The sequence below is a fragment of the Serratia sp. K-E0102 genome (assembly GCF_029962625.1).
GTDB lineage: Bacteria > Pseudomonadota > Gammaproteobacteria > Enterobacterales > Enterobacteriaceae > Serratia > Serratia sarumanii.
Genome location: NZ_CP124754.1, coordinates 1,752,154 through 1,809,824 on the forward strand (window position 1 = coordinate 1,752,154; position 57,671 = coordinate 1,809,824).

General features: G+C 58.5%; 43 protein-coding genes and 1 pseudogene (2 of these 44 only partly in view). 29 read left to right on the forward strand and 15 right to left on the reverse strand.

Going from position 1 to position 57,671, the window contains the following annotated elements; all coding sequences use genetic code 11:
• Window positions 1–1,235: the 5' portion of a cysteine/glutathione ABC transporter permease/ATP-binding protein CydD gene (gene cydD / locus SSARUM2_RS08385; protein ID WP_060438873.1), read on the reverse strand. The gene continues 532 nt to the left of window position 1, outside the view; only the first 1,235 of its 1,767 coding nucleotides appear in the window; its start codon is at window positions 1,233–1,235; the stop codon falls past the left edge of the window.
• A 240-nt stretch (window positions 1,236–1,475) separates the two neighbouring features.
• Entirely contained in the window at window positions 1,476–2,447 is a 972-nt protein-coding gene (gene trxB / locus SSARUM2_RS08390; protein ID WP_033637844.1) for a thioredoxin-disulfide reductase, read from the reverse strand.
• Between the two features lie 654 nt (window positions 2,448–3,101).
• Between trxB and lrp the strand changes: the two genes are divergently transcribed.
• The 5 genes from lrp to serS all read left to right on the forward strand — a co-directional run bounded on the left by lrp (window position 3,102) and on the right by serS (window position 10,951).
• Window positions 3,102–3,596: a leucine-responsive transcriptional regulator Lrp gene (gene lrp, locus SSARUM2_RS08395; RefSeq protein ID WP_004928318.1), complete on the forward strand. Its 495-nt coding sequence runs from the start codon at window positions 3,102–3,104 to the stop codon at window positions 3,594–3,596.
• Between the two features lie 120 nt (window positions 3,597–3,716).
• Window positions 3,717–7,385: a DNA translocase FtsK 4TM domain-containing protein gene (locus SSARUM2_RS08400; protein WP_060453033.1), complete on the forward strand. Its 3,669-nt coding sequence runs from the start codon at window positions 3,717–3,719 to the stop codon at window positions 7,383–7,385.
• Between the two features lie 198 nt (window positions 7,386–7,583).
• Complete coding sequence (lolA, locus tag SSARUM2_RS08405; RefSeq protein WP_019454555.1) at window positions 7,584–8,195, forward strand: outer membrane lipoprotein chaperone LolA; 612 nt, start codon at window positions 7,584–7,586, stop codon at window positions 8,193–8,195.
• 67 nt (window positions 8,196–8,262) lie between these two features.
• The gene (locus tag SSARUM2_RS08410) at window positions 8,263–9,549 is read left to right on the forward strand and encodes a replication-associated recombination protein A (protein ID WP_048322053.1); all 1,287 of its coding nucleotides are present in this window, start codon (window positions 8,263–8,265) and stop codon (window positions 9,547–9,549) included.
• Window positions 9,550–9,658: 109 nt separating this feature from the next.
• Complete coding sequence (serS, locus tag SSARUM2_RS08415; protein ID WP_033637847.1) at window positions 9,659–10,951, forward strand: serine--tRNA ligase; 1,293 nt, start codon at window positions 9,659–9,661, stop codon at window positions 10,949–10,951.
• Between the two features lie 51 nt (window positions 10,952–11,002).
• Here serS and SSARUM2_RS08420 read toward each other — a convergent pair whose 3' ends face one another.
• The gene (locus SSARUM2_RS08420) at window positions 11,003–11,368 is read right to left on the reverse strand and encodes a DUF1801 domain-containing protein (RefSeq protein ID WP_060438871.1); all 366 of its coding nucleotides are present in this window, start codon (window positions 11,366–11,368) and stop codon (window positions 11,003–11,005) included.
• 163 nt (window positions 11,369–11,531) lie between these two features.
• Here SSARUM2_RS08420 and SSARUM2_RS08425 point away from each other — a divergent pair, with 163 nt between their 5' ends.
• Window positions 11,532–12,683 carry an MFS transporter gene (locus tag SSARUM2_RS08425; protein WP_033637849.1) on the forward strand — a complete coding sequence of 384 codons (1,152 nt, stop codon included), beginning with the start codon at window positions 11,532–11,534 and terminating at the stop codon, window positions 12,681–12,683.
• A gap of 49 nt (window positions 12,684–12,732) precedes the next feature.
• On the opposite strand, the gene pflA is transcribed toward SSARUM2_RS08425, so the two are convergent.
• From pflA to ycaO, 4 genes are all read right to left on the reverse strand, one after another.
• A complete protein-coding gene (gene pflA / locus SSARUM2_RS08430) occupies window positions 12,733–13,473 on the reverse strand; it encodes a pyruvate formate lyase 1-activating protein (RefSeq protein WP_033637850.1) in 741 nt (246 codons plus the stop codon).
• Window positions 13,474–13,752: 279 nt separating this feature from the next.
• Window positions 13,753–16,035: a formate C-acetyltransferase gene (pflB, locus tag SSARUM2_RS08435; protein WP_004928286.1), complete on the reverse strand. Its 2,283-nt coding sequence runs from the start codon at window positions 16,033–16,035 to the stop codon at window positions 13,753–13,755.
• Between the two features lie 54 nt (window positions 16,036–16,089).
• Window positions 16,090–16,950 carry a formate transporter FocA gene (gene focA / locus SSARUM2_RS08440; RefSeq protein ID WP_019454548.1) on the reverse strand — a complete coding sequence of 287 codons (861 nt, stop codon included), beginning with the start codon at window positions 16,948–16,950 and terminating at the stop codon, window positions 16,090–16,092.
• Window positions 16,951–17,410: 460 nt separating this feature from the next.
• On the reverse strand, window positions 17,411–19,174 hold the full coding sequence (gene ycaO, locus SSARUM2_RS08445) for a 30S ribosomal protein S12 methylthiotransferase accessory factor YcaO (protein ID WP_060453032.1): 1,764 nt from the start codon (window positions 19,172–19,174) through the stop codon (window positions 17,411–17,413).
• An 803-nt stretch (window positions 19,175–19,977) separates the two neighbouring features.
• Between ycaO and SSARUM2_RS08450 the strand changes: the two genes are divergently transcribed.
• Window positions 19,978–20,307, forward strand: a complete 330-nt coding sequence (locus SSARUM2_RS08450; protein ID WP_072264986.1) for a hypothetical protein — start codon at window positions 19,978–19,980, stop codon at window positions 20,305–20,307.
• Window positions 20,308–20,416: 109 nt separating this feature from the next.
• Here the strand turns inward: SSARUM2_RS08450 and SSARUM2_RS08455 are convergent.
• Window positions 20,417–20,562: pseudogene (locus SSARUM2_RS08455) on the reverse strand (site-specific integrase); the annotation flags it as partial.
• Between the two features lie 99 nt (window positions 20,563–20,661).
• On the opposite strand from SSARUM2_RS08455, the gene ansB reads away from it, so the two are divergent.
• From ansB to lpxK, 9 genes are all read left to right on the forward strand, one after another.
• The gene (gene ansB / locus SSARUM2_RS08460; protein ID WP_060438869.1) at window positions 20,662–21,708 is read left to right on the forward strand and encodes an L-asparaginase 2; all 1,047 of its coding nucleotides are present in this window, start codon (window positions 20,662–20,664) and stop codon (window positions 21,706–21,708) included.
• Window positions 21,709–22,010: 302 nt separating this feature from the next.
• Entirely contained in the window at window positions 22,011–23,096 is a 1,086-nt protein-coding gene (serC, locus tag SSARUM2_RS08465) for a 3-phosphoserine/phosphohydroxythreonine transaminase (protein ID WP_033637853.1), read from the forward strand.
• 114 nt (window positions 23,097–23,210) lie between these two features.
• Window positions 23,211–24,497: a 3-phosphoshikimate 1-carboxyvinyltransferase gene (gene aroA / locus SSARUM2_RS08470; protein WP_033637854.1), complete on the forward strand. Its 1,287-nt coding sequence runs from the start codon at window positions 23,211–23,213 to the stop codon at window positions 24,495–24,497.
• A gap of 259 nt (window positions 24,498–24,756) precedes the next feature.
• Window positions 24,757–25,446, forward strand: a complete 690-nt coding sequence (cmk, locus tag SSARUM2_RS08475) for a (d)CMP kinase (RefSeq protein ID WP_004928270.1) — start codon at window positions 24,757–24,759, stop codon at window positions 25,444–25,446.
• A 184-nt stretch (window positions 25,447–25,630) separates the two neighbouring features.
• Window positions 25,631–27,304: a 30S ribosomal protein S1 gene (gene rpsA / locus SSARUM2_RS08480; RefSeq protein ID WP_004928267.1), complete on the forward strand. Its 1,674-nt coding sequence runs from the start codon at window positions 25,631–25,633 to the stop codon at window positions 27,302–27,304.
• 62 nt (window positions 27,305–27,366) lie between these two features.
• Window positions 27,367–27,651: an integration host factor subunit beta gene (gene ihfB / locus SSARUM2_RS08485; protein ID WP_004928264.1), complete on the forward strand. Its 285-nt coding sequence runs from the start codon at window positions 27,367–27,369 to the stop codon at window positions 27,649–27,651.
• Between the two features lie 276 nt (window positions 27,652–27,927).
• Entirely contained in the window at window positions 27,928–30,198 is a 2,271-nt protein-coding gene (locus SSARUM2_RS08490) for a ComEC family protein (protein ID WP_080434103.1), read from the forward strand.
• A gap of 35 nt (window positions 30,199–30,233) precedes the next feature.
• On the forward strand, window positions 30,234–31,982 hold the full coding sequence (gene msbA, locus SSARUM2_RS08495) for a lipid A ABC transporter ATP-binding protein/permease MsbA (RefSeq protein ID WP_021504329.1): 1,749 nt from the start codon (window positions 30,234–30,236) through the stop codon (window positions 31,980–31,982).
• Window positions 31,982–32,962, forward strand: coding sequence for a tetraacyldisaccharide 4'-kinase (lpxK, locus tag SSARUM2_RS08500; protein WP_033637855.1), 981 nt, complete (start codon window positions 31,982–31,984; stop codon window positions 32,960–32,962). The genes msbA and lpxK overlap by 1 nt, the downstream gene beginning before the upstream one ends.
• A 2-nt stretch (window positions 32,963–32,964) precedes the next feature.
• On the opposite strand, the gene SSARUM2_RS08505 is transcribed toward lpxK, so the two are convergent.
• Window positions 32,965–34,371 carry a VOC family protein gene (locus SSARUM2_RS08505; RefSeq protein ID WP_033637856.1) on the reverse strand — a complete coding sequence of 469 codons (1,407 nt, stop codon included), beginning with the start codon at window positions 34,369–34,371 and terminating at the stop codon, window positions 32,965–32,967.
• A gap of 525 nt (window positions 34,372–34,896) precedes the next feature.
• On the opposite strand from SSARUM2_RS08505, the gene SSARUM2_RS08510 reads away from it, so the two are divergent.
• From SSARUM2_RS08510 to SSARUM2_RS08535, 6 genes are all read left to right on the forward strand, one after another.
• Entirely contained in the window at window positions 34,897–35,106 is a 210-nt protein-coding gene (locus SSARUM2_RS08510) for a cold shock domain-containing protein (RefSeq protein WP_019454537.1), read from the forward strand.
• Between the two features lie 221 nt (window positions 35,107–35,327).
• The gene (locus SSARUM2_RS08515) at window positions 35,328–35,549 is read left to right on the forward strand and encodes a cold-shock protein (RefSeq protein WP_004928241.1); all 222 of its coding nucleotides are present in this window, start codon (window positions 35,328–35,330) and stop codon (window positions 35,547–35,549) included.
• Between the two features lie 113 nt (window positions 35,550–35,662).
• Entirely contained in the window at window positions 35,663–36,889 is a 1,227-nt protein-coding gene (locus SSARUM2_RS08520) for a winged helix-turn-helix domain-containing protein (RefSeq protein WP_048321413.1), read from the forward strand.
• A 296-nt stretch (window positions 36,890–37,185) separates the two neighbouring features.
• On the forward strand, window positions 37,186–37,368 hold the full coding sequence (locus SSARUM2_RS08525) for a Trm112 family protein (protein ID WP_004928237.1): 183 nt from the start codon (window positions 37,186–37,188) through the stop codon (window positions 37,366–37,368).
• Window positions 37,365–38,114, forward strand: coding sequence for a 3-deoxy-manno-octulosonate cytidylyltransferase (gene kdsB, locus SSARUM2_RS08530; RefSeq protein WP_033646610.1), 750 nt, complete (start codon window positions 37,365–37,367; stop codon window positions 38,112–38,114). Before SSARUM2_RS08525 ends, kdsB begins: the two co-directional genes overlap by 4 nt.
• A 150-nt stretch (window positions 38,115–38,264) precedes the next feature.
• Window positions 38,265–39,161: a YcbJ family phosphotransferase gene (locus SSARUM2_RS08535; protein WP_033654240.1), complete on the forward strand. Its 897-nt coding sequence runs from the start codon at window positions 38,265–38,267 to the stop codon at window positions 39,159–39,161.
• Window positions 39,162–39,168: 7 nt separating this feature from the next.
• Here the strand turns inward: SSARUM2_RS08535 and elyC are convergent, their stop codons facing one another.
• On the reverse strand, window positions 39,169–39,942 hold the full coding sequence (gene elyC, locus SSARUM2_RS08540) for an envelope biogenesis factor ElyC (protein WP_033646606.1): 774 nt from the start codon (window positions 39,940–39,942) through the stop codon (window positions 39,169–39,171).
• 152 nt (window positions 39,943–40,094) lie between these two features.
• Here elyC and cmoM point away from each other — a divergent pair, with 152 nt between their 5' ends.
• The 7 genes from cmoM (at window position 40,095) to SSARUM2_RS08575 (ending at window position 50,823) form a co-directional block, all read left to right on the forward strand.
• Window positions 40,095–40,880 carry a tRNA uridine 5-oxyacetic acid(34) methyltransferase CmoM gene (cmoM, locus tag SSARUM2_RS08545; RefSeq protein WP_033646604.1) on the forward strand — a complete coding sequence of 262 codons (786 nt, stop codon included), beginning with the start codon at window positions 40,095–40,097 and terminating at the stop codon, window positions 40,878–40,880.
• Complete coding sequence (gene mukF, locus SSARUM2_RS08550) at window positions 40,877–42,199, forward strand: chromosome partition protein MukF (RefSeq protein ID WP_004928228.1); 1,323 nt, start codon at window positions 40,877–40,879, stop codon at window positions 42,197–42,199. Before cmoM ends, mukF begins: the two co-directional genes overlap by 4 nt.
• On the forward strand, window positions 42,180–42,908 hold the full coding sequence (gene mukE / locus SSARUM2_RS08555) for a chromosome partition protein MukE (RefSeq protein WP_033637863.1): 729 nt from the start codon (window positions 42,180–42,182) through the stop codon (window positions 42,906–42,908). Before mukF ends, mukE begins: the two co-directional genes overlap by 20 nt.
• Window positions 42,905–47,353: a chromosome partition protein MukB gene (gene mukB / locus SSARUM2_RS08560; protein WP_033637864.1), complete on the forward strand. Its 4,449-nt coding sequence runs from the start codon at window positions 42,905–42,907 to the stop codon at window positions 47,351–47,353. Before mukE ends, mukB begins: the two co-directional genes overlap by 4 nt.
• 220 nt (window positions 47,354–47,573) lie before the next feature.
• Window positions 47,574–49,382, forward strand: a complete 1,809-nt coding sequence (ldtD, locus tag SSARUM2_RS08565) for a L,D-transpeptidase (RefSeq protein ID WP_049233767.1) — start codon at window positions 47,574–47,576, stop codon at window positions 49,380–49,382.
• Window positions 49,383–49,562: 180 nt separating this feature from the next.
• Entirely contained in the window at window positions 49,563–50,111 is a 549-nt protein-coding gene (locus SSARUM2_RS08570) for a YcbK family protein (RefSeq protein ID WP_033637866.1), read from the forward strand.
• Between the two features lie 64 nt (window positions 50,112–50,175).
• Complete coding sequence (locus SSARUM2_RS08575; protein ID WP_033646596.1) at window positions 50,176–50,823, forward strand: MBL fold metallo-hydrolase; 648 nt, start codon at window positions 50,176–50,178, stop codon at window positions 50,821–50,823.
• A gap of 76 nt (window positions 50,824–50,899) precedes the next feature.
• Here the strand turns inward: SSARUM2_RS08575 and SSARUM2_RS08580 are convergent, their stop codons facing one another.
• The 5 genes from SSARUM2_RS08580 to SSARUM2_RS08600 form a co-directional block, all read right to left on the reverse strand.
• Entirely contained in the window at window positions 50,900–52,090 is a 1,191-nt protein-coding gene (locus SSARUM2_RS08580) for an amino acid aminotransferase (protein ID WP_033637868.1), read from the reverse strand.
• Window positions 52,091–52,334: 244 nt separating this feature from the next.
• On the reverse strand, window positions 52,335–53,462 hold the full coding sequence (ompC, locus tag SSARUM2_RS08585; protein WP_039566689.1) for a porin OmpC: 1,128 nt from the start codon (window positions 53,460–53,462) through the stop codon (window positions 52,335–52,337).
• Between the two features lie 301 nt (window positions 53,463–53,763).
• Window positions 53,764–55,164, reverse strand: a complete 1,401-nt coding sequence (gene asnS, locus SSARUM2_RS08590) for an asparagine--tRNA ligase (RefSeq protein ID WP_033637870.1) — start codon at window positions 55,162–55,164, stop codon at window positions 53,764–53,766.
• Window positions 55,165–55,376: 212 nt separating this feature from the next.
• On the reverse strand, window positions 55,377–56,582 hold the full coding sequence (pncB, locus tag SSARUM2_RS08595; RefSeq protein WP_060418411.1) for a nicotinate phosphoribosyltransferase: 1,206 nt from the start codon (window positions 56,580–56,582) through the stop codon (window positions 55,377–55,379).
• A gap of 255 nt (window positions 56,583–56,837) precedes the next feature.
• On the reverse strand, window positions 56,838–57,671 hold the 3' end of the coding sequence (locus tag SSARUM2_RS08600; protein ID WP_060453031.1) for a GGDEF domain-containing protein. It continues 867 nt past the right edge of the window; only the last 834 of its 1,701 coding nucleotides appear in the window; its start codon lies beyond the right edge, outside the window — the gene reads right to left on this strand; its stop codon occupies window positions 56,838–56,840.

The following is a 57,671-nucleotide window of genomic DNA, read 5'->3' on the forward strand; positions in this document are numbered from 1 at the left end:
TCGACGCCGTTGACGGTCAGCGATCCGCGATAGGGCAGGAAGCCGAGCAGCAGATTGAGCAGTGAACTTTTGCCGGCGCCGCTCAGCCCGACCAGCGCCACGCGCTGCTGCGGTTGCAGGGTGAAACTCAGCGGCCCGGCCAGCAGCACGCCGTTCGGCGACAGGATTTCCAACGCGTTCGCCTGCAGCGTCAGCGGTTGATCGGCGGGCAGTTGCCGCGTGCCGTTGCCCATCTGCTCGCCTTCAGCGCTGAGGAAGGTTTCCAGCGCTTCCGCCGCGCCGACCGCCTGCGCCTTAGCGTGGTAGAAGGTGCCGAGATCGCGCAGCGGTTGGAAAAACTCCGGCGCCAGAATCAACACCAGAAAACCGGAAAACAGCGTTACGCCGAGGCCGTAGCTGCCGAAGTTGAGTTCGCCGAGGTAGGAAAAGCCGAAGTACACCGCCACCACGGCGATGGAGATCGAAGCGAAGAACTCCAGCACGCCGGAAGAGAGGAAGGCCATGCGCAGCACTTCCATGGTGCGGCTACGGAAGTCTTCGGAAGATTTGGCGATCTGCGCGGTTTCGGCCTGCGCGCGGTCGAACAGCCGCAGGGTGTCCAGGCCGCGCAGGCGGTCGAGGAAGTTGCCGCTCAATCGCGCCAGCGCCACGAAGTTGCGGCGGTTGGCGTCGGCGGCCCCCATGCCGACCAGCACCATGAACAGCGGGATCAGCGGCGCGGTCGCCAGCAGAATGATGCCTGCGGCCCAATTGATCGGGAAGACGGCGATCAGGATCAGCAGCGGGATGAAGACCGCCAGATACATCTGCGGCAGATATCGCGAGTAATAGTCCTGCATATCCTCGATCTGCTCGACGATGATGCTGGCCCAGCTGCCCGCCGGTTTGCCCTGGATCCAGGCCGGCCCGAGCTGCTGCAGCTTATCCAGCACCTGTTGGCGCATGCGCTGGCGGATCACCTGGCCACACCGGAAACCGACCCGTTCCCGCAGCCAGCTTAACAGCGCCCGCAGCGCGAACGCGGCGGCCAGCCAGATAAACGAAGGGATCAGCTGTTCGCGTGGGGTATGCTCGATGATCAGGGCGTGCAGCAGGCTGGCCAACAGCCACGCCTGCGCCACGATCAGCAGGCCGCTGAATAGCCCCAACAACATGGAAAGGCGCAACCAACGCTGCGCTAACGAACTCTGGGTTTTAAGCCAACGGGTTAACTGTTGCTGTCTGGTTTTTTTCATCAGATATGCGTCTGCGTCGCCGGCGCCCGTTTGTTACGGGCTGGGTTAACGTACTGTTAAATAATAGTGTTTGGCGCAATCGGCGACAAACAAGCGAGGCCCCATGTTACCTCGTCACCCGGCAGACTGAAAATAATAAAGCGGCCAAATGTGGCTATAACAGACGCGAGAAGGGGAGTGCGGAGGGGGGAAACAAAAAAAGCGGCTCGAGAGCCGCTTTTTGCTGATGAAGAGAATGTTTTAGCAAACTTCTGCGCCGGCGATGCCGTCCAGGTAACGCTCCGCGTCCAGCGCCGCCATACAGCCGGTGCCGGCGGAGGTGATCGCCTGGCGGTAGATGTGATCCATCACGTCGCCCGCGGCGAACACGCCGGGGATGGTGGTTTGGGTCGCATTGCCGTGAATGCCGGACTGCACCTTGATGTAGCCGTTTTCCAGCTCCAGCTGGCCGCCGAAGATGCCGGTGTTCGGGCTGTGGCCGATAGCGATGAACACGCCGGCCAGTTCCAGTTCACGGGTTTCGTTTTCCGCTTTGGTGCTGCGGATACGCACGCCGGTCACGCCCATTTCATCGCCCAGCACTTCGTCCAGCGTATGGTCGGTGTGCAGCACGATGTTGCCGCTTTTCACTTTTTCCATCAGCCGGTCGATCAGGATCTTCTCCGAGCGGAAGCTGTCGCGGCGGTGGATCAGGTGAACCTCGGCGGCGATGTTGGACAGGTACAGCGCTTCTTCAACAGCGGTGTTGCCGCCGCCGACCACCGCGACTTTCTGGTTGCGGTAGAAGAAGCCGTCGCAGGTCGCACAGGCGGAAACGCCTTTGCCCTTGAAGGCCTCTTCGGAAGGCAGGCCAAGATAGCGGGCGGAGGCGCCGGTCGCGATGATCAGCGCGTCGCAGCTGTATTCGCCGCTGTCGCCGAACAGGCGGAACGGACGCTGCTGCAGATCGACGCTGTTGATGTGATCGAAGACGATTTCGGTCTGGAACTTCTCCGCATGCTCGCGCATGCGCTCCATCAGCGCCGGACCGGTCAGGCCTTCGGCGTCGCCCGGCCAGTTTTCCACTTCAGTGGTGGTGGTCAGCTGGCCGCCTTGTTCCATACCGGTGATCAGCACCGGGCTCAGGTTGGCGCGCGCCGCGTAAACGGCGGCGGTGTAACCGGCCGGGCCGGAGCCCAGAATCAGTAATTTGCTATGTTTAGCCGTGCCCATGAATAACCTCTTTATTCCACAATGGCGGACAATGAAGCCGATTGTAGGGAAAATGACGCAGTAAAAAAAGCGCCGGGCGACGTTGTTAACGATTTGTATGATAGTTGTCGCCTATTAATGCACCCGCTGTCGGCAAATCGTACGCCGAACGCAGAAATTTACCTTATCAAAGTCGCATTAGGCCGCTGAATCGCCAAGCGCGCAAAAACGGCGCATTCTGCGACTTAGGCCGCTCCCTGCCGGGGTTTATCTGCCAGCGATTCATAACCAAAAATGGGATGCAGACTTTTCGTGACGGTACGTTGTTCTGATTTTGCTTCTTTTACTTTGACAATCCGCTGCGCATTTGCGAAAACATCATAGGAAGAAGAAATTATCCCCGTAACACCAGCAAATCGTACGTATTTGCGCCGCGAGGCGGCAATGCGCGGTGGATGTGCGGAGCAGGGCGCGCAAGCGTTTGCTGATTTTTTCTCGACCTTAACGTCGTTACCGGCGCCGCGCGGGGTTGGACAGACAGGCTGCGCGGCGTGGAATGATGGTAGTGAAGAAGCATATGACAGGCATCGGGTCTTCGCTTGGAACGAACCCTTACACATTGACGTTGGCTAGGGTGTGGCAAGTGCACGGAAGAAAATAAGAGAGACAATAATAATGGCAGACAACAAGAAACGCCCGGGTAAAGATCTTGACCGTATCGACCGCAACATCCTGAATGAGCTGCAGAAGGATGGGCGTATTTCGAACGTCGAGCTTTCGAAGCGCGTGGGGTTATCCCCGACGCCATGTTTGGAACGCGTGCGCCGTCTCGAGCGCCAGGGTTTCATTCATGGCTATACCGCATTGCTTAACCCGCATTATCTGGATGCGTCCCTGCTGGTTTTCGTGGAGATCACGCTGAACCGCGGCGCGCCGGATGTGTTTGAGCAATTCAACTCGGCAGTGCAGAAGCTTGAAGAGATTCAGGAGTGTCATCTGGTTTCCGGTGATTTCGACTACCTGTTGAAAACCCGCGTACCGGACATGTCGGCTTACCGTAAACTGCTGGGCGAAACCTTGCTGCGTTTGCCGGGGGTCAACGACACCCGTACCTACGTAGTGATGGAAGAAGTGAAACAGAGTAACCGTCTGGTTATCAAAACACGGTAAGGTGCAGGTGCAAAACCTGATTAAATTGGTTACACTCCTGTTTATTCATACAGTTTCGGCGCCGGGGAAGCTTCTCGGCGCTGTTGCTATGTCAGCTAACAGGAACCTGGAGAGCCTTTCTTGAGCCAGGAATATACAGAAGATAAAGAAGTTACCCTGAAAAGACTCAGCAGTGGCCGGCGTTTGCTGGAGGCTGTGCTTATCGTGGTAGCGATTTTTGCCGTTTACCTCATGGCTGCGCTGGTCAGTTTCAACCCGTCTGACCCAAGCTGGTCGCAGACCGCGTGGCATGAGCCGATTCACAACTTGGGCGGCGGTGTTGGGGCCTGGTTGGCCGACACGCTGTTCTTCACCTTCGGGGTGCTCGCCTACGCGATACCACCGATCATGCTGGTTCTGTGCTGGGCGGCCTATCGCCAACGGGCCAACAGAGACTACGTCGACTATTTCGCGCTCTCCCTGCGCCTGATCGGCACCCTGGCGTTAGTGCTCACCTCCTGTGGGCTGGCGGCGCTGAACGTTGACGATCTCTATTACTTCGCTTCCGGCGGCGTGATCGGCAGCCTGCTGAGCAACGCCATGTTGCCATGGTTCAACGGCATCGGCGCCACGCTGGCGCTGCTGTGCGTGTGGGCGGCGGGGCTGACGCTGTTTACCGGCTGGTCCTGGCTGGTGATCGCCGAGAAGATCGGCGGGGCGGTGCTGGGCGTCGCGACCTTCATGACCAACCGTTCGCGTCGCGAAGCGCGTTATTTCGAGGATGACGAGCGTTACGTTGACGACGAGCCTGAGCAGGCAGGGAAGGGCGCCGCCGCAGCGGTTGCCACGACCGCCGCCGGAGCCGCGGCCGCCGATGACGACGTGTTGTTCTCTGCGCCTTCGGTCACTGAAAGCGCCAAAGAGGCGGCGGAAGACGCCGCCGATCCGTTGCTCAGCGGCCTGCGAGCCGATGATGGTGAGGTTGAAGCCGACGCCGCGCCAATCGCACCGGTGGTTTCGCCTGCACCGGCGGTGAAGGCAGCGATCCACGAGCCCGTTGCAGCGCCGATCGCCGCTCAGGCGCCGTCGGTAACGGTGGCGCCGGCCGCGCCGGCCTCGGTCAATCAGCACCCGGTGAGCGCCCCGGCGCAAGACGCCACGCCGCCGCTGTACTCCTTCGAAATTCCGGAAGAAACGCCTGCACCGAAGGCGACGCGTCCTGTCGATCCTTATCAGGATGACGATGAGCCGCGTCTCGGCAATTGGCAAGAGCCGGCTGCGCCGCAGCCGCCGGCGCGTTCTCCCTTTGATTTTACCGCCGCGCAGCGCGACAGCGCCGACGTCAGCGGAGCGGGTGGTTTCAGCGCTACCGGTGCCAAGCCACAGCTGGATACGGCAGCCGCTGCCGCAGCGGGCGCCGCAGCGGCGACCTTTATGCCGGCCTTCACGGCCACCAGCGACGGCAATCCGCAGGTTAAGCAGGGCATCGGCCCTGAGCTGCCGCGGCCGAACCCGGTGCGCATCCCGACCCGTCGCGAGCTGGCTTCTTACGGCATCAAGCTGCCTTCGCAGCGTGCGGCCGAGCAGGAACAGCGCCAGGCGGATCCTCAGCAGCCGACGGCGGTGAGCCCGCAGGAAGAAGAGGCGCTGCAGGAAGCCGCGCTGCGTCAGGCGTTTGCCGAGCAGCAAAGCCAACGCTACGGCGAAAGCTACGCGCCGGAGCAACAAGATGACGAGAGCGCCCTGCAGGAAGCCGAGCTGAGCAAGGCGTTTGCCGAGCAGCAGAACCAACGCTACGGCGAAGGCTATCAACAGGACGACGAAGAGGCGCTGCAAGAGGCCGCGCTGCGCCAGGCGTTCGCCGAGCAGCAGCAGGAGCGCTACGGCCAGCAAGCGCCTGCTCCGCAAGCGCCGGCCGCCAGCCCGGTGGATACCCGCAATGCTTTCAGCTTCTCGCCGATGGCGGATCTGGTGGATGATGGCCCGAGCGAGCCGATGTTCACGCTGTCTCCGCAGCTTGAAGAGCGCATTGAACAGCAAAGCGAGCAACAGGACGACGTGCCGTTCGGCCAGTTTGAGCCTGCGGCGCCGGTTGCCCAACCTCAGCAACCGCACTCGCAGCCTCAGCAATACCAGCAGCCGCAGCAACAACAGTATCAACAGCCGTCGCAGCAGCAGTATCAACAGCCGTCGCAGCCATATCAGCAGCCACAGCAACCGGTGCAGCAGCAGCCTCAGCAAACTCAGGCCGAGCAGCATCCGGCGATGGACAGCTTGATTCACCCGTTCCTGATGCGCAACGATCAGCCGCTGCAGAAGCCGACCACGCCGCTGCCGACGCTGGATCTGCTGACCGAGGCCCCGAAAGAGGTAGAACCGGTCGACTCCTTCGCGCTGGAACAGAAGGCGCGTCTGGTGGAGGCCAGCCTGGCCGATTACCGCGTGAAAGCCGACGTGGTAGACATCCTGCCGGGGCCGGTCATCACCCGCTTCGAGCTGGATCTGGCGCCGGGCGTTAAAGCGGCGCGCATTTCCAACCTGTCGCGCGATCTGGCACGCTCGCTGTCGACGTCGGCGGTGCGCGTGGTAGAAGTGATCCCCGGCAAGCCTTACGTCGGTCTGGAGCTGCCGAACGCCAAGCGGCAAACGGTGTACCTGCGCGAAGTGCTGGATTGCCCGGCCTTCCGTGACAACCCGTCGCCGCTGTCCATCGTATTGGGTAAGGACATCTCCGGCGAACCGGTGGTGGCCGATCTGGGCAAAATGCCGCACTTGCTGGTCGCCGGTACCACCGGTTCCGGTAAGTCGGTCGGGGTCAACGCCATGATCCTGAGCATCCTGTATAAAGCCACGCCGAAAGAAGTGCGCTTTATCATGATCGACCCGAAAATGCTGGAGCTGTCGGTTTACGAAGGCATTCCTCACCTGTTGACCGATGTGGTCACCGACATGAAAGACGCTGCCAACGCGCTGCGCTGGTGCGTGGGGGAAATGGAACGCCGCTACAAGCTGATGTCTGCCCTGGGCGTGCGTAACCTGGCGGGCTACAACGAGCGCGTCGATCAGGCCGAGGCGATGGGGCGTCCGATCCCGGATCCGTTCTGGAAGCCGACCGACAGCATGGACATCACGCCGCCGGTGTTGGAGAAAGAGCCGTACATCGTGGTGATGGTCGACGAATTCGCCGATCTGATCATGACGGTCGGCAAGAAGGTCGAAGAGTTGATCGCTCGCCTGGCGCAGAAAGCGCGTGCGGCGGGTATCCATCTGGTGCTGGCGACCCAGCGTCCGTCGGTGGATGTGATCACGGGTCTTATCAAGGCCAACATCCCGACGCGTATCGCCTTTACCGTGTCGAGCAAAATCGACTCCCGCACCATCCTCGATCAGGGGGGCGCCGAGTCCTTGCTGGGTATGGGCGATATGCTCTATCTGGCACCGAACTCCTCGATTCCGGTGCGCGTGCATGGCGCATTCGTGCGCGATCAGGAAGTGCACGCGGTGGTCAAGGATTGGAAAGCGCGCGAGCGGCCCCAATATAAAGAGGGCATTCTCAGCGGCGGCGAAGACGGCGAGGGCGGTGCCGGCGGCGGTATGGACGGCGACGAAGAGCTGGATCCGCTGTTTGACCAGGCGGTGGATTTCGTGGTGGACAAACGCCGCGCCTCCATCTCCGGCGTGCAGCGCCAGTTCCGTATCGGCTATAACCGCGCGGCGCGCATCATCGAACAGATGGAAGCGCAGGGCATCGTCAGCGAGCAGGGGCACAACGGCAACCGCGAGGTGCTGGCGCCGCCGCGGCACGATTGATGGTCGTTTAGCCATTGCAATTCAATAAGAAAGGGCCGCTTAAGCGGCCCTTGTGCAAAGAAGCGTAAACCCGTTTCTTCTCGGAACATTGGCCTACCGGCCGATCGCCGGCTTCGGGTAAAGTAACCGGGTAAAGGGTTGATTTGACCCGCACGGCGTCGCCCTGCGGTTAACGCATTTCATAAGGTATCTGGAATAATGAAAAAACTGTTAGTTGCCTGCTGTCTGCTTTCGGGATTCGCTTCTACCTCCGTGCTGGCCGACGCCGCACAGGATCTGCAAAGTCGCCTGGCGAAGGTGAACAGTTTCCACGCCAGCTTCTCGCAAACCGTGACCAGCGCCGACGGTGCCGCGGTGCAACAGGGGGAAGGCGAGCTGTGGGTGAAGCGGCCGAACCTGTTCAACTGGCACATGACGTCACCCGATGAGAGCGTGCTGGTCTCCGATGGCCAAACCCTGTGGTTCTATAACCCATTCGTCGAGCAGGTGACGGCGACCTGGCTGAAGAACGCCACCGGCAATACGCCGTTTATGCTGATCACCCGCAATAATGCCAGCGACTGGAAACAGTACAACGTGAAGCAAAAGGGCGATGATTTCGAGCTGACGCCGAAGTCCGCCAGCGGCAACCTGAAGCAGTTCGCCATCAGCGTGACCAACAGCGGCACCATCCGCAGCTTCGCCGCGGTGGAGCAGGACGGTCAGCGCAGTTCCTACACGCTGAAAAGCCAGCAGAACGTCGCCGCCGATCCGGCCAAATTCAAATTTACCCCGCCGAAGGGGGTGACGCTGGACGACCAGCGCCAGTGAGGTGCAAGTGAGTAATAATCTGTCGCTCGATTTTTCCCAGAACGAGTTCCAGCCGTTGGCCGCGCGTATGCGGCCGACCACGCTGGCGCAGTATATCGGCCAGCAGCACCTGCTGGCCGCCGGCAAGCCGCTGCCGCGCGCCATTGAGGCCGGGCAACTGCACTCGATGATTTTATGGGGGCCGCCGGGCACCGGGAAGACGACGCTGGCAGAACTGATCGGCCGTTACGGCCAGGCGGATGTCGAACGGATCTCTGCCGTGACCTCCGGTATCAAGGAGATCCGCGAGGCGATCGAGCGGGCGCGGCAAAATCGCGACGCCGGCCGCCGCACCATCCTGTTCGTCGACGAAGTGCACCGCTTCAATAAGAGCCAGCAGGACGCTTTCCTGCCGCACATCGAAGACGGCACCATCACCTTTATCGGCGCCACCACCGAAAACCCGTCGTTCGAGCTGAACTCGGCGCTGTTGTCCCGCGCCCGCGTTTACCTGCTGAAGGCGCTGACCGCCGAAGATATCGGCCAGGTGCTGGATCAGGCGATGGGCGACAAGGCGCGCGGCTTTGGCGGCCAGAATATCGAGCTGCCGGCGGAAACGCGCCGCCTGCTGTCGGAGCTGGTGGGCGGCGACGCGCGCCGGGCGCTGAACAGCCTGGAAATGATGGCCGACATGGCGGAGTTGGACGCCAAAGGCGTGCGGGTGCTGACGCCGGAGCTGCTGAAAGAGGTGTCGGGCGAGCGCAGCGCGCGCTTCGACAATAAGGGCGACCGTTATTACGATCTGATTTCCGCGCTGCATAAATCGGTGCGCGGCTCGGCGCCGGACGCCGCGCTGTATTGGTATGCGCGCATCATTACCGCCGGCGGCGATCCGCTCTACGTGGCGCGCCGTCTGTTGGCGATTGCCTCTGAAGACGTGGGCAACGCCGATCCGCGCGGCATGCAGGTGGCGATCGCCGCCTGGGATTGCTTCACCCGCGTGGGGCCGGCGGAGGGCGAGCGCGCCATCGCGCAGGCGATCGTCTACCTGGCCTGCGCGCCGAAGAGCAATGCGGTCTACACCGCGTTCAAGGCCGCCATGCGCGACGCCAAAGAGCAGGCCGATTATGACGTGCCGGAGCACCTGCGCAACGCGCCGACCAAGCTGATGAAGGAAATGGGGCTGGGGGCGGAGTACCGCTACGCCCACGACGAACCCAACGCCTACGCCGCCGGCGAGAACTATTTCCCGCCCGAAATGGCCCATACGCGCTACTATCAACCGACCTCGCGCGGGCTGGAAGGAAAAATCGGCGAAAAGTTGGCATGGCTGGCTGAGCAGGATCAAAATAGCCCGACAAAACGCTACCGCTAGCGAGGCCGTTGCGGTAAGGTTAGCGGGTATCACTCTTCTTTTATGCGGCTATAAATCAGCCGCATAGAACAACAACACTTCTTTCAATAACAACAAGCACAGGATTAGCATGCTCGATCCCAATCTGCTGCGTAATGAGCTAGACGCAGTCGCCGTCAAACTGGCTCGCCGAGGCTTTAAACTCGATCTGGATCTGCTGCGTTCGCAGGAAGAACGTCGCAAAGTTCTGCAGGTAGAAACTGAAACGCTGCAAGCGGAACGCAACTCCCGATCGAAATCCATCGGCGCGGCCAAAGCGCGTGGGGAAGACATCGAGCCGCTGCGTCGCGAAGTGAACGAGCTGGGTGACAAGCTGGATGCCGCCAAGGCGGCGCTGGATGCGTTGCAGAGCGAGATCCGCGATTACGCCCTGACGCTGCCTAACCTGCCGGACGACGCCGTGCCGGATGGTAAAGACGACAGCGAAAACCTGGAAGTTGCTCGCTGGGGCGAACCGCGCCAGTACGACTTCGCGGTGCGCGATCACGTCGACCTGGGCGAAATGGCCGGCGGGCTGGATTTTGCCGCCGCGGTTAAGCTGACCGGTTCGCGCTTCGTGGTGATGAAAGGGCAAATCGCCCGCATGCACCGCGCGCTGTCCCAGTTCATGCTGGATCTGCACACCGAGCAGCACGGCTACCTGGAGGCCTACGTGCCTTACCTGGTTAACCACGCCACGCTGTACGGTACCGGCCAGCTGCCGAAGTTCGGCGAAGACCTGTTCCATACCCGTCCGCTGGAAGAAGAAGCCGACAGCAGCAACTACGCGCTGATCCCAACGGCGGAAGTGCCGCTGACCAACCTGGTGCGCGACGAGATCGTGGAAGAGGAAACTCTGCCGCTGAAAATGACCGCACACACGCCATGCTTCCGCGCGGAAGCCGGTTCTTACGGCCGCGACACCCGCGGTTTGATCCGCATGCACCAGTTCGACAAGGTCGAGATGGTGCAGATCGTTCGTCCGGAAGATTCGATGGATGCCCTGGAAGAGCTGACCGGCCACGCGGAAAAAGTGCTGCAGCTGCTGAACCTGCCTTACCGCAAGGTGCTGCTGTGCACCGGCGACATGGGCTTCGGCGCGTGCAAAACTTACGATCTGGAAGTGTGGCTGCCGGCGCAGGATACCTACCGCGAGATCTCGTCCTGCTCCAACATGTGGGACTTCCAGGCGCGTCGCATGCAGGCGCGCTGCCGCAGCAAAGCCGACAAGAAACCGCGTCTGGTTCACACCCTGAACGGCTCCGGCCTGGCGGTTGGTCGTACGCTGGTGGCGGTGCTGGAAAACTACCAGCAGGCCGACGGCCGCATTCAGGTGCCTGAAGTGCTGCGTCCTTATATGGGCGGCCTGGAATATATCGGCTAAACGGCAAACCACAAAAAAAGCGCCTGCGGGCGCTTTTTTTATGTCGAGAATTCAGTCTGGCGCCAGCGTATAAGCCTGTTGAAGGTAGTCCGCCAGATGCTTGCTCTTCACCTCGGCGGGCGAGTGGAGCTTGATGTGCCGCCGATACTGGCCGCTGCCTTCGAGCTGGTGATGGCTGTCTGCCAGCCGGTAGCCGTGGCCGAATTCCACCGTGACGTGGTGGCGGTAGGCGAAAACGCCGCAGAAAAATTGGCTATGCGAGAACATGATGCCGCCGTATTTGACCGACTCGGTGACGCCGTTGCCGCTCGCCGCAGCTATCCGGCGCACCTGCTGTACGATCTCCAGCAGTTCGCCGTGCGTGCTGCCGATGTCCGCCAGCAGGGCCTCTACCGCCGCATCATTTGCCTGACTCATTTTGCCTCTTTGTCGTTAAATTCGCTCTGCGCTGAGCATAGCGCTTTTTCAGCCGGTTAGCCGGAAACAAATCGTGCGGTGCAATGATAAGAGGCGATTGACTTTTTTATCGCCAGTGGCATGATGCGCGCACTCTCATTGCGCGTTCGGTCACAATTTCACTATGTCCGCATACTCCCGCCCAGTGCTCTTATTGCTCTGCGGTCTTTTGCTGCTCACGGTATCCATTGCCGTTTTGAATACGTTAGTGCCCCTTTGGTTAACCCATGCTCAGCTGTCGACTTGGCAGGTGGGAATGGTCAGCTCTTCTTACTTCAGCGGCAACCTGTTGGGCACGCTGGTGGCGGGCAAACTGATCCAGCGCGTCGGTTTTACCCGCAGCTATCATCTTTCTTGTCTGGTGTTCGCCGCTGCGACTGCCGGCATGGTGCTGTCGATCGATTTTTGGAGCTGGCTGGGCTGGCGCTTCTTCGCCGGCGTCGGTTGCGCCTGGATCTGGGTGATCGTGGAGAGCGCGCTGTTGCGCAGCGGCAACCTGAGCAACCGCGGCCAGCTGCTGGCGGCCTATATGATCGTTTATTACCTTGGTACGGTGACCGGCCAATTGCTGTTGAGCATGACCTCGACCGAATTGTTGCACGTGGTGCCGTGGGTGACCGCCATTGTGATCAGCGCCATGCTGCCGATGCTGTTCGCGCGGGTCAACCGCCATGAAGACGAGCCGCAGCAGGCGGCGGTATGGACCATGCTGAGACGCCGCAGCGCGCGCCTCGGCATCAACGGTTGCATCATTTCCGGCATCGTGCTCGGTTCGCTGTACGGCCTGATGCCGTTGTACCTCTCCCATCAGGGCATGAGCGACGCCAACGTCGGTTACTGGATGGCGCTGCTGGTCAGCTCCGGCATCGTCGGCCAATGGCCGGTCGGGCGCCTGGCCGATCGTTACGGGCGCCTGTTGGTGCTGCGCATTCAGGTGTTCGTGGTGATCCTCGCCAGCGTGGCGATGCTCGGCAACTACGCCATGGCGCCTTCGCTGTTCATCCTCGGCTGCGCCGGCTTTACCCTGTATCCGGTGGCGATGTCCTGGGCCTGCGAGAAGGCGCTGCCGCACGAGTTGGTGGCGATGAACCAGGCGCTGTTGATGAGTTACACCATCGGCAGCCTGCTGGGGCCGTCGATGACGGCGTTGCTGATGCAAAACTATTCCGACCGCGTGCTGTTCGTGATGATCGCCGCCGTGGCGCTGGTTTACCTGCTGATGCTGCTGAAGAAACAGAAGCCGGATCACCATCACACGCCGTTCGCCGCCGCCTGAGCATGAAAAAACCGGCCATGAGCCGGTTTTTTCTTTTGGCGTGCGCCAATCAGTAAATCACTTTGTGGCCGTAGCTTTCCAGGATGCCTTTGACGCGATCCATGGTCTCGGCTTTCGGCGGGTGCACGCCGTCCAGCTTGTACTCTTCCCCCATCGCTATCCATTTGTGCTTGCCCAGCTCGTGGTAAGGCAGCAGCTCGATTTTCTCGATGTTGGTCATGTCTTTGGTGAACTCGCCCAGCAGGTGCGCCGACTTATCGTCGTCTGACCAGCCCGGCACCACCACGTAGCGGATCCAGGTGCGCTGGTTGCGTTTCGCCAGGTAGCGGGCGAATTCCAGCGTGCGGTGATTGGAGACGCCGACCAGGTTCTGGTGGATCTCGTCGTTCATCTGTTTCAGATCCAGCATCACCAGATCGGTGGTGTCCAGCAGCTCGTCGATCACCGGATCGTAGCGGCGCACAAAACCATTGGTGTCCAGGCAGGTATTGATGCCTTCGGCGTGGCAGGCGCGGAACCAGTCGCGCACGAATTCAGCCTGCAGGATCGCCTCGCCGCCGGACGCGGTCACGCCGCCGCCGGAGGCGTTCATGAAGTGGCGGTAGGCCACCGCGTCTTTCATCAGCTCTTCGACGGTCACTTCCTTGCCGCCGTGGGTGTCCCAGGTGTCGCGGTTATGGCAATAGAGGCAGCGCATCAGGCAGCCCTGGAAGAAGACGATAAAGCGGATCCCGGGCCCATCGACGGTGCCGCAGGATTCGAAGGAGTGGATGCGACCAATTGCTGACATTGCGGGGTTTTCTCCAATATTGACTGTCAAACGCAGTCTAAAAATAGGCGCGTGGCCGCCGGCCAGGTATCTGCGATGCAGCAGCGGGTGGAACCGCCACCGGGGTAATGATGCCTGTCGGCCGGTCAGTTGCCGGATAACTGTTTTGCCGGCTATCCATTCAGTATAGATGTCCGGCAAAACAGACTCGTACAGAGTCAGGGGAGAGCGGTGGGAGAAAAGGGCCGGCAAAACCGGCCCCTGCGTTGGTGCCGAGCGGTTTCCCGCCCGGCCGGCGTATTACATCGTTTGAGTGAAGGTACGAGTAATCACGTCCTGCTGTTGCTCTTTGGTCAGCGAGTTGAAGCGCACGGCGTAACCGGAAACGCGGATGGTCAGCTGAGGGTATTTCTCAGGGTTTTCCATCGCGTCCAGCAGCATTTCGCGGTTCATCACGTTGACGTTCAGGTGCTGGCCGCCTTCGATGGAGGCTTCATGGTGGAAGTAACCATCCATCAGGCCCGCCAGGTTGGCTTTACGCACGTCGTCGTCTTTACCCAGCGCGTTAGGCACGATGGAGAAGGTGTAGGAGATCCCGTCTTTCGCGTAGGCAAACGGCAGTTTGGCTACCGAGGTCAGGGAGGCGACTGCACCTTTCTGGTCGCGGCCGTGCATCGGGTTGGCACCTGGGCCGAACGGTGCGCCTGCGCGGCGGCCATCCGGGGTGTTACCGGTTTTCTTACCGTACACCACGTTGGAGGTGATGGTCAGTACGGACTGGGTCGGTACCGCATTGCGGTAGGTGCGCAGTTTCTGAATTTTCTTCATGAAACGTTCCACCAGGTCGCAGGCGATGTCATCGACGCGGGCGTCGTTGTTACCGAACTGCGGATACTCGCCTTCCACTTTGAAGTCGATGGCCAGGCCGTCTTCGTCGCGAATGGTGGTGACTTTCGCGTACTTGATGGCAGACAGGGAGTCGGCCGCCACGGACAGACCGGCGATGCCGCAAGCCATGGTGCGATAAACGTCACGGTCATGCAGCGCCATCAGCGCAGCTTCGTAGCTGTACTTGTCGTGCATGTAGTGAATGATGTTCAGCGCGGTCACGTACTGCTTGGCCAGCCAATCCATAAAGTGGTCCATGCGGGCCATGACTTTGTCATAGTCCAGCACTTCGTCCATCATCGGCGCTTCTTTAGGGCCGACCTGCATTTTCAGTTTTTCGTCAACGCCGCCGTTGATGGCGTACAGCATGGTTTTCGCCAGGTTGGCGCGGGCGCCGAAGAACTGCATTTGTTTGCCGACGATCATCGGGCTGACGCAGCAAGCGATGGCGTAGTCATCGTTGTTGAAGTCAGGGCGCATCAGGTCGTCGTTTTCGTACTGAACGGAAGAGGTGTCGATGGACACTTTCGCCGCGAATTTCTTGAAGTTCAGCGGCAGCTTCTCAGACCACAGGATGGTCATGTTCGGCTCCGGAGACGGCCCCATGGTGTACAGGGTGTTCAGGAAGCGGAAGCTGTTTTTGGTGACCAGGGTGCGGCCGTCGACGCCCATACCGGCCAGGGATTCCGTTGCCCAGATTGGGTCGCCGGAGAACAGCTCATCGTACTCAGGGGTACGCAGGAAGCGCACCATACGCAGTTTCATCACCAGGTGGTCGATCAGTTCCTGCGCTTGTTCTTCGGTCAGTTTGCCCGCCTTGATGTCGCGCTCGATGAACACGTCGAGGAAGGTGGACACGCGGCCGAAGGACATGGCTGCGCCGTTCTGGGATTTCACCGCGGCCAGGTAGCCGAAGTAGGTCCACTGCACCGCTTCTTGCGCGCTGGTGGCCGGGCCGGAGATGTCGTAGCCGTATTTGGCGGCCATCTCTTTGATCTGAGCCAGAGCGCGGTGCTGTTCAGCGATCTCTTCGCGCAGCTGGATGGTCATTTCCAGATCTTCGCCGTTTTCCAGTTTTTCCTGCAACGATTTGAACTGGTTCAGCTTGTCGGCCATCAGGAAGTCGATACCGTACAGCGCCACGCGGCGGTAGTCGCCGATGATGCGGCCGCGGCCGTAGGCGTCCGGCAGGCCGGTCAGCACGCCGGATTTACGGCAGTTCAGGATGTCTTTGGTGTAAACGTCGAATACGCCCTGGTTGTGGGTTTTACGGTATTCGGTGAACACTTTTTTCAGCTGCGGATCCAGCTCGCGGCCGTACACTTTGCACGAACCTTCGACCATTTTGATGCCGCCGAACGGGATCAGCGCGCGTTTCAGAGGGGCGTCGGTCTGCAGACCTACGATGGTTTCCAGCTCTTTGGCGATGTAACCCGCGTCGTGAGAAACGATGGTTGAAGCAACGTTGGTGTCGAAATCAACCGGCGCGTGAGTGCGGTTTTCCAGTTTGATCCCTTCCATAACCTTGTCCCACAAGGTGGTGGTGGCCTGAGTTGCCCCAGCCAGGAAGGACTCGTCACCTTCATAAGGCGTGTAGTTTTTCTGGATGAAGTCACGAACGTTGACTTCATTCTGCCAGTCACCCTTGCTGAAACCTTCCCAAGCGTTGGCTAATTTCTCGTTAAGTTCGGTCATTGTACACCTACCTTTGATTGTGGATTTCTAACTCTGCGCGCGGTAACTCACAGCTTAGTGCTGTTCGCGACCCCCGCGCAGATAAATTACCCAGTAAGTCAACCCAACCAGCAGACCGCCACCGATGATGTTGCCGATGGTGACCGGAATCAGGTTGTCGATGATGAAGTTGCTTACTGTCAGATGAGCGAATTGCTCAGGTACCGCCCCTACGGCTTGCCAGAATTCCGGCGTGGCGAAGTGTTTGACCACGATGCCCATAGGGATCATAAACATGTTGGCGATGCTGTGCTCGAAGCCGCTGGCGACAAACATCCCGACCGGCAGCACCATGGCGAGCATCTTGTCGGTCAGGGTGCGGCCGGAGTAGCTCATCCAGACCGCCAGGCAGACCATCAGGTTAGCCAGAATGCCGAGGCACACGGCTTCGATAAAGGTGTGATGCAGCTTGTGGTCTGCGGTTTGCAGGACATTCAGCCCCCACTGGCCGTTGGCGACCATATACTCGCCGGAGAACCAGATCAGCGCCACGAAGAACAGCGCGCCGACCAGATTGCCGAGATAAACGTTCAGCCAGTTGGCGCCCAGCTGGCCCCAGCTGATGCGGCCGCTGGCCTTGGCGATGACGATGAGCACGGTAGAGGTGAACAGGTCGGCGCCCGACACCACCACCAGCATTAACCCGAGAGAGAAGCAGATGCCGCCGACCAGTTTCGCCAGCCCGAAAGGCACGCCGGCGGTGCCGGTGGTCGCCGTGATGTAGAAGACGAAGGCGATGGAAATGAAGACACCGGCGGTGATCGCCAAATAAAACGTTTTCAGCGGATGTTTGGTGGCTTTATACACGCCGGCATCTTCAGCGATTTTCGCCGTTGCCGCAGGTAAAATCAGATCGAAGGGGCTGTCAGTTTTCAAACTAACTCTCGCTCTTAAGGGTTAAAACAACGCAATGAGATACTAGCAAAGCAGTATAGGGGAAAATTTGATTTGGATCATAAGGCGGGGAAGTAGAGCGGCAAAATGACGTGTTTTTTGTGTGGTTTTTGTGGTTAATTTATTGATTTTTAAGATAAAACAATTTTTTAATGTTTGCAAATTTTTTTGAATGTGCAGGGTGGGCCGCAGGCGCTAAAGTTAAATTTTTAGGCGTTTTGTCGCCGCGCAGCGCTGAAAGTTTAATTATCGGTTAATTATTATTTCACCGTCCGGCAACAATTGACGGTTTATTTATTTTTATGGTCGTTTAACCGCCTATTTTCCGGCGAAAAAATAAAACCGCATGCGTTGAAATAAACCGCAAAAATGAAAACGCCGCAACGGCGTGCGGCGTTTGGCAGCAGGGGTACTCCCAAAGTGGCAGTACCTCTGATGACGCTTAGGCTTTGGCCCAGTGGCCGCGTTTGGCCGCCTGCAGCTTCTCGTAGGCCGCCAGCAGCGCCTGATGGGCCGGCAGCGCCTTCAGATCGGCATCGACGGCGAACAGTCCGTTGAAGCGTTCTTCACCGCTGATGGCGGCGGAGGCGGCGTCGACCGCTTCCTGACCATACATCTTCACGAACGCGGTATAGTATTGCGCCGCTTCGCGTTCAGGCTCCTGCGCCAGCAGCAGCAGCGTTTGCAGGCAGCGGTAGTAGTTGCTGCGCGCCGGGCTCAGCACCGAGGCGTTGAAATCCTGCGTCCATTCGGTCCAGATCAGCGCCTGATCCAGATCGCCGCCCGCCAGCGCCAGCATCGCCTTCAGCTCGCCCACGCGCAGGGTATGCCAGGCGTTGTCTTTGCCGCTGGCAATGCCCAGCAGTTCGCGTACGCGGGTGAAATCGTCCAGCCCTTCGTCGTCCAACTGCTCGATCAGCGCCAGGTACTCTTCCGGTTCCCACTCGCTGCCCGGCAGCGCCAGCAGCGTGTCGCGCAGGTGCGCGCCCATGCTGTTGTTGGCCAGCAGCAGGTCTTCCGCCGGATAAATGTCGGACATGCCCGGCACGATGATGCGGCAAGCGTAGACGCCCAGGTGCTCGTAGTCGGCGATGTACACTTCCGCGTCTTCCTTGTCGAAGATGCTCATCAGGGTGGCGAACTCTTCCTGCGTGCTGCCGCTGAAGTTCCAGTCAACGAACGGGTAATCCGCGTCCTGTTTGAACAGATCCCAGGAGATCAGGCCGCTGGAGTCGATGAAGTGCGTTTCCAGGTTGGTGTGTTCCGCCACTTCTTCGTCATCGAAGGTCGGCGCGGTGAACACGTCGAGATCTTTCAGGCTGCGGCCCTGCAGCAGTTCGGTCACCGTGCGCTCAAGCGCCACGCCGAAGTCCGGGTGCGCGCCGAACGAGGCGAAGCAGGTGCCGTTGGTCGGGTTGAACAGCACCACGCAGATCACCGGGTAGTTGCCGCCCAGCGAGGCGTCATAGGAGAGGATCGGGAAACCTTCCTCTTCCAGTTTGGCGATGGCTTCCACCACGCCCGGGTAGCGGTTCAGCACTTCGTCCGGGATCGCCGGCAGGCTGATGGATTCGGCGATGATGCGGTTTTTCACATAGCGCTCGAACACTTCCGACAGGCCCTGCACGCGCGCTTCGTTGGCGGTGTTGCCGGCGGACATGCCGTTGGAAACATACAGGTTGCCGATGATGTTCATCGGGATGTACACGGTTTGCTGGTCGGACTGACGGGTAAACGGCAGCGCGCACACGCCGCGATCGGCGTTGCCGGATTGCAGATCGACCAGATCGCTGGCGCTCAGCTCTTGCTGCGGATCGTAGAAGGCGTGCAGGCGTTCGTCGAGGATGCCGGCCGGCAGCGCGTCGTCTTCAGGGATCGGGAACCATTTCTCATTCGGGTAGTGCACGAAGTCGCCTTCGGCGATCCGCTTGCCCAGATAGAAATCGGCGAAGAAGTAGTTGGTGGACAGGCGCTCGAAATATTCACCCAGCGCGGAGGCCAGCGCGGCTTTTTTGCTGGCGCCTTTGCCGTTGGTGAAGCACAGCGGGCAATCGCGATCGCGAATGTGCACCGACCACACGTGCGGCACCGGGTTCAGCCAGGAGGCTTCTTCGATGTTGAAACCGAGATCGCTCAGTTTCTGCTGGAAACGGGCGATGGAGTCTTCCAGGGCGGCGTCTTTACCGGGGATAAAAGTTTGCGTCATTGTCTTCATTTCATGTTTTCATGTTGACAGGTGTTTTTGTTTTACCTTTAATTTTCAAATTGTTGCTTGAAAATTCGGCTGTATATTGTTCCGGTGTTTTTTGACGTTTTCTCATTCTTGCAGCAAAACGCGGGGTACGTGGCGGGGCTGAACTGAACACCAAAACAGCCTGCCATGAAGATGGCGTTACCCTGAGGGTTACCTCAACCTTGAGGGATATCTTCTCACACGTGAGAGAAAAAAGGGTAGGTTCAGTCGGTTCAGTCGGTTCAATATTTATATATAAATGATTTATATGGCTATCCTTCTGTTTTTTGAACCGACCTCACCGCAACGAGATGCAGAAACATCAAGCGAGAGGCTGCGCATCGTCTTGGTGGCGTGACACCATGAATCCATAGGTTAAAAGCTCTTGACATTCACTGAAAAAATGAGAATGATAATCAAACTCATTTGCCTGGGTTGTAAAACTGCCGCTCTCTCAGAACCATAAATATAGATTTAGTCATGGGCGAATGGGAAATACAGATTAAATGATTTGCATTTTTAGTTTTCTCATTAATTATCATGGTTAGGGGAGAGATGACAGTTATAGAGGTATAAAATGAAATTTTCATTAGATAGTGCTTTTTATAAACGATGGTTAAGAAATTCGTTATATATTTTTTCAATATTCAGTATTGTAAATTATATTAGTGAAAGTATTCATGATGGAAGTTATTTCTTTATCGTGATTTTTGGTATTTGTTTTATTGTGGGCTTTGTTTTTTCATTGTTTAACTTAAATTTACAGGAACGTAAAGATGAAAGAACTTAATTTGAGTGAAATTAATCTAGTTACAGGTGCGGGCGGTGAACAAATAGCTCAACTGGCCGGCACTGTCGCCGGTACTTGGCTCGGTGGCGGTAATCCCTACGCTGGGGCCCTCGGCGGGTATGCGGCCGGAGAAATTTACAATGGAATTCAGAACGGCTATCAAACGGCTCCAAATATAGATGTTGGTATCGGGTCTTACAATGCTAACTTTAATTCTGACTTAGGCGCTAGCGGTAGTTTTTCTGTTGCAGATGTGCAAGCCATGGGGTGGTGTAATTTTAATATGACCTATTTCTCCAGCTCTAGCGGTTGTTAAATATCAATCGTTATGCAGGCATTTTTCAATGCCTGCAATTCGATTTTTAGATTGATAATATTTTTGTGTGTTCTGGTTCACTAACGTATAGCAATTAAATCAATCCGCTCTACAATTTCTCATTCAGCGATTGAGGGTAGAACTCAGTGTATACCTGCCAAAGCAGATTCAAGTTGCGATGGCCGGTGGCCTGGGCGACACCTTCTCAATGCTAAACCCCGCCTCAAATAGCCTGCTGCCCGCCTCACGGCGCAGATACGGGGTTTTGCGTCATTCCTAAAGCGGCGGCAAAGTCACAGTTTTTTTAAGGATAGGGGCCATAATTCAGCGAGTTATCTGTCACGGAGAAATCTAATGAAATCAGTGAAACTCAGCGCGTTAACCCTCTTGTTGACCGGTTTCAGCGCCTCGGCGCTGGCGCTGCCCAACATCACCCTGCTGGCGACCGGCGGCACTATCGCCGGCGGCGGTGAGTCGGCGACGAAATCCAACTATACCGCGGGCAAGCTGGGCGTCGAGGCGCTGGTCGATGCGGTGCCGGAGCTGAAGAACGTCGCCAACGTGCAGGGGGAGCAGGTGGTGAACATCGGTTCGCAGGACATGAACGATCAGGTCTGGCTGACGCTGGCGAAGAAAATTGACGCCGACTGCGGCAAGACCGACGGCTTCGTCATCACCCACGGCACCGATACGCTGGAGGAGACGGCCTATTTCCTCGATTTGACGGTGAAATGCGACAAGCCGGTGGTGCTGGTAGGGGCGATGCGGCCGGCGACGGCGATGAGCGCCGACGGCCCGTTCAATCTGTACAACGCGGTGGTGACGGCGGCGGATCCGCAATCGGCCAACCGCGGGGTGCTGGTGGCGATGAACGACACCGTGCTGGACGCGCGCGACGTCACCAAGATCAACACCACCGCCGTGCAGACCTTCCAGTCGCCGAACTACGGCCCGCTGGGGTATATCCACAACGGCAAGATCGATTACCAGCGCTCGCCGCAGCGTAAGCATACCCGGGATACGCCGTTCGACGTCAGCAAGCTGAACGAATTGCCGAAGGTCGGCATCATCTACAACTATGCCAACGCCTCCGATGCGCCGGCCAAGGCGCTGATCGCCGAAGGCTACCAGGGCATCGTCAGCGCCGGGGTCGGCAACGGCAACCTGTATAAAACCGTGTTCGACACCCTGGCGACGGCGGCGCACAATGGTGTGGCGGTGGTGCGCTCATCGCGCGTGCCGACCGGCGCCACCACCGAAGATGCGGAAGTGGACGACGCCAAGTACGGCTTTGTGGCCGCCGGCACGCTGAATCCGCAAAAAGCGCGCATACTGCTGCAGCTGGCGCTGACGCAAGCCAAAGACGCGAAGCAGATCCAGCAGATGTTCAATCAGTACTGATCGTTTTCTCTCCTGCGGGGGCCGGCCGGGCTCTCGCAGCCATCTTGGCTGAATACAGCATAAAACACCGCGTTAACCCGCTGAATTTCCCCATGTCACAGGGTTTTATCGTCCAAACAATCGCGACGGCCGCAGAGCCTGTCATCACCCGGCGCGGCCGTTTGCCGCCGACGGGCGAATAAGCGTTGCAGCCATGGGGCGTGAGTGATAAAACCGATGGGTTGGTTAACGCGAGCGTTAACTTCGGGCGTCTTTTCGACAGGTCGCTTTTCTGCGGCGAACAGTGAATGTGGTGAGGGGAAATGACTCAGGTTTATAATTTTAGCTCTGGCCCGGCGATGCTGCCGGTGGAAGTGTTGCGTCGTGCGGAACAGGAACTGTGCAACTGGCATGGGCTGGGCACGTCAGTGATGGAGATCAGTCACCGCAGCAAAGAATTCATCGCCGTTGCCGAGCAGGCGGAACAGGATCTGCGCGATCTGCTGAAAGTCCCCTCCAACTATAAAGTGCTGTTTTGCCACGGCGGCGCCCGCGCGCAGTTCGCGGCGCTGCCGCTGAACCTGCTGGGCGACAAGGCCACCGCCGACTATATCGACGGCGGCTATTGGGCGCACAGCGCCATCAAGGAAGCGGAAAAGTATTGCGCCCCGAACGTCATCGACGTGAAAACCCGCATCGACGGCCTGAGCGGCATCAAGCCGATGAAAGAGTGGCAGCTCAGCGACGACGCGGCTTACGTGCACTATTGCCCGAATGAGACCATCGACGGCGTGGCCATCGATGAAACGCCGGACTTCGGCGACAAGGTGGTGATCGGCGATTACTCCTCGACCATCCTGTCCCGCCCGCTCGACGTCAGCCGCTTCGGCGTGATTTACGCCGGCGCGCAGAAAAACATCGGCCCGGCTGGCCTGACGCTGGTGATCGTGCGCGACGATCTTTTGGGCAAGGCGCGCAAAGAAGTGCCGTCGATCCTCGATTACACCGTGCTGGCCGAGAACGACTCGATGTTCAACACCCCGCCGACCTTCGCCTGGTACCTCTCCGGGCTGGTGTTCAAATGGCTGAAAGAGCAGGGCGGCCTGGTGGAGATGCAAAAACGCAATCAGGCCAAGGCCGAGCTGCTGTACGCGACCATCGATAAATCCGACTTCTACCGCAGCCAGGTGGCGATCGCCAACCGTTCGTGGATGAACGTGCCGTTCCAACTGGCCGATGCGGCGCTGGACAAGGTGTTCCTCAGCGAAGCCGAGGCCATCGGCCTGCAGGCGCTGAAAGGCCACCGGGTAGTTGGCGGCATGCGCGCTTCTATTTACAATGCCATGCCGCTGGCCGGCGTGCAGGCGCTGACCGATTTCATGGCCGACTTCGAACGTCGTCACGGTTGATTCCGTCAGCCCGCCAGGCGCTGGCTGCCTCAGGCTGTTGTCCTTTTGCATTAAAGCGGCTCCGGCATTATTCCGGAGCCGTTTCGTTTATCAGAATTGGAGAGTTTTGTTCACATGGTGGATTCCCTGACGTTACAACCGGTCGCCCTGGTCAATGGCACCGTCAACTTACCCGGCTCGAAGAGCGTTTCTAACCGCGCTCTGCTGCTGGCGGCGCTGGCGAAAGGCACGACCCGGCTGACCAACCTGCTGGACAGCGACGACGTGCGTCATATGCTGAACGCGCTGCAGGCGTTGGGCGTGAACTACCAGCTTTCCGCCGATCGCACCCTGTGCGAAGTGACCGGCGTGGCCGGCCCGCTGGTGGCCGAACGGCCGCTGGAACTGTTCCTCGGCAATGCCGGGACGGCGATGCGCCCATTGGCGGCGGCGCTGTGCCTCGGCGAAGGCGACGTGGTGCTGACCGGCGAACCGCGCATGAAAGAGCGCCCGATCGGCCATCTGGTGGACGCGTTGCGCCAGGGCGGGGCGCAGATTGATTACCTCGAGCAGACCGATTACCCGCCGATCCGCCTGCGCGGCGGCTTCCAGGGCGGCGACGTCACCGTTGACGGCAGCGTCTCCAGCCAGTTCCTGACCGCGTTGCTGATGACTGCGCCGCTAGCGCCGCAGGATACGCAGATCCACATCAAGGGCGAGCTGGTTTCCAAGCCGTACATCGACATCACGCTGCATCTGATGCGCACTTTCGGCGTATCGGTGAGCCACGACAACTATCGGGTGTTCCATATCCAGGGGCGCCAGACGTATATCGCGCCGGGCGATTACCTGGTTGAGGGCGACGCGTCTTCCGCTTCTTACTTCCTGGCGGCGGCGGCTATCAAGGGCGGCACCGTGCGCGTGACCGGCATCGGCCGCAAAAGCGTGCAGGGCGACACCAGGTTTGCCGACGTGCTGGAGAAAATGGGCGCGCGCATTACCTGGGGCGACGATTTCATCGAGTGCAGCCGCGGTGAACTGCGCGGCATCGACATGGACATGAACCACATTCCGGACGCGGCGATGACCATCGCCACCGCGGCGCTGTTCGCCGAGGGGCCGACCACCATCCGCAATATCTACAACTGGCGGGTGAAGGAGACCGACCGTTTGGCGGCGATGGCCACCGAGCTGCGTAAAGTGGGGGCGGAAGTGGACGAAGGGGAAGACTACATTCACGTCGTGCCGCCGGCCAAACTGCAGTTCGCCGAGATCGGCACCTACAACGATCACCGCATGGCGATGTGTTTCTCGCTGGTGGCGCTGTCGGATACGCCGGTTACCATTCTCGATCCGAAATGCACCGCGAAAACCTTCCCGGACTATTTCGAACAGTTGGCCCGCATCAGCCAGCCGGCGTAACCCGTCAAATCGTTTATTTTAAGGCCCCTTTGTGGGCCTTTATCGTTTTTAACCTTTGGCGGCCGGCATTTCTTCTATACTTTTTCGCGGTTGTGCGCTTATTTTCAACAACCGGACAGTTCCAGGGTAACAGATCGCCGTAGGGCAGCGTATAATACGCCACCGTATTTGCCCCTGATTGGGCAGGTGACAGAGCGCACGGGCTTCGAGTCGAAGCACGCCGTGTCTCTGTGAGGTTTTCTACCTGAAGGAGAGAGAAATGACGGCTACAGCCCCGGTGATAACCGTTGATGGACCAAGTGGCGCAGGCAAAGGCACGCTGTGTAAAGCGTTGGCCGAGTCTCTGGGTTGGCGTTTGCTGGACTCCGGCGCGATCTATCGCGTGCTGGCGCTGGCAGCGTTGCATCATCAGGTGGATATCACTTCTGAGGAAGCGCTGGTTCCGCTGGCCGCACATCTCGATGTTCGCTTCGTTGCCCAGGACGGCAAGCTGCAGGTGATTTTGGAAGGTGAGGACGTCAGCAATGAGATCCGCACCGAAACCGTCGGCAACACCGCGTCGCAAGCGGCGGCGTTTCCGCGCGTGCGCGAGGCGCTGCTGCGCCGCCAGCGCGCATTCCGCGAGGCGCCCGGCCTGATTGCCGATGGCCGCGACATGGGCACGGTGGTGTTTCCGGACGCGCCGGTCAAGATTTTCCTCGACGCCAGCTCGGAGGAGCGCGCGCATCGCCGCATGCTGCAGTTGCAGGAGAAGGGCTTTAATGTTAACTTTGAACGTCTTTTAGCCGAGATAAAGGAACGGGACGACCGTGACCGTAATCGGCCTATCGCGCCTCTGGTGCCCGCTTCTGACGCCCTCGTGCTGGATTCTACCAGCATGTCGATCGAAGAAGTGATCCGGCAGGCGTTGACGTATGCACAGAAAGTGTTGGCGTTGCCGCAGCAATAAGCGCGGCGGCGCTATTGGCTTTTTGTCATATTTGTCATAGCGGTATCGCAATATATCGGGTAAAATTTTACCCCTGTAACCTTAAACCCTGTCGGCATGGAGCCAATGGCGGGGTATGTGAAACAACCCCATTCGGCGGGACGCTAAATGGACGTTAAACTAAAGAACCCTGAAGATTAACAACATGACTGAATCTTTCGCTCAACTCTTTGAAGAATCCTTAAAAGAAATCGAAACCCGCCCGGGTTCCATCGTTCGTGGCGTCGTTGTTGCTATCGACAAAGATATCGTACTGGTTGACGCCGGTCTGAAATCTGAGTCTGCCATCCCGGCTGAGCAATTCAAAAACGCCCAGGGCGAGCTGGAAATCCAGGTTGGTGACGAAGTTGACGTTGCTCTGGATGCTGTTGAAGACGGCTTCGGTGAAACCCTGCTGTCCCGTGAGAAAGCTAAGCGTCACGAAGCTTGGATCACGCTGGAAAAAGCTTACGAAGAAGCTGAGACTGTAACCGGTGTTATCAACGGCAAAGTGAAGGGTGGCTTCACCGTCGAGCTGAACGGCATCCGCGCGTTCCTGCCAGGTTCCCTGGTTGACGTGCGTCCGGTACGTGACACTCTGCACCTGGAAGGCAAAGAGCTTGAGTTCAAAGTCATCAAGCTGGATCAGAAGCGCAACAACGTTGTCGTTTCTCGCCGTGCGGTTATCGAATCCGAGAACAGCGCTGAGCGCGATCAACTGCTGGAAAACCTGCAGGAAGGCATGGAAGTTAAAGGTATCGTTAAGAACCTCACTGACTACGGTGCATTCGTTGATCTGGGCGGCGTAGACGGCCTGCTGCACATCACTGACATGGCTTGGAAACGCGTTAAGCACCCAAGCGAAATCGTCAACGTTGGCGATGAAATCACTGTTAAAGTGCTGAAGTTCGACCGCGAGCGTACTCGTGTATCCCTGGGCCTGAAACAGCTGGGCGAAGATCCATGGGTTGCTATCGCGAAACGTTACCCAGAAGGCACCAAGCTGACTGGTCGTGTAACCAACCTGACTGATTACGGCTGCTTCGTAGAAATCGAAGAAGGCGTTGAAGGTCTGGTACACGTTTCTGAAATGGATTGGACCAACAAAAACATCCATCCGTCCAAAGTTGTTAACGTGGGCGACGTAGTGGAAGTGATGGTTCTGGACATCGATGAAGAACGTCGTCGTATCTCCCTGGGCCTGAAGCAGTGCAAATCCAACCCATGGCAGCAGTTCGCAGAAACCCACAACAAGGGCGACCGCGTTGAAGGTAAAATCAAGTCTATCACTGACTTCGGTATCTTCATCGGCCTGGACGGCGGCATCGACGGCCTGGTTCACCTGTCTGACATCTCCTGGAACGTTGCAGGCGAAGAAGCAGTTCGTGAATACAAGAAAGGCGACGAAATCGCAGCGGTTGTTCTGCAAGTTGACGCAGAGCGCGAGCGTATCTCCCTGGGCGTGAAGCAACTGGCTGAAGACCCGTTCAATAACTACCTGTCTATGAACAAGAAAGGTGCTATTGTTACTGGTAAAGTCACTGCAGTTGACGCCAAAGGTGCTACAGTTGAATTGGCAGGCGGCGTAGAAGGTTACCTGCGTGCATCTGAAGCCTCTCGCGACCGCATTGAAGATGCAACTCTGGTTCTGAACGTAGGTGACGAAGTTGAAGCCAAATTCACCGGCGTTGACCGTAAGAACCGCGTTGTAAGCCTGTCCGTACGTGCTAAGGACGAAGCTGACGAGAAAGACGCCATCGCAACTGTTAACAACAAACAGGAAGAAGGCAACTTCTCTAACGCAATGGCTGAAGCTTTCAAAGCGGCTAAAGGCGAGTAATGACGGGGGGCGGTCTCTGACCGCCCCGATACGGTAGTTTAGCTGCAAAGCTTGGAGGTACTATGACCAAGTCTGAACTTATTGAAAGACTTGCTGGCCAGCAATCTCATATTCCGGCGAAGGCCGTTGAGGATGCAGTGAAAGAGATGCTTGAGCACATGGCCGCAACGCTGGCCGAGGGCGAACGCATTGAGATCCGCGGATTCGGCAGTTTTTCTCTTCACTACCGTGCCCCGCGTGTAGGCCGCAACCCGAAAACCGGCGACAAAGTCGAGCTGGACGGCAAGTACGTTCCTCACTTCAAACCAGGCAAAGAGTTGCGTGACCGCGCCAATATCTATGGCTAGTCGCTGACTGCCCATAGCGTTGTTGCTTGTAAAGAATATAAAACGGTGCCTTTAAGGCGCCGTTTTTTTTCGCCTGCAATTCCCCTAGCTCTGCTTGTGAATTGCGTACCGCGCCGCATTTGCGGTGTGGCTGCTGCATATGCCTCTCTTATCCTGCCGTGCTCGCCGCATCCTCACTAAAGCCCGCTGGCGGCGACATGTCGCTTGAATAATTCTGCTTGCTCTTCGTGACGCGTTTTTGCTCATGGTGAAGCCGATGGGAGAAGAGCGATCAAAATTTCGCTGGATCTGGCGATATTCGCCGTTATCTGCGGCATCCTGCCGCTGCTGCTTTTACCGCAGTTGCCAGAGCAATGGTTGCTGTGGCCGATGCTGCTGGTCGCCGGTTTACTGCTGCGCACCCGTTGGCCGTTCTGCCGTTATTTGGCCTGCCTGGGATTGGGATTCATATGGGCAGTTTTCAACGCCGGAAGCCTGCTCGGGCAAATGGATCGCTTAAGCCGCGTGCCGGAAGTGACGGCGGTGGTGCAGATAAGCAGCGTCGCACTGCAGCCTGCCGTCAGTAAGCAGACCCTGATGCGCATCGAGCGGGTCGACGGCCATTGGCTGGCGCCTGCGCTGGCGTTTACCACGACATGGGCTCCGAAAGAGCAACGGCTGTGTGCCGGGCAGCGTTGGCAATTGAAACTGCGCATGCGGCCGGTGCATGGCAAGCTCAATGAAGGAGGCTTCGACAGCCAACGTTGGGCGATCGCACAGCGCCAGCCGTTGACCGCTCAGGTCAGGCAGGCGCGCTTGCTGGAGGGGAATTGCGGCCTGCGCCAGCGCATTATCAGCCATGCTGAAGCCAACATTGGTGAATTGCGTTACAAGGCGGTGTTGCTGGCGTTGGCGTTTGGGGAAAGAACCGCGCTCGAACAGGCTTTGCGCACGCTGATGTTGAAAACCGGTATCGCTCATCTGATGGCCATATCGGGGTTACATGTTGCGATGGTCGCCATTTTGTTCTGGGCAGTGCTGCGCGCTCTGCAGTTTTTCCTCCCCGCCCATCTGATTGGTTATCGTTTTCCGTTGATCGCGGGCTGGGGGGCGACGCTGATCTATGTTTGGTTGGTGGGCGCCCAGCCGCCGGCGGTGCGTACCGCGTTGGCGATGACGCTGTGGATGCTGCTGCGTTTGCGCGGCGTGCATTGTTCTTCATGGCAAGTGTGGCTGTGGTGCATCGGGCTTATTTTGCTGTGCGATCCGTTGGCGGTCTTGTCAGACAGTTTCTGGTTGTCGGTACTGGCGGTGGGGTGCCTGATTTTTTGGTTCGAGTGGGCACCGCTCGGCGAGCGATTTCGTTCGGCGTGGTATTGGGCTCCGGTGCGCTGGCTGCATATTCAGCTAGGCATGACGTTGCTGCTGGTGCCGATGCAGGCCGCGCTGTTTCTGGGCCTGACGTTGACCTCGCTGCCGGCCAATCTCTGGGCGGTGCCCATCGTCTCATTGGTGACGGTGCCGTTGATTTTGCTGGCGTTGATTTGCGGCATCTTCCCCTCGCTAAGTTACGGGCTTTGGTGGTTGGCGGATTTCACGTTGGGATGGGTGTTTGTGCCGTTAAATTATCTGCAGCGCGGTTGGGTGGATTTGGGGGCCGCCTCGTTGCTTGCCAGCGCGTCGGGATGGCTTCTCGTTATCTGTTGGCGCTTTCATTGGTGGTGGCGCTATGCGCCTGGACTGGCAGCGATAGCCATATGCTGCGTGTTATGGCGAGGTAAAGCACCGGATTACCATTGGCGCGTCGACATGCTCGATGTCGGGCACGGCCTGGCGGTGGTGATCGAGCAAAACGGCAAGGGGATACTGTACGACACCGGCGATCGTTGGGCGACAGGCAGTGCCGCAGAACGGCATATATTGCCGATGCTGAACTGGCGGGGCATCGAGCTGGAGCAGATCATTATCAGCCATATTCATCTCGATCATATCGGTGGGCTCCCGACGATGCGGCGAGCGTTCCCGCAAGCTACCGTGCGCAGCCCGATACGCGGGGAAGGGCATTTACCCTGCATCGCCGGCGAGCGTTGGCGCTGGCAGTCGTTGCAATTCGAGGTGCTGTGGCCGCCGAAAATGCTCAAAAGGCCGGTTAATGACGACTCTTGCGTGATCCGTATCGACGACGGGAAATACAGTCTGCTGCTCACCGGCGATGCGGAAAAGAGGGCGGAGGCGCAGCTGCTCCGATTGCGGCGCGACCGCTTAACGGCCACGGTATTGCAGGTGGGGCACCATGGCAGCAAAACTTCCTCAACACCGCCTTTTTTGCGCGCGGTTAATCCCGAAGCTGCGCTGGCGTCCGCATCTCGTTACGGTAAATGGCGTTTGCCGGCGCGTAAAGTGGTCGCCCGATATCGGGCAAATGGCATTACATGGCACGATACGACGCGCTCCGGCCAGTTGTCGGTGCTTTTTTTCGACAACGATTGGCAAATTAAAGGCTTTCGCGAACAATTAATGCCCCGTTGGTACCATCAGCGGTTTGGCGTAGAGGGCGATAATGAGTAAAATAGGCCGCTATTTCTTCCGATGCTGGTATTTGCATGATGAATGATAAAGATCTCTCGACCTGGCAGACGTTCCGTCGACTCTGGCCGATGATCACTCCTTTTAAGACCGGGCTGATTGTGGCCGCCATTGCGTTGATTATGAACGCAGCGGGGGACACGCTGATGCTGTCTCTGCTTAAACCGTTATTGGACGATGGGTTTGGAAAAACCGACAGCAGCGTGCTGGTGTGGATGCCGCTGGCGGTGATTGCGCTGATGCTGATGCGCGGCGTGACCAGCTTTGTTTCAAGCTACTGCATTTCCTGGGTTTCCGGCATGGTGGTGATGCAGATGCGCCGCCGCCTGTTTGGCCACATGATGAGAATGCCGGTGGCCTTCTTCGATCAGCAATCCACCGGGACGTTGCTGTCGCGCATTACCTATGATTCCGAGCAGGTGGCGTCTTCTTCTTCCAGCGCGCTGGTGACCGTGGTGCGCGAAGGGGCCTCGATCATTGGCCTGTTCATCATGATGTTCTACTACAGCTGGCAGCTGTCGGTGATCCTGATCGTGCTGGCGCCGATCGTTTCCATCGCCATTCGCCTGGTGTCCAAGCGTTTTCGCAACATCAGCAAGAACATGCAGAACACCATGGGGCAGGTGACCACCAGCGCCGAACAGATGCTGAAAGGCCATAAAGAAGTGCTGATCTTCGGTGGCCAGCAGGTGGAAACCGAGCGCTTTAACTCGGTGAGCAACCGCATGCGTCAACAGGGCATGAAACTGGTCTCTGCGTCTTCCATTTCCGATCCGATCATTCAGCTGATCGCTTCGCTGGCCCTGGCGTTCGTGCTGTTTGCCGCCAGCTTCCCAAGCGTGATGGAAACCCTGACCGCCGGCACCATTACCGTGGTGTTCTCGTCAATGATCGCGCTGATGCGCCCGCTGAAATCGCTGACCAACGTCAATGCCCAGTTCCAGCGTGGGATGGCGGCCTGCCAGACGCTGTTCTCCATCTTGGATATGGAACAGGAAAAAGACACCGGCACCCGCGAAGTGAAGCGCGCGAAAGGCGACATCGAATTCCGCAACGTCACCTTCTACTATCCGGCTAAAGAAACGCCGGCGCTGCGTGATATCAACCTGAAAATCGCCGAAGGCAAGACTGTGGCGTTGGTGGGCCGCTCGGGTTCGGGTAAATCCACCATCGCCAACCTGCTGACGCGCTTCTACGATATTCAGGAAGGCGAAATCCTGATGGATGGCCACGATCTGCGTGAATATACCCTGGCCTCACTGCGTAATCAGGTGGCGCTGGTCTCGCAAAACGTGCATCTGTTCAACGACACCATCGCCAACAACATCGCCTATGCGCGCGAGAGCGAATACAGCCGCGAGCAGATTGAGAAAGCGGCCGAAATGGCGTACGCGATGGACTTCATCAACAAGATGGAAAACGGCCTGGATACGGTGATCGGTGAAAACGGCGTGATGCTGTCCGGCGGCCAACGTCAGCGCATCGCCATCGCGCGTGCTTTGCTGCGCGATTGCCCGATCCTGATCCTGGATGAGGCGACTTCTGCGCTGGATACCGAATCCGAGCGTGCCATTCAGGCCGCACTGGACGAGCTGCAGAAAGACCGTACTTCGCTGGTGATCGCACACCGTCTGTCGACGATTGAGAAGGCGGACGAGATCCTGGTGGTGGAGGACGGTCGCATCGTCGAACGCGGCGAACACGCCGAGTTGCTTGAACGGCAGGGTGCCTATGCGCAACTGCACCGCATGCAGTTTGGTCAATAATGATTGAGCGCATTTGGTCCGGCGGTTCGCTGCTTTATCTGGCGCTGTTGCCGCTCTCCTGGCTGTATGGCCTGTTCAGCTGGCTGATCCGCCTCAGCTACCGCTGTGGCCTGCGCAAAAGCTGGCGTTCGCCGGTGCCGGTGGTGGTGGTGGGTAACCTCACCGCCGGTGGCAACGGCAAAACGCCGATGGTGATCTGGCTGGTGGAACACCTGCAGCAGCGGGGCTATCGCGTTGGTGTGGTGTCACGCGGTTACGGCGGTAAGTCGGCGGTCTATCCCCTGGTGCTCAATCAGAATACCTCGACCCGCGAGGCGGGCGATGAGCCGGTGCTGATTTATCAGCGGACCGGTGCGCCCGTGGCGATCGCGCCCAAGCGAGCAGAGGCGGTGCAGGCCTTGCTGCAACAACAGCCGCTGGATGCGATCGTCACCGACGATGGCTTGCAGCACTATGCTTTACAGCGTGACTTCGAGCTGGTGGTCATCGACGGCGTGCGTCGCTTCGGCAACGGCTGGTGGTTGCCGGCCGGGCCGATGCGCGAGCGTGCTGCGCGGCTTGGCAGTGTCAATGCGCGCGTCGCCAATGGCGGCGTGGCGCAGGCCGGGGAAATTGCCATGCGCCTGCAGGCGCGTGATGCGGTGAACCTGCTGAGCGGTGAACGTCGCCCGGCGGCCGAGCTGCCGCGCGTGGTAGCGATGGCGGGCATCGGCCATCCGCCGCGTTTCTTCGCGACGTTGGAAAAACTGAACGTCGAGGTGGTGCAGGAAGTGGCGTTTGCCGATCATCAGGAATATCAGCAGGCGCAGCTGGCGGCGCTGGTTGCTGCCGATCAAACGCTGTTGATGACGGAGAAGGACGCGGTGAAATGTCGCGCCTTTGCCCAGCCCAATTGGTGGTATTTGCCGGTTGATGCGGTGCTACCGTCCGCTCAGGCTGAGCAACTGCTGCAGGATATCGAATCTCTGCTGACCAAGTAACCTCAGGATGTCAGCGTGGCAAGCCCCAGGGCTTGCGCGCAGGCTTCCAGCGAACGCTGCTGGGTTTGCTGATACAGCGCCAGCTCGTCGATCACCTCACTGCCCAACGCTTGTTCAAACGCTGCCCGGCTGGAAGCGGCGTTGTACTGCGCGTGGCGGCTGTCCCCCAGATTCGACTGGAAAATCCCCGCGGCGCTGACCGGCAGAAAATCTTCATACACCAGCGGCTGGAAGCGAACGTGTTCTTTCTCGATCAGTTGCTCCAGAGTGCTGTGCTTATCCAGCGACTCTTTGGCCGCCAGGCCGCATTCGGTCGGGAAATAGCGGAACCAGGCCAGCTGTTGCTCGCGCAGCGTGGCGTAATCATCCGGAAACGCCCGGAAGTTTTCCTCCAGCAGTTGATAGTAGCGCTCGGCATTTTTCTCGCTCGGCGGCCCCTGCAGCGCATCGTTGGTGGCCTGCAGCAGACGGTCGTAGAGTTCTCGTCCTTTCGTCGTCAGCGCCACACCGCGCTGTTCGATTTCGCCGAAGCGCGCGGTATGGTGGCCGGCGACGGCGCGGCCGTCATGCTCAACGAAATCGACGCGTTCTTCCAACGCCTTGAAGCTGGTTTGGCGCAGCAGGATCGCGCGACGGCGGCGCGGCGGGCCCTCGATGACCGCCTTGGGCGTAATGCCGCGGCCGGGCATCGCCTGCTGAACGCGATCGATATCCAGCGTGCGCGGTGTCAGATGGTTGATATGCGGCCCTTTAAACGCCACCACGTCGGCGATCAGGCGATGCTGATCGTGCAGCTGCCGGTATTCTTCGGCGCTGACCGTCGCCTGGTTGTGCCAGCGGAAGGTTTCCAGCGCTTGTTCGACAAATTCTTGCGCCTGCACTTCATTCAGCCCGCCTTGCGCTTCCTGCAGCGCGATCAGCTCCAGCGCGCGATCGGTAAAGATGCGGCGGCGCGCCAGCAAGCGCTCGGCCAGCGCACGCAGCGCGGGATCTTCTATCAGTTCCAGGCGCAGCAGGGAGGTGAACACGCGGAAAGGGCTGATCTGCAGCGCGTCTTCGTGTACGGCGCGAAAAGCGGTGGAGTGCACCGGAACGCCCGCCACCGACAGGTCATAGTAACCGACCGGTGCCATGCCCATCACCCGGAACAGGCGGCGCAGGGTGGCCAGCTCGTCCGCGGTGCCGACCCGGATGGCGCCGTGGCGCTCCATCGCCAGGCGTTCTATCTCGCCGGTAATTTGCAGTTGATGAGCCAGTGCGGCATCTTCGCGCAGAACCTGTCGGTTGGTTTCCGCCACCAGCTCCAGCAGATCGCCGTACAGCGGCACCTCCTTTTGATACATGTCCGACATCGCGTGAGAGAATCTGGCGCGGATTTCATTAGGTGAAACGAACTGCTGGGCGGTCATGCGCATAGCTCCTTGATTCAGCATAATCTGAAAAATCGTGTTTTTAGCGGCAAAAGTGCTGGCGAAAAAGCCGTCTGCCTTGTTTTCCCCTCAAGTTTAGCTATCTGGTTTGGGATTTGTTATAGACGTGGCAAGCATATTAGAGTTTTATGCGTCAGCTCTCATTTGCAGCGCACAGACGGGCAAAAGATGCCCTGGCGAGCGGAGAGACGCGGTGGTTCGGCCGCGGCGACCATTAAATTAAGTCATGCATATTCAGGGAGATAAAAATAAATTCGGCTTATTTATGAATTTAAGACAATAAACCTCTTGTGCATTCACCAGTTTTATGAGTAAATGCAAGTCGGCCTGTAATCCAGACCTATTTATGTTCGAGTTTAGAGTTAAGCAGTTCCTCCAAAAACGTTATCATCCGATTCCGCTTCAAAGACGAACCTTCTAAGTACCTCCCATAAGTAATGTTTCTGAAACGGCCCCAATTGCCTCTTATGGCAGGTTTTGTAAATATATTTAAAGGTAAATGTAATGTCTAAGAAGACTGGTCAGGTTAAGTGGTTCAACGAAAGCAAAGGTTTTGGTTTCATTGAGCAGAACGACGGCGGCAAAGATGTATTCGTACACTTCTCCGCAATCATGACCGACGGTTTCAAGACCCTGGCTGAAGGCCAGCGCGTCGAGTACACCATCCAGGACAGCCCGCGCGGGCCGGCTGCCGCCAACGTAGTTGCTCTGTAAGAATACAGGGAACGCGTATAAGAGATCTTAATACAACCATGGTGATGCGTCAGCGCTGAGTCATGCGGAAGATATTAAGTTCAACAAGCCCGCCTTAGTGCGGGTTTTTTATTTTTTGCTCACGAGAGGTTTGTTACGAAAAACTTTAGGATGGGCTGGTAGCGTCCAGACAATATAAAAAATGACGTTGTCAAGGATGCTCAAGTAAAAGGATATAAGTTATGTTTAAAAATACTGTGTTAAAAATGGGCCGCGTGAAATGGTTTAATCAGGCCGAAGGCTATGGTTTTATTTCACCGGTAGATGGCAGCGACGAAATCTATGTCAATCGCAACGCTATCGCCAACACCAAAAATAAGTCGTTGAACGAAGGTCAGAACGTCGAGTTCTCGATCTATCGCAGCTCACATGGGCTGTCCGCGGCAGACGTTATCGCGTTCTGATCGCATCCACCTTCCTCGCCAGTGCCGGTGTCGCCACCCGCATGCACTGGCGAAGATAAATCCCTCGATATCCACTATTATCAGGCCATTGCCTACTTGCCACGGATATCAGGATGACCACCCCGATAATTTCCCTTACCGCCGCTCGCGCGCTGCACCTTGCCGCCCAGGGGCTGCTTTCTCCGCTTAAACGCCAGGCTCGGCCCGACGACGTCGTGAACGCGATCCAGCGCATGGGGCTGTTACAAATCGATACCATTAGCGTCGTCGCCCGCAGCCCGTATCTGGTGCTGTTCAGCCGTTTGGGGGCCTATCAACCGGAATGGCTGGAGCAGGCGCTCGCCGGCCGCAAGCTGTTCGAGTATTGGGCGCACGAAGCCTGTTTCCTGCCGATCGAGGATTTTGGTCTGCTGCGGCATCGCATGCTGGCGCCGCATGATATGGGCTGGAAATATTCCGCCGACTGGGTGCAGCAGCACCAGGCGGCGATGGACAACCTGCTGCGGCACATCGAACAACAGGGGCCGGTGCGCTCCGCCGATTTCAGCGCCGAGAAGAAAGGCAACAGCGGATGGTGGGACTGGAAACCGGAGAAACGGCATCTGGAGATCCTGTTTACCGCCGGCAAGCTGATGGTGGCCGAGCGTCGCAATTTCCACCGGGTTTACGATCTGACCGAAAGGCTGCTGCCGGCCTGGGACGATGCGCGTCATGCGCTGCCTGCGGAGCGGGCGCGCCGGCAAATGTTGCATCGCACCTGCCGCTATCTGGGCATTTTCCGCGCCGAATGGTTGGCGGATTACTATCGGCTGAAACGCGTGGCGCCAAAAACTTTGCTGGCAGAGCTGCAGGATCAGGGGGAGATTTCGCCGGTGCGGGTAGAGGGGCTGGAAGGGCAGTTCTATGTGCATGGCTCACTGACGGAATTGCTGCCGCTGGCGGAACAGGGCAAGCTGAAATCGACGGTCACCAGCCTGCTGTCGCCGTTTGATCCGGTGGTTTGGGATCGTCGCCGGGCGCTCGAGCTGTTCAACTTTGACTATCGGCTGGAGTGCTATACGCCGAAAGAAAAACGCCGCTATGGCTACTTCACCTTGCCGGTGCTGCATCGGGGTGAACTGGTGGGGCGCATTGACGCCAAGGCGCACCGCCGCCAGGGGGTGTTCGAGATCATCAGCTTTCATGTGGAGCCGCGGGTGCGCTTCGGCAAACGGCGGGCCCAAGATATTCGGCAGGCCATCGCGCGTATGGCCAAATGGCACGGCGCGCAACGCGTCGCGCTGGGCGACATTCCGGCGGCGTTGGCCGCTGAATGGGGTGCCGGCTGGGAAGTGGGATAACGAGCGACGCCGTCGGTGGGGTAAAACGAAGTTCAGCGCCGCTCGTTACAAAGGGGCTCAGTGGCTGAAGTTAGCGAACAGAGCGATGATTTTATGCAGACGTTTGATCACGTATCACGGCCTTTTTGTGATTTGTATCACAAAATTCTACGCCGGGATGCGCCGCAGTTCAAGCTGTTGCGCCGGCGCGCTGAGGAAATATCGCTGGGTTGGCGCCGCCGGTGATTAACCTGAGGCCGGGCGTTATGCTATCCTCACTGCCTTTCCCAGATGACCAATCCCCTAGCGGAGGATGCATGGACCACCGTTTACTCGAAATCGTTGCCTGCCCGGTATGCAACGGCAAACTCTATTTCAATAAAGAAAACCAGGAACTGGTGTGCAAAGCGGACGGGTTGGCTTACCCGCTGCGCGACGGCATTCCGGTGCTGTTGGAAAATGAAGCGCGTGCGCTGTCGCTGGATGAGAAGCACGCATGAGTTTTATCGCTATTATTCCCGCCCGCTACGCCTCAACCCGTTTGCCGGGCAAACCGCTGGCCGATATTCACGGCAAGCCGATGGTGGTGCACGTGATGGAGCGCGCCCGCGAGTCCGGCGCCAGCCGCGTCATCGTGGCGACCGATCACCCTGAAGTCGCCAAAGCGGTGGAAGCCGCCGGCGGCGAAGTGTGCATGACCAGCCCGGATCACCATTCCGGCACCGAGCGTCTGGCGGAAGTGATCGCGCACTACGGCTTTGCCGACGATCAGATCATCGTTAACGTGCAGGGCGACGAACCGCTGATCCCGCCGGTGATCGTGCGTCAGGTGGCTGATAATCTGGCAGGCAGCCAGGCCGGCATGGCGACGCTGGCAGTGCCGATCGAGAGCGCCGAAGAGGCTTTCAACCCCAACGCGGTGAAGGTCGTGATGGACGCGCAGGGCTACGCGCTCTATTTCTCTCGCGCCACCATTCCGTGGGATCGCGAGCGTTTCGCCGCGTCGAAAGAGAGCATCGGCGACAGCCTGCTGCGTCATATCGGCATCTACGCCTATCGCGCCGGCTTCGTGCGCCGCTACGTCAGCTGGGCGCCGAGCCAACTGGAGCAGATCGAGCTGTTGGAACAGCTGCGGGTGCTGTGGTACGGTGAAAAAATCCACGTGGCGGTCGCGAAAGCGATCCCGAGCGTGGGGGTCGATACGCCGGAAGATCTCCAGCGCGTGCGCGACAGCATTCAACCTTGAGCCTGAGTTCGTCGGCGCGGCGCGCAACGCGCCGACGATGTAATACCCTCCATTATTGATCCCCGTTTTGTTGATCTGCGTTGAAGAATTTTTCCGCTCACCGTTCGATGATGTTACGCATCCCCCCTATTAGCCTGAGGTGAATGCCTTATGGAGCAGTTACGCGCCGAACTGAGCATTGTGCTGGGTGAGTCCATCAGCCGGCTGGAGCGGGTGAGCGAGCAGCCTTATGCGCATATGTATTCGCTGTACGATCGGCAGGGCAACGCGATCCCGCTGATGGCGAAAAGCTTTATCTGTCAGGGTATCGCCCAGCAGGAGGCGTACAAGCTGTCAATGCTGGCGCGCGACGGGGATATTCGCCTGCCTACGGTGTACGGCGTGGTGTGTACCCACCAGGCGCCGTACAAGGAAATCCTGCTGATCGAGCGCCTGCGCGGCGTGTCGGCTGAAGCGCCGACGCGTTCGCCGGATCGCTGGAATATGCTGATGGAGCAGATCGTTGACGGGATATTGGCCTGGCACCGCATCGACAGCCACGGCAGCGTCGGCAGCGTTGACAGCACGCAGGAGAACGACTGGTTTTGCTGGTATCAACAGCGGGTCGAAGTGCTGTGGGCGACGGTGGTCAATCTCACCACCCCGCAGCTGACCATGGCGGATCGCCGTTTGCTGTACCGCACGCGCGAAGCGCTGACCCATTTTTTCGTCGGCTTCGACGATCCTTGCGTTCTGGTGCACGGCAACCTGTCGCTGCGCAGCATGCTGAAAGATCCCAAAAGCGATCAACTGCTGGCGATGCTCAATCCCGGCGTGGTGCTGTGGGCGCCACGCGAATACGATCTTTTCCGCCTGTGCGAGGCGGGTATGCCCAGCCAACTGCTGTTCAGCTATCTGCGGCGCGCGCCGGTCGCCGACGCTTTTCTGGCGCGGCGCTGGCTGTACGTGGTGTGGGAAGCGGTGGGGCGTTTGATCCATACCGGCAAGCTGGAGCGGCGGCCGTTCGACTATGCGTCGCAACAGCTGCTGCCCTGGCTGGCCGGTTGAACGGGCCTTACTCGGCGCCGGCGCGGTCCGCGCCTTTCAGCCATTGCCACAGGCTGCCCAGCGTTTCATACCAGGCGCGCTCGGTATGGCCGAGGAACATTGACGACGGCGTGGCGCGATCCCAGATATTCAGCGGCGAGTCGATCGCCAACTGGTTGGCCGGCGCCGGGATCGGGTGCAGGCCCTTGGCCTTGAAGAAACGCATGGCGCGCGGCAGATGGTTGGCGGAGGTGACCAGAATGAAGGGTTGCTCGCCGACCAACTTGGCGACCTGAGCGGCCTCTTGCTCGGTATCGCGCGGTTCCCCCAGGATCACCATATCACTGCGCGGCACGCCCAGGCTTTCGGCCACCAGCGCCGCCGTGGCGGCGTTGCTTTGCATGCGTCCGGCGGACGCGCCGGTAAATACCATCCTGGCGCCGGGATGCGCAAGATAAAGCCGCACGCCTTCCGTCACGCGCGGCAGACTGTTGCCGAGCAAATTCGAGCTGGGCGCCCAATCGGGATTGTAGGTATAGCCCCCACCCAATACCACGATGTAGCTGACCGGATCGTTGCCGCGATAAGTCTGGTATTCGGCTTCGATCGGCCGCAGCAGCCGGTCGGCCACCGGTTGCAGGCTGAAAAGCAGTAAAAACAGCCAGCTCAGCGTGAAAATCGTCTTACCGCTTTTTTGCCAGCGGGTGAACCACAGCAGCAGTAGCGCCAGCCCCATCAGCAGCATCAACAGCGGCAGCGGCATCAGCATGGCGCCAAAGAACTTTTTCAGGTTGAACAGCATCGAAAATCAGATCCTTTTGGGTGAAAAAGCGGCATCCAGGCATAAACGGGCCGCAAGAAGATACATTCTAAGCCAGTCTGTGCCAAAATAGCAGGTTTGAATGGGCGTGCTCTTTGCCGCCGACAAGAATGAGATCAGCGGAGCCGTTGTCCATGCAGGATCGCAATTTTGACGATATTGCTGAAAAATTTGCGCGTAATATTTACGGCACCACGAAAGGAAAAATCCGCCAGGCGGTGGTTTGGCAGGATCTGACCGGGCTGCTGGCGCAGTTGCCGCAGCGGCCGCTGCGCATCCTCGACGCCGGGGGCGGTGAAGGCCATATGGCCTGCCAACTGGCAGAATTAGGACATCAGGTGTTGTTGTGCGATCTTTCTGGTGAGATGATCCAGCGCGCCGCGCAGCTGGCGGAGCAGAAAGGTGTGAGCCAGAACATGCAATTCGTACAAAGTTCTGCGCAGGATATCGCTCAACATTTGGAACAGCCGGTTGATCTGATATTGTTTCATGCAGTGCTTGAATGGATTGCCGAGCCCGAAGCGGCGCTGCGGGCGTTGTATGACTGCCTGACGCCGGGCGGCGCGCTGTCGCTGATGTTTTTCAACGCCAACGGCCTCTTGATGCGCAACGTGGTGTTGGGTAATTTCCAACTGGTGGATCCCGAGGTCAGGCGGCGCCGCAAGCGTTCGCTGTCGCCGCAATATCCGCACGATCCGCTATTGGTCTACGGTTGGCTGGAACAGCTGGGCATGCGCATCAGCGGCAAAACCGGGGTGCGGGTGTTCCACGACTATCTGCAGAGCAGACAGCTGCAAACACAAAAATTTGAAGAGTTACTGGCGCTTGAACAGCACTATTGCCGGCAGGAGCCGTACGTGAGTTTGGGGCGCTATATTCACGTCATGGCGCATAAACCAAACCTGAAGGACGAACTATGAGTGAATTTTCCCAGACAGTACCCGAACTGGTCGCCTGGGCACGGAAAAATGATTTCTCTATTTCGCTCCCTACTGAGCGTCTCGCATTTTTGCTCGCCATCGCCACCCTGAACGGCGAACGGCTGGACGGCGAGATGAGCGAAGGTGAGCTGGTTGATGCATTTCGCCATGTCAGCAAGGGTTTTGAACAGACGCATGAAACGGTGGCGATGCGCGCCAACAATGCGATCAACGACATGGTGCGCCAGCGCCTGTTGAACCGCTTTACCAGCGAACTGGCGGACGGTAACGCGATTTACCGCCTCACGCCGCTGGGCATCGGCATTACCGATTACTATATTCGCCAACGCGAATTCTCCACGCTGCGTCTGTCGATGCAGCTGTCGATCGTGGCGCAGGAGCTCAAGCGCGCCGCCGACGCCGCCGACGAGGGCGGCGACGATTTCCATTGGCACCGCAACGTGTTCGCGCCGTTGAAATATTCGGTGGCGGAAATCTTCGACAGCATCGACATGACCCAACGCGTGATGGACGAGCAGCAGCAGAGCGTGAAAAATGACATCGCCGCGCTGCTGAGCAAAGACTGGCGGGCGGCGATCTCCAGCTGTGAAATGCTGCTGTCGGAAACCTCGGGCACCCTGCGCGAGCTGCAGGATACGCTGGATGCGGCGGGCGACAAGCTGCAGGCCAACCTGCTGCGCATCCAGGACGCCACCCTCGGCAACGTGGAGCTGGGCTTCGTCGACAAGCTGGTGTTCGATCTGCAAAGCAAGCTGGATCGCATCATCAGCTGGGGCCAGCAGGCGATTGACCTGTGGATCGGCTACGATCGCCACGTGCATAAATTTATCCGTACCGCTATCGATATGGATAAAAACCGCGTGTTCGCCCAACGCCTGCGCCAGTCGGTGCAAACCTATTTCGACCACCCGTGGGCGCTGACCCATGCCAATGCCGATCGTCTGCTGGATATGCGCGACGAAGAACTGGCGTTGCGCAGCGAGGAAGTGACCGGGGAACTGCCGCCGGATCTGGAGTTCGAAGAGTTCAGCGAAATTCGCGAACAGCTGGCGGCGATGATCGAAGAGGCGCTGAAGGTGTATCAGGAACAGCAGATGCCGCTCAACCTTGCAGCGGTGATGCGCGATTATCTGGCGCAATATCCGCGTGCGCGTCATTTCGACGTGGCACGTTTAGTGGTCGACCAGGCAGTGCGCCTCGGTGTGGCTGAAGCAGATTTCTCAGGGTTGCCGGCGGAATGGCAGGCAATCAATGATTACGGAGCCAAGGTCCAGGCCCATGTCATCGACAAATATTGAACAAGTAATGCCAGTCAAGCTGGCCAAGGCACTGTCCAACTCGCTGTTCCCGGCGCTGGACAGCCAACTGCGCGCGGGTCGTCACATCGGTATCGATGAGCTGGACAACCATGCCTTTTTAATGGATTTCCAGGATGAGCTGGAAGAATTTTACACCCGTTACAGCGTCGAGCTGATTCGGGCGCCGGAAGGTTTCTTCTATTTGCGCCCGCGCTCTACCACGCTGATCCCGCGCTCGGTGCTGTCCGAGCTGGATATGATGGTGGGTAAGATCTTGTGCTACCTGTACCTCAGCCCCGAGCGCCTGGCGCACGAAGGCATTTTCAGCCATCAGGAGCTGTACGACGAGCTGCTGAGCCTGGCCGATGAGAACAAGCTGCTGAAGTTCGTTAATCAGCGCTCCACCGGTTCGGATCTCGATCGGCAGAAGCTGCACGAAAAGGTGCGCACCTCGCTGAACCGCCTGCGCCGCCTTGGCATGGTCTACTTCATGGGCAATGACAGCAGCAAGTTCCGCATTACCGAGGCGGTGTTCCGCTTCGGCGCCGACGTGCGCAGCGGCGACGATCCGCGTGAAGCGCAGCTGCGCATGATTCGCGACGGCGAGGCGATGCCGGTTGAAACCAGCCTGTCGCTGAACGATGAGAATGAGGCTGAGGATCAGCAGGTTGATAACGCTCCTGACGGTGCAGAGGATGAACAGGAATGATTGAACGCGGTAAATTTCGCTCGCTGACGCTGGTTAACTGGAACGGCTTCTTTGCCCGCACCTTTGATCTGGATGAGCTGGTGACCACGCTGTCCGGCGGTAACGGGGCAGGGAAATCCACCACCATGGCGGCTTTCGTCACCGCACTGATCCCCGATCTGACGCTGCTGCACTTCCGTAACACCACCGAAGCGGGCGCCACCAGCGGTTCGCGCGATAAAGGCCTGCACGGTAAGCTGCGCGCCGGCGTGTGTTACTCCACCCTCGACGTCGTCAACTCGCGCCATCAGCGCGTGGTGGTCGGCGTGCGTCTGCAGCAGGTGGCGGGGCGCGATCGCAAGGTCGACATCAAACCGTTCACCATTCAGGGCCTGCCGACCGCGGTGCAGCCGACCGAGCTGCTGACCCAGACCGTGGGTGAGCGCCAGGCGCGCGTGCTGTCGCTGCAGGAACTGAAGGATCGCGTGGAAGAGATGGAGGGCGTGCAGTTCAAGCAGTTCAACTCCATCACCGATTACCACTCGCTGATGTTCGATCTGGGCGTGATCCCGAAACGCCTGCGTTCATCCGCCGATCGCAGCAAATTCTACCGTCTGATTGAAGCGTCGCTGTACGGCGGTATTTCCAGCGCCATCACCCGCTCGCTGCGCGATTACCTGCTGCCGGAAAACAGCGGCGTGCGCAAGGCGTTCCAGGATATGGAAGCGGCGCTGCGCGAAAACCGCATGACGCTGGAAGCGATCCGCGTCACCCAGTCGGATCGCGATCTGTTCAAGCATTTGATCTCCGAGGCTACCTCCTATGTGGCGGCGGACTATATGCGCCACGCCAACGAACGCCGCATCCATCTGGACGGCGCGCTGGCGCTGCGCAGCGATCTGTTGGGCAGCCGCAAGCAGCTGGCCGCCGAACAGTATCGCCATGTGGAAATGGCGCGCGAGCTGAGCGAACAGAGCGGTGCCGAATCCGATCTGGAAACCGATTACCAGGCTGCCAGCGACCACCTGAATCTGGTGCAGACGGCGATGCGTCAGCAGGAGAAGATCGAGCGCTATGAAGCCGATCTGGAAGAGCTGACCTACCGTCTGGAAGAGCAGAACGAAGTGGTGGCCGAGGCGAGCGAGCAACAGGCCGAAAATGAAGCGCGCGCCGAAGCGGCCGAGCTGGAAGTGGATGAGCTAAAGAGCCAACTGGCCGACTACCAGCAGGCGCTCGACGTGCAGCAGACCCGCGCCATTCAGTATCAGCAGGCGCTGCAGGCGCTGGAGCGCGCACGCGCGCTGTGCCAACTGCCGGATCTGACCGCCGATAACGCCGAACAGTGGCTGGATACCTTCCAGGCCCGCGAGCAGGAGGCGACCGAAGCGCTGCTGATGCTGGAACAGAAGCTGAGCGTGGCCGACGCCGCGCACGGCCAGTTCGAACAGGCCTATCAGTTGGTGGGTAAAATCGCCGGCCAGGTCAGCCGCAGCGAAGCCTGGCAGTGCGCGCGCGAATTGCTGCGCGACTGGCCTTCGCAGCAGCACCTCGCCGAGCGCGTTCAGCCGTTGCGCCTGCGCCTGAGCGAACTGGAACAGCGCCTGCGCTCGCAGCAGGACGCCGAGCGCCTGCTGCAAGAGTTTTGCAAACGCCATGGCCAAGAGTACCAGCCGGACGATCTTGACATGCTGCAGCAGGAGCTGGAAGAGCGCCTGGAAGCGCTGTCGCAGAACGTCAGCGAAGCCGGCGAACGCCGCATGGAGATGCGCCAGGAGCTGGAGCAGATCCAGCAGCGCATCCGTGAGCTGACGGCGCGCGCGCCGGTGTGGCTGGCGGCGCAGGACGCTCTGAGCCAGCTCAGCGATCAGAGCGGAGAGCCGCTGGAAAACAGCCAGCAGGTGACCGAATACATGCAGCAGCTGCTGGAGCGCGAGCGTGAAACCACCGTCGAGCGCGACGAAGTGGCGGCCCGCAAACGTGAAGTGGAAGCGCAGATCGAACGTCTCAGCCAGCCGGGCGGCGCGGAAGATCAACGCCTGGTCACGCTGGCCGAACGTTTCGGCGGCGTGTTGCTGTCGGAAATCTACGATGACGTCACCATCGACGACGCGCCTTACTTCTCGGCGCTGTACGGCCCTTCGCGCCACGCCATCGTGGTGCCGGATCTGTCGCTGGTGCGCGAGATGCTGGAAGGGCTGGAAGATTGCCCGGAAGATCTTTACCTGATCGAAGGGGATCCGCAGTCGTTCGATGACAGCGTATTCGCCGTCGAAGAGCAGGAAAAAGCGGTGGTGGTGAAAATCGCCGATCGCCAGTGGCGTTATTCCCGCTACCCGGAAGTGCCGTTGTTCGGCCGCGCGGCGCGCGAAAATCGCCTGGAAGTGCTGCATGCCGAGCGTGAAACGCTGGCGGAGCGCTACGCCACGCTGTCGTTCGACGTGCAGAAAACCCAGCGCTCGCACCAGGCTTTCAGCCGCTTTATCGGCACCCATCTGGCGGTGGCGTTCGACGCCGACCCGGAAGCGGAGATCCGCGGCCTGAACGCCCGCCGTGGCGAAATCGAACGCGCGCTGAACAATCACGAAGCGCAGAACCAGCAGCAGCGTCAGCAGTACGATCAGGCCAAAGAGGGTATTTCCGCGCTCAACCGCCTGATGCCGCTGGTGTCGTTGCTGAACGATGAAACGTTGCAGGACCGCGTCGACGAGATGCGCGAAGAGCTGGAAGAAGCGCAGGACGCCGCGCGTCATATTCAGCAGCACGGCGTGTCGCTGGCCAAGCTGGAGCCGCTGCTGTCGGTGCTGCAGAGCGATCCGCAGCAGCATGAACAGCTGCAGCAGGATTACGCGCAGGCGCAAAGCGTGCAGCGTCAGGCGAAACAGCAGGCGTTCGCGCTCACTGAAGTGGTGCAGCGTCGTGCGCACTTCAGCTACACCGACTCTGCCGGCATGCAGAATGCCAACAACGATCTGAACGACAAGCTGCGCCAGCGTCTGGAGCAGGCGGAAGCCGAACGCGCCCGCGCCCGTGAGCAGCTGCGCCAGTATCAAACCCAGTTCACCCAGTACAGCCAGGTGCTGGCTTCGCTGAAAAGCTCGTACGACGCCAAGCGCGACATGCTGAAAGAGCTGAGCCAGGAGCTGGTGGACATCGGCGTGCAGGCCGACGCCAATGCCGAAGCGCGCGCCCGCGCGCGTCGCGACGAACTGCATGCGGCGCTGAGCAACAACCGCGCTCGCCGCAATCAGCTGGAGAAACAGCTGACCTTCTGCGAAGCCGAAATGGACGGCCTGCAGAAGAAGCTGCGCAAGCTGGAACGCGATTATCACCAGCTGCGCGAGCAGGTGGTGACCGCCAAGGCGGGTTGGTGCGCGGTGATGCGCCTGGTGAAAGACAACGGCGTGGAACGCCGCCTGCACCGCCGCGAGCTGGCGTATATGGATGGCGACGAGCTGCGCTCGATGTCGGATAAGGCGCTCGGCGCGCTGCGTCTGGCGGTGGCGGATAACGAACACCTGCGCGACGTGCTGCGCCTGTCGGAAGATCCGAAGCGGCCGGAGCGTAAGATTCAGTTCTATATCGCGGTGTACCAGCACCTGCGCGAGCGCATCCGTCAGGACATCATCCGCACCGACGATCCGGTCGAGGCCATCGAACAGATGGAAATCGAGCTGGGCCGTCTGACCGAAGAGCTGACCGCGCGCGAGCAGAAGCTGGCGATCAGTTCGAAAAGCGTGGCCAACATCATTCGCAAAACCATTCAGCGCGAACAGAACCGCATTCGCATGCTGAACCAGGGGCTGCAGGCCGTTTCCTTCGGCCAGGTGAAGAGCGTGCGGCTGAACGTCAATGTGCGCGAAGCGCACGCCACTCTGCTGGACGTGCTCTCCGAGCAGCAGGAACAGCATCAGGATCTGTTCAACAGCAACCGCCTGACCTTCTCCGAAGCGTTGGCCAAACTGTATCAACGCCTGAATCCGCAGATCGACATGGGGCAGCGCACGCCACAGACCATCGGCGAGGAGTTGCTGGACTACCGCAACTACCTGGAGATGGAAGTGGAGGTATACCGTGGCTCCGACGGCTGGCTGCGTGCGGAAAGCGGCGCGTTGTCTACCGGCGAAGCCATCGGTACCGGGATGTCAATCCTGGTGATGGTGGTGCAGAGCTGGGAAGAAGAATCCCGTCGCCTGCGCGGCAAAGACATCTCGCCGTGCCGCCTGCTGTTCCTCGATGAAGCGGCGCGTCTGGATGCCAAGTCGATCGCTACGCTGTTCGAACTGTGCGACCGTCTGGAGATGCAGCTGATTATCGCAGCACCGGAAAACATCAGCCCGGAGAAGGGCACCACCTATAAACTGGTGCGTAAGGTGTTCCAGAACCACGAGCATGTGCACGTGGTGGGGCTGCGCGGTTTCGCCGGCGAGCCGCCGGCGCTGGGTGCTGCGCCGGTTGAAACGCCGTAACGCAGAAAAACGCCCTAAAAATCCGAAAATAGCCGCCGCAGGGTGGCTATTTTTTTGTGCGCGTGGATGATAGTCCTGCTTTTTTATCCGTTGAAAAGCGGTTAGTTTAATCACATAAACAGTTATTCGGCGCCCGCAGGGCGAAACGGCCTTTCTGTTTGTATACTGAAACTATATGCAGTTTTTGACGTTTTTTTTGTGAGCATACAGGGGGCAAGGGATGTTGCTTAAAAAGGGAAACTCTCTACGACGTTTGGCGCTGAGTGGCGCTATCGCCTGTAGTCTTGTGTCGTCGTTTTCCGCATCGGCCACCGTCCCGGCGTTGCCGGTGGCATCAGCAGGCATGTCCGTTGCGCAGAGCCGTTCTGAACTGCTGGCCGCGTTGCCGCGCGGCATGGATTTGCACTACCTGTCCACGCTGGCGCCGCTGTATGCGGCGAATCACATGCAGCCGATGTGGCAGGATCGCGAAGCCGTTCAGCAATTTCAGCAGCAGCTGGCCGAGCTGGCGATGTCCGGCGTGCAGCCGCAGTTCACCCAATGGGTGAAGATGTTGACCGATCCGGCGCTCAGTGAAGCGGGCCGCGATGCGGTGCTGTCCGATGCGATGCTGGGCTATTTGCAGTTCGTCTCCGCCATCGGTGCCAACGGCAACAACTGGCTGTACAGCAATATTCCCTACAAGCTTGGCTTGCCGCCCACCGCGGTGATCAACCAATGGCAGCTGGCGGTGCGCCAGGCGCGTACTCTGAGCTACGTGAATTCGCTCGCGCCGCAGCATCCGCAATACGCCAAGATGCATCAGGCGCTGCGCGACATGCTGGCGGACAATCGTCCCTGGCCGCAGGTGGGCAGCGGCCCGAGCCTGCGTCCAGGCCAAATGAGCAATGATATTCCGGCGCTGCGTGAGATCCTGACGCGCACCGGTATGCTCGCCGCCGCGGCGCCGGAAGCGGAGCCGGAACCGGCGGTGGTCTCGGCGAAGATCAATGAGCCCGACGACGGCGGGCTGACGGTAGACGAAGAGAAAAGCCGCGTGACGGTCAGCCCATCGGCAGCGCCGGTGACGGAGCTGACCGCGGAACAGACGCCGCCGCAGATTGGCAGCGTGGTGAGCGATAACCTCTATACCGACGAACTGGTGGAGGGCGTCAAGCGCTTCCAGAAATGGCAAGGGCTGACGGCGGATGGCGTGATCGGCGTGCGCACCCGCGAGTGGCTCAACGTGTCACCGAAAACCCGCGCCGCGCTGCTGGCGCTGAATATCCAGCGCCTGCGGATCCTGCCGGGGCATGTCGGCACCGGCATCATGGTGAACATTCCCAACTATTCGCTGACCTACTACCAGAACGGCAATGAGGTGCTGTCTTCCCGCGTTATCGTCGGGCGGCCGAGCCGCAAGACGCCGCTGATGAGCAGCGCGTTGAACAACGTGGTGGTCAATCCGCCGTGGAACGTGCCGACTACCCTGGTGCGTGAGGACATTGTGCCGAAGGCGATGCGTGACGGTAACTACTTCCAGAAACACGGCTATACCGTGCTGTCGGGCTGGAGCAACGATGCGGAAGTGATCAACCCGGCGATGATCGACTGGAGCATGGTCTCTGCGCGCAACTTCCCGTATCGCGTGCGTCAGGCGCCGGGCGCCACCAACTCGCTGGGGCGCTTCAAGTTCAATATGCCGAGCTCGGACGCTATCTACCTGCACGATACCCCGAACCACAGCCTGTTCCAGAAAGACATCCGCGCGCTCAGCTCCGGCTGCGTGCGGGTGAACAAGGCTTCCGATTTGGCGAATATGCTGCTGCAGGACGCCGGCTGGAACAACAGCCGCGTGTCTTCCACGCTGAAAGAAGGGAATACCACTTATGTGAATATTCGCCAGCGTATTCCCGTAAAACTGTATTATCTGACCGCCTGGGTTTCGGATGACGGCCAACCGCAATTCCGTACAGATATTTACAATTATGATAATACGGTGCGATCGGGCGCACAAATTTTGGCTCAGGCCAAAAAATTAATGCAGTAAATGCAGTAATTATAAATAAATAACGGTCAGAATGTTTGGCTATACCGCAGGCCCTCGTAGCCGGGGGCCTGTAAACCTAGGCGTATCGCGGGTTGACTCAGCATACGCAGGCGGTTATGGTTCGGACAGTGCGCTGCTTTGTGCATTTATTTTGACATTCTTGCCGGGTTTAACAGAGTCATGGACAAAATTGATCATCACCGCCGTAAATGGCTGGCGCTAGGTGGCGCCGCTATGGGCATAGCGCTGCTTCCAGGGCAAGCGTTTGCCAGTATTTCCACCGCTCGACCGCGTATTTTAGTGTTGAATAACCTGAATACCGGTGAATCTATTAAAGCCGAGTTCTTTGACGGCAAAGGTTACAATAAAGAAGAGTTGGTGCGGCTAAATCATCTGTTCCGCGATTATCGCGCCAACAAGGTTAAATCGATCGATCCCCGCTTGTTTGATCACCTCTATCGTCTGCAGGGGCTGCTGGGCACCAGCAAGCCGGTGCAGCTGATCTCCGGATACCGTTCCGTAGACACCAACAACGAACTGCGTGCGCATAGCCGCGGCGTGGCTAAGCACAGCTACCACACCAAAGGCCAGGCGATGGATTTCCACATCGAAGGTATCCAATTGAGCAATATCCGCAAAGCGGCGTTAAAAATGCGCGCCGGTGGTGTAGGATATTACCCACGTAGCAACTTCGTACACATCGATACCGGCCCGGTTCGGACCTGGTAATCGCTGTGCCGTCAGTGAATAACGCCGCCCCTTGCGGAAACGGCGTTATTGTCATTGGAGCCTTATGAAATACCATCTTATTCCCGTTACCGCCTTTAGCCAGAACTGCAGTCTGATTTGGTGTGAAAACACGCAGCAGGCGGCGTTGGTCGATCCCGGCGGTGAAGCGGAAAAAATCAAAGCGGAAGTCGCGCGTCAAGGGGTGACGGTCACCCAGATTTTGCTGACGCACGGCCATTTGGATCATGTCGGCGCGGCGGCGGAGCTGGCGGACCATTATCAGGTGCCAATCTATGGCCCGGATAAAGAAGACGCGTTTTGGCTGGACGGTTTGCCGGCGCAGAGCCGGATGTTTGGGCTGGAAGAGTGCGCGCCGCTGACGCCGACCCGCTGGCTGTCGGAAGGCGATGAGATGCAGGTGGGCGAGATGACGCTCAAGGTGTTGCATTGCCCTGGGCACACGCCGGGCCACATCGTCTTTATCAATGAGCAGGCGCGTTTGGCGCTGGTGGGCGACGTGCTGTTTAACGGCGGCGTGGGGCGCAGCGACTTCCCGCGCGGTGACCATCAGGCGCTGATCGCCTCTATTCGCACCAAACTGCTGCCGTTGGGCGACGACATGCGCTTTATTCCCGGCCACGGCCCGATGTCGACCTTCGGCCACGAGCGCCAGACCAACCCGTTCCTGCGCGAAGAGCCGGCGGTGTGGTAACGATTATTTCCCGGTAGAAATAATCAAGGGCGCATAGAGCGCCCTTTTTTACGATTTATGACCTGCGTCGATGCCTTTAGAGCACGGCGACGATGGCTTCACACAGCGGCGCCATGTTGTCCGGCGTCATGCCGGCCACGTTTACCCGGCCCGAGTTCACGGCGTAGACGCCGAACTCTTCGCGCAGACGCAGCACCTGTTCTTTGGTCAGGCCGCTGAACGAGAACATGCCGTTCTGTTGGATGATGAAGCTGAAGTCCTGCTGCGCGCCTTTCTCCTGCAGGGTGTTCACGAACAGCTGACGCATGCGGTGAATACGCTGGCGCATGTCGGTCAGCTCCTGCTCCCACATCGCGCGCAGCGCATCGTTGCCCAGAATGGTGGCGACAACCGCCGCGCCGTGTGACGGCGGGTTGGAGTAGTTGGCGCGAATGGCCGCTTTCACCTGGCTGAAGGCGCGATCGGCGGTTTCGGCATCGGCAGCCACAATGGTGCAAGCGCCGACGCGCTCATTGTACAGGCCGAAGTTTTTCGAGTAGGAGCTGGCAACGATCAGCTCTTGATGTTTGGCGGCGAAAATACGCAGGCCCTGCGCATCTTCTTCCAGACCGTTGGCGAAGCCCTGGTAGGCGAAATCGAACAGCGGCAGCCAGCCATTGGCGACGGAAAGCTCAGCCAGCTGTGCCCACTGTTCCGCCGTTGGATCGATACCTGTCGGGTTATGGCAGCAGCCGTGGAACAGCACCACATCACCGGCCTGTGCCTGTTTCAGGCTGTTCAGCAGGCCGTCAAAGTCCAACGCGTGGTTGGCGGCGTCGTAGTAGGCGTACTCCAGCACTTCCAGGCCTACGGCGCTAAAGACGTTCTTGTGGTTTGGCCAGCTTGGGTTGCTGATCCAGATGCGCTTGGCGCTGGTCTGGTTGGCGATAAAGTCTGCCGCCACGCGCAGGCCGCCGGTGCCGCCGGGCGTCTGTGCGGTACGCGCGCGCCGCGCGGTAACGATCGGGCTCTCTTTGCCGAACAGCAGCTCTTGCGTGCAGCTGGCGAACGCCGGGATGCCTTCAATGCCGAGATAGTTTTTGGTGGTCTCGTTTTCCAGCAGATACTGTTCAGCTTTTTTTACGCTGGTCAGCACCGGCGTTTTGCCGGTTTCGTCTTTATAAACGCCAATCCCTAAATTGATTTTATTCGGGCGGGCGTCGGCGCGGAAAATGTCGGTCAGGCCCAGGATCGGGTCGGCGGGTGCGGCGGTGATTTTTTCAAACATGTCAGGTGCTTCCAAATCTCGGAGTTAAGCAGACAGAAGCATCAGGGTAGCGCCAGTTATCGGCTTTGCCAACCGTTTGCGATAAAAACACCGCGATCTTGTGAACGGGAAGGATTCGACAGAAAAAATGATGGGGAAGGGGAAATCTGCAGGATAAAACGTTACCGGGAGACACAAATAAAAACAGGGCCGAAGCCCTGTTTTTTAACTTAGCCGACGGTAAACCGCCGTTAAGCGAGACAACTTAGAACTGGTACACCAGACCAACGGCTACGATATCGTCGGTAGCGGTGCCGGTTGCTTTGGTGAACTCGTTGTCATCCAGCAGGTTGATTTTGTAATCAACGTAGGTGGACATGTTTTTGTTGAAGTAGTAAGTGGTACCAACAGAAACATATTTAACCAGATCCTGGTCAGAGCTTACGCCTGGGACGTTCAGGTTCTTGCCTTTAGACTGCAGGTAAGACACTTCTGGACGCAGACCGAAGTCGAACTGGTACTGAGCAGTGACTTCGAAGTTCTGAGTTTTGCTCGCGAAGCCACCGCACTTGTCATCGGTAGCTGCACAGCCTGCACCGAAGTTACCGCCGCCGAACGGAGTCATGTTACGGGTTTCTGCGTACATCGCCGCCAGGTAAACGTTGTTGGCATCGTATTTCGCGCCCACGGTCCATGCGTCAGCCTTGTCGCCACGCTCGTTGGAACGCAGTTTCTGGTCGTCGGTACGGTTGGAAGAAGCGTATGCAGCGCCGAAGCTTACGCCTTCGCCGATGTCATAAGTAGAGGAGATACCCCAGCCGTCGCCGTTTTGTTTCTTAACGTTACGACCGTCGTTCTGGTTTTTGCCCTGGTATTGCAGAGCGAAGTTCAGACCGTCAACCAGACCGAAGAAGTTGTTGTTACGATAGGTCGCAACGCCGTTGGTACGGCCGGTCATGAAGTTGTCGGAGTAGGTGTAAGTATCGCCACCGAACTCTGGCAGCATATCGGTCCAGCCTTCCACGTCGTACAGTACGCCGTAGTTACGGCCGTAGTCGAAGGAGCCGTAGTCAGCGAATTTCAGACCGGCGAAGCCCAGACGGGTTTTGGTGCCTTCGGTGCCCTGAGATTCGGCGTGGTTGGACTGAACGTTGTATTCCCACTGGCCGTAACCGGTCAGTTGGTCAGTAATCTGGGTTTCACCTTTGAAGCCGAAACGAACATAGGTCTGATCGCCGTCATTGCCTTTGTCGTCGGAGAAGTAGTGCAGACCGTCAACTTTGCCGTACAGATCCAGCTTGTTGCCGTCTTTGTTGTAGATTTCAGCTGCGTTTGCTGCACCAGCAGCCAACAGAGCCGGGATAACCACTGCAAGAATGTTGCGCTTCATCATTATTACCCTCATTGGTGTTATTCGGACACCTTTGCCACTGCCGCCAATAATTCTTTGGGAACTATTGTTGATAGATTGGTGTCGTCCTGTGTCTGAACGCAGTGTTCCATTCACAGGCGGGTTAATCTAGGACGAAAATGATACCAATGTCCCAATCAGGTTGCAAAAGGAAAGTATGTGTAACCAAATGTAATTTTTCGGGAACTTTGTGATGTGCGTCAATATTAAAAAATGCGAAAGGCCAGCGAGGCTGGCCTTTGTTTTGTAACGAAATCGTTTAAAAAACGTTTGATCGTATGAATTAGAAGCTTGCGTTACGTGGTGTGCGTGGGAACGGGATCACATCGCGCACGTTTTGCACGCCGGTGACATAGGCGATTAAACGTTCAAAACCCAGGCCGAAACCGGAATGCGGCACGGTGCCGTAACGACGCAGATCGCGATACCACCAGTAGTCTTCTTTATTCAGGCCCATCTCTTCCAGACGTTGATCGAGCATGTCGAGGCGTTCTTCACGCTGCGAACCGCCGATGATTTCACCGATGCCCGGCGCCAGCACGTCCATGGCCGCGACGGTTTTACCGTCTTCGTTCATGCGCATATAGAACGCTTTGATGTCTTTCGGGTAGTTCTTCACCACCACCGGCGCCTGGAAGTGTTTCTCCGCCAGATAACGTTCATGTTCGGAAGAGAGATCGATGCCCCAGGAAACCGGGTTTTCGAAGGTTTGGCCAGAGGCCAGCAGGATCTCAATGGCGTCGGTGTAGTCCACCTGGGCGAAATCGGAAGAGACGAAGCGCTCCAGACGAGAGATTGCGTCTTTATCCACGCGTTCGGCGAAGAATTTCAGATCGTCTGCACGTTCATCCAGCACCGCCTGGAACACATACTTCAGCATGCTTTCGGCCAGGCCGGCGACATCGTCCAGCGTCGCGAAGGCCACTTCCGGCTCGATCATCCAGAACTCCGCCAGGTGGCGGCTGGTGTTGGAGTTTTCGGCACGGAAGGTTGGGCCGAAGGTGTATACCTTGGACAGCGCACAGGCGTAAGTTTCGCCGTTCAGCTGGCCGGAAACGGTGAGGAAGGCTTCCTTACCGAAGAAGTCCTGGCTGAAATCGACGGCGCCCTTGTCGGTGCGCGGCAGGTTTTCCAGATCCAGCGTGGACACGCGGAACATTTCGCCGGCGCCTTCGGTGTCGGAGGCGGTGATCAGCGGGGTGGACACCCAGAAATAACCATTTTCATGGAAGAAGCGGTGGATCGCCTGCGCCAGGGTATGACGCACGCGCGCCACGGCGCCGATCAGATTGGTGCGCGGGCGCAGGTGGGCCACTTCGCGCAGGTATTCGATGCTGTGGCGTTTGGCCGCCATTGGGTAAGTATCCGGATCGTCGACCCAGCCGACCACGTTGATCGCGGTGGCCTGCAGCTCAAAGCTCTGGCCTTCGCCCGGTGAGGCGACGACCTTGCCGGTAACTTCAACTGAGCAACCGGTGGTCAGGTGCAGCACTTCATCCTGATAATTCGGCAGAGAATTATTAACGACGGCCTGTAACGGATCAAAGCAGGAACCGTCATAGACGGCCAGGAAGGAGATACCAGCTTTTGAATCTCTCCGGGTACGTACCCAGCCGCGTACGGTGACTTCACTGTCAACCGCAGCACGACCTTGCAGTACGTCGACTACAGGCACTACGCTCATAGATTTCTCTCTTTAATAATTTGGTTTAGAAATAGCTTACAACCCAAGAATATGGGGGTAATGGCTATGTTACTTGCCGCGGTGCAGAGCACAAGCAGAAATCATCGGATTGGCGCAACATTTATCGTGGCTGGCTGAAAAGAGGGCGGTCGGGATAAAACAAAAAAGCCGGCGCCTGAACCGGGCCGGCTTTCTCTCTATATATAGAAGGCTCAGCTGGCTTTCTTCACCAGCGGCAGATCGAAGGCCTTGCGCAGAGCCCTGACGAACGCCTGATCCTGGCAAATGGTTTTGCCGGGGCTGTCGGAGAGCTTGGCCACCGGCTTGCCTTTGCACTCGACCAGCTTGATCACGATATTCAGCGGTTTGACGCCGGGAATATCGCAGGTCAGGCGCGTGCCGATGCCGAAGCCGAGATTGATGCGCTGGTAGAAATGGCGATAGAGCGCCAGCGCTTTTTCCAGATCCAGGTTGTCCGAGAACACCAGCGTTTTGCTCATCGGATCGATGCCCAGCTTTTGATAATGGGCAATGGCCTTTTCACCCCACTCGACGGGATCGCCCGAATCATGGCGCAGCCCCTGATAACGTTCGGCGAACTGCGGGCCGAAGTCGCGCAGGAAGGCATCCATGGTGATACAGTCGGTGAGCGCGATGCCAAGCTGATCCGGGTATTCATCCAACCAGGCTTGCAAGGCGGCGCGCTGGCTGTTGGCCAGCACCGGGCTTATTTGCTGATGCGCCTGGAACCACTCATGCGCCTGAGTGCCGACCGGCGCCAGGCCGAGCTGATGCGCCAGATCGTAATTGCTGGTGCCCGACAGGTACGGGAATTCGGTCTGCAAGGTGCTGACGATGGCCTGTTGCACGCCCTGAGAGAAACGGCGACGGGTGCCGAAGTCCATCAGCTTGAAGCGCGAAAGATCCAGATCGCCCGCCAGCGTCTTGAACTGAGCCAGCTTGGTTTGCAGATGCGCCACCGCCTGTTCCGGCGTCGCCAGCGGAGAGCGCCGACGGTGCACCACTTCGCTGATCACCGCCAGCAACGGCACTTCCCACATGATCACTTCACGCCAGGGGCCGGCGATGCGGATTTGCAGCTTGCCGTCGCGGTTGTCTATGGTGACCTGCTGCGGATCGTAGCGGAACGTTCGCAGCCAGCTCAGGTAATCCTGACGGAAGAAGGGCAGGTCCGAAAGATAAGCGAATTCGGCGTCGGTCAGCGCCAGCCGGCTCATCAACGCCACCTGCGCGCGGATCTCGTCGGCATATTCGCCCAGCAGTTCGTCGCCGCGGCAGCGGAATTCCGCCGCCACGCTGATCGCGGGATAGCGATGGAACACTGCTTGCTGCATATGAAGCTTATAAGCATCGGTATCAAGCAGTGATGTCAAAATCGGGGAAGCGTATTGAGTCATAGCGCGTTACAGCATCCTCGTCAGGCGCGTGTCCAAATCCGGATAATCATAAAAGTGGGGGTGGAGTATACCCGGATTATCCTGTTATTGAAGCTGCATCACACCATAAATCACCAAAGCGGGTCGAGGATTAAACGTGCCTTTATGGCGGCCTGATAGCGGCGGGGAGGAAAAAAAGCCAGATATGCCTGTAAGGTGAATGACTTAGCCTAATTAGTCATAAAAATTATAATGTTAATTATTTTAAACAGCGAATCAGATATAGCCGGCCTGGGTAAGCACGCTGACCCGATCCTTGCCGTTCTTTTTGCAAAAATAGAGCGCTTCGTCCGCCTGTTTGATCGCCGCCTGTAGCGCGGTGAATGCGTTGACCGGCGCAATGCCGCAGCTGGTGGTGAAACGCACTTGCCGTCCATCGGCCAGATTTAGCGTCAGGCGATGAGTGCGGGCGCGCAATTGCTCCATGATGTCCCGCGCGTTGTCCAACGAACAGTTGCCCAGCAGCACCGCGAACTCTTCGCCGCCGTAGCGGCAGAAGATGTCGCTGGCGCGGAACGCGCGTTGCAGCAGGTGGCCGAATGCCACCAGCGCCCGGTCACCCACGTCGTGGCCATAGCTGTCGTTGAGCTGTTTGAAGTTGTCGATGTCGATCAGGCAAAAGGCCTGCGGGTAGCTGCCGTCGCCCAGCAGCTGACATTCAAGGAAGAATTTACGGCGGTTGTAAATATTGGTAAGCGGATCGAGGAAAGAAGAGGCCTCGAGCTCTTTAATCAGCAGTTGTTTCTCGCTTTCCAGCGAGACCTTGTCCAACTGGTATTGCCTGAGCTGCTGAATGGCGTCGCTGATGGCGATCAATTCCTGGCTGTAGAAGGCGTCGTTGCGATCGATATTTATCTCGCCGCGCGACAGCCGCACGATATTGTTGTGGGTCTTGGTCAGCCAGCGGTTGATGCTGGTGCAGAACACCAGCGCCGGCAAAATGAACAGCAACACCACCAGCCCGGCGAGTGCAATCATGCCGTAAATGGTCGTCTGGCTGTCGTAAATCTTGTGGCGCGACGCGAGGGTTTCCAGTTCGAAGCTGCGTTG

Coding starts and splice junctions, on each gene's coding strand:
- trxB (WP_033637844.1), bottom strand. CDS start 2,447: ATGGGCACGGCTAAACATAGCAAATTACTGATTCTGGGCTCCGGCCCG.
- lrp (WP_004928318.1), top strand. CDS start 3,102: ATGGCAGACAACAAGAAACGCCCGGGTAAAGATCTTGACCGTATCGAC.
- lolA (WP_019454555.1), top strand. CDS start 7,584: ATGAAAAAACTGTTAGTTGCCTGCTGTCTGCTTTCGGGATTCGCTTCT.
- SSARUM2_RS08410 (WP_048322053.1), top strand. CDS start 8,263: ATGCGGCCGACCACGCTGGCGCAGTATATCGGCCAGCAGCACCTGCTG.
- serS (WP_033637847.1), top strand. CDS start 9,659: ATGCTCGATCCCAATCTGCTGCGTAATGAGCTAGACGCAGTCGCCGTC.
- SSARUM2_RS08420 (WP_060438871.1), bottom strand. CDS start 11,368: ATGAGTCAGGCAAATGATGCGGCGGTAGAGGCCCTGCTGGCGGACATC.
- SSARUM2_RS08425 (WP_033637849.1), top strand. CDS start 11,532: ATGTCCGCATACTCCCGCCCAGTGCTCTTATTGCTCTGCGGTCTTTTG.
- pflA (WP_033637850.1), bottom strand. CDS start 13,473: ATGTCAGCAATTGGTCGCATCCACTCCTTCGAATCCTGCGGCACCGTC.
- pflB (WP_004928286.1), bottom strand. CDS start 16,035: ATGACCGAACTTAACGAGAAATTAGCCAACGCTTGGGAAGGTTTCAGC.
- ycaO (WP_060453032.1), bottom strand. CDS start 19,174: ATGACGCAAACTTTTATCCCCGGTAAAGACGCCGCCCTGGAAGACTCC.
- SSARUM2_RS08450 (WP_072264986.1), top strand. CDS start 19,978: ATGAAAGAACTTAATTTGAGTGAAATTAATCTAGTTACAGGTGCGGGC.
- ansB (WP_060438869.1), top strand. CDS start 20,662: ATGAAATCAGTGAAACTCAGCGCGTTAACCCTCTTGTTGACCGGTTTC.
- serC (WP_033637853.1), top strand. CDS start 22,011: ATGACTCAGGTTTATAATTTTAGCTCTGGCCCGGCGATGCTGCCGGTG.
- aroA (WP_033637854.1), top strand. CDS start 23,211: ATGGTGGATTCCCTGACGTTACAACCGGTCGCCCTGGTCAATGGCACC.
- cmk (WP_004928270.1), top strand. CDS start 24,757: ATGACGGCTACAGCCCCGGTGATAACCGTTGATGGACCAAGTGGCGCA.
- rpsA (WP_004928267.1), top strand. CDS start 25,631: ATGACTGAATCTTTCGCTCAACTCTTTGAAGAATCCTTAAAAGAAATC.
- ihfB (WP_004928264.1), top strand. CDS start 27,367: ATGACCAAGTCTGAACTTATTGAAAGACTTGCTGGCCAGCAATCTCAT.
- msbA (WP_021504329.1), top strand. CDS start 30,234: ATGATGAATGATAAAGATCTCTCGACCTGGCAGACGTTCCGTCGACTC.
- lpxK (WP_033637855.1), top strand. CDS start 31,982: ATGATTGAGCGCATTTGGTCCGGCGGTTCGCTGCTTTATCTGGCGCTG.
- SSARUM2_RS08505 (WP_033637856.1), bottom strand. CDS start 34,371: ATGACCGCCCAGCAGTTCGTTTCACCTAATGAAATCCGCGCCAGATTC.
- SSARUM2_RS08510 (WP_019454537.1), top strand. CDS start 34,897: ATGTCTAAGAAGACTGGTCAGGTTAAGTGGTTCAACGAAAGCAAAGGT.
- SSARUM2_RS08515 (WP_004928241.1), top strand. CDS start 35,328: ATGTTTAAAAATACTGTGTTAAAAATGGGCCGCGTGAAATGGTTTAAT.
- SSARUM2_RS08520 (WP_048321413.1), top strand. CDS start 35,663: ATGACCACCCCGATAATTTCCCTTACCGCCGCTCGCGCGCTGCACCTT.
- SSARUM2_RS08525 (WP_004928237.1), top strand. CDS start 37,186: ATGGACCACCGTTTACTCGAAATCGTTGCCTGCCCGGTATGCAACGGC.
- kdsB (WP_033646610.1), top strand. CDS start 37,365: ATGAGTTTTATCGCTATTATTCCCGCCCGCTACGCCTCAACCCGTTTG.
- SSARUM2_RS08535 (WP_033654240.1), top strand. CDS start 38,265: ATGGAGCAGTTACGCGCCGAACTGAGCATTGTGCTGGGTGAGTCCATC.
- elyC (WP_033646606.1), bottom strand. CDS start 39,942: ATGCTGTTCAACCTGAAAAAGTTCTTTGGCGCCATGCTGATGCCGCTG.
- cmoM (WP_033646604.1), top strand. CDS start 40,095: ATGCAGGATCGCAATTTTGACGATATTGCTGAAAAATTTGCGCGTAAT.
- mukF (WP_004928228.1), top strand. CDS start 40,877: ATGAGTGAATTTTCCCAGACAGTACCCGAACTGGTCGCCTGGGCACGG.
- mukE (WP_033637863.1), top strand. CDS start 42,180: ATGTCATCGACAAATATTGAACAAGTAATGCCAGTCAAGCTGGCCAAG.
- mukB (WP_033637864.1), top strand. CDS start 42,905: ATGATTGAACGCGGTAAATTTCGCTCGCTGACGCTGGTTAACTGGAAC.
- ldtD (WP_049233767.1), top strand. CDS start 47,574: ATGTTGCTTAAAAAGGGAAACTCTCTACGACGTTTGGCGCTGAGTGGC.
- SSARUM2_RS08570 (WP_033637866.1), top strand. CDS start 49,563: ATGGACAAAATTGATCATCACCGCCGTAAATGGCTGGCGCTAGGTGGC.
- SSARUM2_RS08575 (WP_033646596.1), top strand. CDS start 50,176: ATGAAATACCATCTTATTCCCGTTACCGCCTTTAGCCAGAACTGCAGT.
- SSARUM2_RS08580 (WP_033637868.1), bottom strand. CDS start 52,090: ATGTTTGAAAAAATCACCGCCGCACCCGCCGACCCGATCCTGGGCCTG.
- ompC (WP_039566689.1), bottom strand. CDS start 53,462: ATGATGAAGCGCAACATTCTTGCAGTGGTTATCCCGGCTCTGTTGGCT.
- asnS (WP_033637870.1), bottom strand. CDS start 55,164: ATGAGCGTAGTGCCTGTAGTCGACGTACTGCAAGGTCGTGCTGCGGTT.
- pncB (WP_060418411.1), bottom strand. CDS start 56,582: ATGACTCAATACGCTTCCCCGATTTTGACATCACTGCTTGATACCGAT.